Origin of the sequence: Micromonospora sp. NPDC050397, assembly GCF_044901685.1 — a bacterium.
In the GTDB taxonomy this organism is placed as follows: Bacteria; Actinomycetota; Actinomycetes; order Mycobacteriales; family Micromonosporaceae; genus Micromonospora_G.
In genome coordinates this window covers 168,886-223,424 of the sequence record NZ_JBJDPS010000008.1, presented here as the reverse complement: position 1 = coordinate 223,424, position 54,539 = coordinate 168,886, and the positions used below count along the sequence as shown (strand labels likewise).

General features: G+C 70.7%; 57 protein-coding genes (2 of these 57 only partly in view). 26 read left to right on the top strand and 31 right to left on the bottom strand.

Features of this window, described 5'->3' with window-relative positions; genetic code table 11:
- Positions 1-498, top strand: the 3' end of a protein-coding gene (locus ACI2K4_RS25440) for a sugar transferase (protein ID WP_404514743.1). It extends 987 nt beyond the left edge of the window; only the last 498 of its 1,485 coding nucleotides appear in the window; its start codon lies beyond the left edge, outside the window; the stop codon is at positions 496-498.
- A 34-nt stretch (positions 499-532) separates the two neighbouring features.
- On the opposite strand, the gene ACI2K4_RS25435 is transcribed toward ACI2K4_RS25440, so the two are convergent.
- Positions 533-1,894 (bottom strand): ROK family protein, encoded by a 1,362-nt coding sequence (locus tag ACI2K4_RS25435; RefSeq protein WP_404514742.1) that lies wholly within the window; start codon positions 1,892-1,894, stop codon positions 533-535.
- A gap of 74 nt (positions 1,895-1,968) precedes the next feature.
- On the opposite strand from ACI2K4_RS25435, the gene xylA reads away from it, so the two are divergent.
- Together xylA and ACI2K4_RS25425 are read left to right on the top strand one after the other, a co-directional pair.
- Positions 1,969-3,156, top strand: a complete 1,188-nt coding sequence (gene xylA / locus ACI2K4_RS25430) for a xylose isomerase (RefSeq protein ID WP_404514741.1) — start codon at positions 1,969-1,971, stop codon at positions 3,154-3,156.
- 141 nt (positions 3,157-3,297) lie between these two features.
- On the top strand, positions 3,298-4,761 hold the full coding sequence (locus tag ACI2K4_RS25425; protein WP_404514740.1) for a xylulokinase: 1,464 nt from the start codon (positions 3,298-3,300) through the stop codon (positions 4,759-4,761).
- Positions 4,762-4,824: 63 nt separating this feature from the next.
- Here ACI2K4_RS25425 and ACI2K4_RS25420 read toward each other — a convergent pair whose 3' ends face one another.
- The 5 genes from ACI2K4_RS25420 to ACI2K4_RS25400 all read right to left on the bottom strand — a co-directional run bounded on the left by ACI2K4_RS25420 (position 4,825) and on the right by ACI2K4_RS25400 (position 9,768).
- Complete coding sequence (locus tag ACI2K4_RS25420; protein WP_404514739.1) at positions 4,825-6,027, bottom strand: TolB family protein; 1,203 nt, start codon at positions 6,025-6,027, stop codon at positions 4,825-4,827.
- On the bottom strand, positions 6,024-6,548 hold the full coding sequence (locus ACI2K4_RS25415) for a SigE family RNA polymerase sigma factor (protein ID WP_404514738.1): 525 nt from the start codon (positions 6,546-6,548) through the stop codon (positions 6,024-6,026). The genes ACI2K4_RS25420 and ACI2K4_RS25415 overlap by 4 nt, the downstream gene beginning before the upstream one ends.
- A gap of 112 nt (positions 6,549-6,660) precedes the next feature.
- Positions 6,661-8,562: an IPT/TIG domain-containing protein gene (locus ACI2K4_RS25410; RefSeq protein ID WP_404514736.1), complete on the bottom strand. Its 1,902-nt coding sequence runs from the start codon at positions 8,560-8,562 to the stop codon at positions 6,661-6,663.
- Positions 8,563-8,743: 181 nt separating this feature from the next.
- On the bottom strand, positions 8,744-8,932 hold the full coding sequence (locus tag ACI2K4_RS25405; protein WP_404514735.1) for a DUF397 domain-containing protein: 189 nt from the start codon (positions 8,930-8,932) through the stop codon (positions 8,744-8,746).
- Complete coding sequence (locus ACI2K4_RS25400; protein WP_404514734.1) at positions 8,923-9,768, bottom strand: helix-turn-helix domain-containing protein; 846 nt, start codon at positions 9,766-9,768, stop codon at positions 8,923-8,925. Before ACI2K4_RS25400 ends, ACI2K4_RS25405 begins: the two co-directional genes overlap by 10 nt.
- 142 nt (positions 9,769-9,910) lie before the next feature.
- On the opposite strand from ACI2K4_RS25400, the gene ACI2K4_RS25395 reads away from it, so the two are divergent.
- Positions 9,911-11,374 carry an MFS transporter gene (locus ACI2K4_RS25395; RefSeq protein ID WP_404514732.1) on the top strand — a complete coding sequence of 488 codons (1,464 nt, stop codon included), beginning with the start codon at positions 9,911-9,913 and terminating at the stop codon, positions 11,372-11,374.
- A 52-nt stretch (positions 11,375-11,426) separates the two neighbouring features.
- Here ACI2K4_RS25395 and ACI2K4_RS25390 read toward each other — a convergent pair whose 3' ends face one another.
- The 9 genes from ACI2K4_RS25390 to ACI2K4_RS25350 all read right to left on the bottom strand — a co-directional run bounded on the left by ACI2K4_RS25390 (position 11,427) and on the right by ACI2K4_RS25350 (position 20,221).
- Positions 11,427-13,085, bottom strand: coding sequence for a glycoside hydrolase family 13 protein (locus tag ACI2K4_RS25390; protein ID WP_404514730.1), 1,659 nt, complete (start codon positions 13,083-13,085; stop codon positions 11,427-11,429).
- Positions 13,086-13,397: 312 nt separating this feature from the next.
- Positions 13,398-14,420: a LacI family DNA-binding transcriptional regulator gene (locus ACI2K4_RS25385; protein ID WP_404514729.1), complete on the bottom strand. Its 1,023-nt coding sequence runs from the start codon at positions 14,418-14,420 to the stop codon at positions 13,398-13,400.
- Between the two features lie 67 nt (positions 14,421-14,487).
- The gene (locus ACI2K4_RS25380) at positions 14,488-15,456 is read right to left on the bottom strand and encodes a carbohydrate ABC transporter permease (RefSeq protein ID WP_404514727.1); all 969 of its coding nucleotides are present in this window, start codon (positions 15,454-15,456) and stop codon (positions 14,488-14,490) included.
- Between the two features lies 1 nt (position 15,457).
- Positions 15,458-16,525, bottom strand: coding sequence for a carbohydrate ABC transporter permease (locus ACI2K4_RS25375; protein WP_404514725.1), 1,068 nt, complete (start codon positions 16,523-16,525; stop codon positions 15,458-15,460).
- 72 nt (positions 16,526-16,597) lie between these two features.
- Positions 16,598-17,944 carry an ABC transporter substrate-binding protein gene (locus ACI2K4_RS25370; protein ID WP_404514724.1) on the bottom strand — a complete coding sequence of 449 codons (1,347 nt, stop codon included), beginning with the start codon at positions 17,942-17,944 and terminating at the stop codon, positions 16,598-16,600.
- Positions 17,945-18,395: 451 nt separating this feature from the next.
- On the bottom strand, positions 18,396-18,539 hold the full coding sequence (locus ACI2K4_RS25365; protein ID WP_404514723.1) for a GPGG-motif small membrane protein: 144 nt from the start codon (positions 18,537-18,539) through the stop codon (positions 18,396-18,398).
- The gene (locus ACI2K4_RS25360; RefSeq protein ID WP_404514722.1) at positions 18,530-19,306 is read right to left on the bottom strand and encodes a metallophosphoesterase; all 777 of its coding nucleotides are present in this window, start codon (positions 19,304-19,306) and stop codon (positions 18,530-18,532) included. The genes ACI2K4_RS25365 and ACI2K4_RS25360 overlap by 10 nt, the downstream gene beginning before the upstream one ends.
- A 10-nt stretch (positions 19,307-19,316) precedes the next feature.
- Positions 19,317-19,595: a hypothetical protein gene (locus ACI2K4_RS25355; protein WP_404514721.1), complete on the bottom strand. Its 279-nt coding sequence runs from the start codon at positions 19,593-19,595 to the stop codon at positions 19,317-19,319.
- On the bottom strand, positions 19,592-20,221 hold the full coding sequence (locus ACI2K4_RS25350) for a nucleotidyltransferase family protein (RefSeq protein WP_404514720.1): 630 nt from the start codon (positions 20,219-20,221) through the stop codon (positions 19,592-19,594). The genes ACI2K4_RS25355 and ACI2K4_RS25350 overlap by 4 nt, the downstream gene beginning before the upstream one ends.
- 227 nt (positions 20,222-20,448) lie before the next feature.
- Here ACI2K4_RS25350 and ACI2K4_RS25345 point away from each other — a divergent pair, with 227 nt between their 5' ends.
- From ACI2K4_RS25345 to ACI2K4_RS25330, 4 genes are all read left to right on the top strand, one after another.
- The gene (locus ACI2K4_RS25345; protein ID WP_404514719.1) at positions 20,449-21,228 is read left to right on the top strand and encodes a dTMP kinase; all 780 of its coding nucleotides are present in this window, start codon (positions 20,449-20,451) and stop codon (positions 21,226-21,228) included.
- A gap of 128 nt (positions 21,229-21,356) precedes the next feature.
- Complete coding sequence (locus tag ACI2K4_RS25340) at positions 21,357-22,373, top strand: NAD-dependent epimerase/dehydratase family protein (protein WP_404514718.1); 1,017 nt, start codon at positions 21,357-21,359, stop codon at positions 22,371-22,373.
- A gap of 75 nt (positions 22,374-22,448) precedes the next feature.
- A complete protein-coding gene (locus ACI2K4_RS25335) occupies positions 22,449-23,351 on the top strand; it encodes a MurR/RpiR family transcriptional regulator (protein ID WP_404514717.1) in 903 nt (300 codons plus the stop codon).
- Between the two features lie 395 nt (positions 23,352-23,746).
- The gene (locus ACI2K4_RS25330; protein WP_404514788.1) at positions 23,747-24,736 is read left to right on the top strand and encodes an RNA polymerase sigma factor RpoD/SigA; all 990 of its coding nucleotides are present in this window, start codon (positions 23,747-23,749) and stop codon (positions 24,734-24,736) included.
- 125 nt (positions 24,737-24,861) lie between these two features.
- Here the strand turns inward: ACI2K4_RS25330 and ACI2K4_RS25325 are convergent, their stop codons facing one another.
- Together ACI2K4_RS25325 and ACI2K4_RS25320 are read right to left on the bottom strand one after the other, a co-directional pair.
- Positions 24,862-25,587 carry a hypothetical protein gene (locus ACI2K4_RS25325; RefSeq protein WP_404514716.1) on the bottom strand — a complete coding sequence of 242 codons (726 nt, stop codon included), beginning with the start codon at positions 25,585-25,587 and terminating at the stop codon, positions 24,862-24,864.
- A gap of 9 nt (positions 25,588-25,596) precedes the next feature.
- Positions 25,597-26,559, bottom strand: a complete 963-nt coding sequence (locus ACI2K4_RS25320; RefSeq protein ID WP_404514714.1) for an NlpC/P60 family protein — start codon at positions 26,557-26,559, stop codon at positions 25,597-25,599.
- A gap of 830 nt (positions 26,560-27,389) precedes the next feature.
- Here ACI2K4_RS25320 and ACI2K4_RS25315 point away from each other — a divergent pair.
- Complete coding sequence (locus ACI2K4_RS25315; RefSeq protein WP_404514712.1) at positions 27,390-27,866, top strand: DUF6232 family protein; 477 nt, start codon at positions 27,390-27,392, stop codon at positions 27,864-27,866.
- Positions 27,863-28,003, top strand: a complete 141-nt coding sequence (locus tag ACI2K4_RS25310) for a hypothetical protein (protein WP_404514711.1) — start codon at positions 27,863-27,865, stop codon at positions 28,001-28,003. The genes ACI2K4_RS25315 and ACI2K4_RS25310 overlap by 4 nt, the downstream gene beginning before the upstream one ends.
- On the opposite strand, the gene ACI2K4_RS25305 is transcribed toward ACI2K4_RS25310, so the two are convergent.
- Positions 27,962-28,825, bottom strand: coding sequence for a helix-turn-helix transcriptional regulator (locus ACI2K4_RS25305; protein ID WP_404514710.1), 864 nt, complete (start codon positions 28,823-28,825; stop codon positions 27,962-27,964). The two genes, ACI2K4_RS25310 and ACI2K4_RS25305, sit on opposite strands and share 42 nt — an antisense overlap.
- Between ACI2K4_RS25305 and ACI2K4_RS25300 the strand changes: the two genes are divergently transcribed.
- Positions 28,719-29,354 (top strand): DUF397 domain-containing protein, encoded by a 636-nt coding sequence (locus tag ACI2K4_RS25300; RefSeq protein WP_404514708.1) that lies wholly within the window; start codon positions 28,719-28,721, stop codon positions 29,352-29,354. The genes ACI2K4_RS25305 and ACI2K4_RS25300 overlap by 107 nt on opposite strands.
- A 191-nt stretch (positions 29,355-29,545) precedes the next feature.
- Here the strand turns inward: ACI2K4_RS25300 and ACI2K4_RS25295 are convergent, their stop codons facing one another.
- Positions 29,546-29,881, bottom strand: coding sequence for a DUF3817 domain-containing protein (locus tag ACI2K4_RS25295; protein ID WP_404514707.1), 336 nt, complete (start codon positions 29,879-29,881; stop codon positions 29,546-29,548).
- A gap of 16 nt (positions 29,882-29,897) precedes the next feature.
- Positions 29,898-30,311: a hypothetical protein gene (locus tag ACI2K4_RS25290; RefSeq protein WP_404514706.1), complete on the bottom strand. Its 414-nt coding sequence runs from the start codon at positions 30,309-30,311 to the stop codon at positions 29,898-29,900.
- A 136-nt stretch (positions 30,312-30,447) separates the two neighbouring features.
- Here ACI2K4_RS25290 and ACI2K4_RS25285 point away from each other — a divergent pair, with 136 nt between their 5' ends.
- The 3 genes from ACI2K4_RS25285 to ACI2K4_RS25275 all read left to right on the top strand — a co-directional run bounded on the left by ACI2K4_RS25285 (position 30,448) and on the right by ACI2K4_RS25275 (position 31,767).
- The gene (locus ACI2K4_RS25285) at positions 30,448-30,804 is read left to right on the top strand and encodes a DUF6158 family protein (RefSeq protein WP_404514705.1); all 357 of its coding nucleotides are present in this window, start codon (positions 30,448-30,450) and stop codon (positions 30,802-30,804) included.
- Position 30,805: 1 nt separating this feature from the next.
- The gene (locus ACI2K4_RS25280; protein WP_404514704.1) at positions 30,806-31,141 is read left to right on the top strand and encodes a hypothetical protein; all 336 of its coding nucleotides are present in this window, start codon (positions 30,806-30,808) and stop codon (positions 31,139-31,141) included.
- An 83-nt stretch (positions 31,142-31,224) separates the two neighbouring features.
- Positions 31,225-31,767: a DUF1360 domain-containing protein gene (locus ACI2K4_RS25275; protein WP_404514703.1), complete on the top strand. Its 543-nt coding sequence runs from the start codon at positions 31,225-31,227 to the stop codon at positions 31,765-31,767.
- Positions 31,768-31,809: 42 nt separating this feature from the next.
- On the opposite strand, the gene ACI2K4_RS25270 is transcribed toward ACI2K4_RS25275, so the two are convergent.
- Positions 31,810-32,016, bottom strand: coding sequence for a hypothetical protein (locus ACI2K4_RS25270; protein ID WP_404514702.1), 207 nt, complete (start codon positions 32,014-32,016; stop codon positions 31,810-31,812).
- 404 nt (positions 32,017-32,420) lie between these two features.
- A complete protein-coding gene (locus tag ACI2K4_RS25265; protein WP_404514701.1) occupies positions 32,421-34,673 on the bottom strand; it encodes a transglycosylase domain-containing protein in 2,253 nt (750 codons plus the stop codon).
- A 313-nt stretch (positions 34,674-34,986) separates the two neighbouring features.
- On the opposite strand from ACI2K4_RS25265, the gene ACI2K4_RS25260 reads away from it, so the two are divergent.
- Positions 34,987-36,279, top strand: coding sequence for a M16 family metallopeptidase (locus ACI2K4_RS25260; protein WP_404514699.1), 1,293 nt, complete (start codon positions 34,987-34,989; stop codon positions 36,277-36,279).
- Complete coding sequence (locus ACI2K4_RS25255) at positions 36,276-37,622, top strand: M16 family metallopeptidase (protein WP_404514698.1); 1,347 nt, start codon at positions 36,276-36,278, stop codon at positions 37,620-37,622. Before ACI2K4_RS25260 ends, ACI2K4_RS25255 begins: the two co-directional genes overlap by 4 nt.
- Positions 37,623-37,663: 41 nt before the next feature.
- Here ACI2K4_RS25255 and ACI2K4_RS25250 read toward each other — a convergent pair whose 3' ends face one another.
- Positions 37,664-38,602 (bottom strand): phosphatase PAP2 family protein, encoded by a 939-nt coding sequence (locus ACI2K4_RS25250; RefSeq protein ID WP_404514787.1) that lies wholly within the window; start codon positions 38,600-38,602, stop codon positions 37,664-37,666.
- A 224-nt stretch (positions 38,603-38,826) separates the two neighbouring features.
- Here ACI2K4_RS25250 and ACI2K4_RS25245 point away from each other — a divergent pair, with 224 nt between their 5' ends.
- From ACI2K4_RS25245 to ACI2K4_RS25220, 6 genes are all read left to right on the top strand, one after another.
- Positions 38,827-39,267 carry a hypothetical protein gene (locus ACI2K4_RS25245; protein ID WP_404514697.1) on the top strand — a complete coding sequence of 147 codons (441 nt, stop codon included), beginning with the start codon at positions 38,827-38,829 and terminating at the stop codon, positions 39,265-39,267.
- Positions 39,264-40,337 (top strand): MFS transporter permease, encoded by a 1,074-nt coding sequence (locus ACI2K4_RS25240; RefSeq protein WP_404514696.1) that lies wholly within the window; start codon positions 39,264-39,266, stop codon positions 40,335-40,337. The genes ACI2K4_RS25245 and ACI2K4_RS25240 overlap by 4 nt, the downstream gene beginning before the upstream one ends.
- A gap of 38 nt (positions 40,338-40,375) precedes the next feature.
- The gene (locus tag ACI2K4_RS25235; protein ID WP_404514695.1) at positions 40,376-41,407 is read left to right on the top strand and encodes an aspartate-semialdehyde dehydrogenase; all 1,032 of its coding nucleotides are present in this window, start codon (positions 40,376-40,378) and stop codon (positions 41,405-41,407) included.
- A gap of 71 nt (positions 41,408-41,478) precedes the next feature.
- A complete protein-coding gene (locus ACI2K4_RS25230) occupies positions 41,479-41,919 on the top strand; it encodes a PPOX class F420-dependent oxidoreductase (protein ID WP_404514693.1) in 441 nt (146 codons plus the stop codon).
- Between the two features lie 125 nt (positions 41,920-42,044).
- Complete coding sequence (locus tag ACI2K4_RS25225) at positions 42,045-43,115, top strand: Gfo/Idh/MocA family oxidoreductase (RefSeq protein ID WP_404514692.1); 1,071 nt, start codon at positions 42,045-42,047, stop codon at positions 43,113-43,115.
- Between the two features lie 274 nt (positions 43,116-43,389).
- Positions 43,390-43,806, top strand: a complete 417-nt coding sequence (locus tag ACI2K4_RS25220) for a CBS domain-containing protein (protein WP_404514691.1) — start codon at positions 43,390-43,392, stop codon at positions 43,804-43,806.
- 159 nt (positions 43,807-43,965) lie between these two features.
- On the opposite strand, the gene ACI2K4_RS25215 is transcribed toward ACI2K4_RS25220, so the two are convergent.
- Positions 43,966-44,730, bottom strand: coding sequence for a DNA glycosylase AlkZ-like family protein (locus ACI2K4_RS25215; RefSeq protein WP_404514786.1), 765 nt, complete (start codon positions 44,728-44,730; stop codon positions 43,966-43,968).
- Positions 44,658-45,065: a DNA glycosylase AlkZ-like family protein gene (locus tag ACI2K4_RS25210; RefSeq protein ID WP_404514690.1), complete on the bottom strand. Its 408-nt coding sequence runs from the start codon at positions 45,063-45,065 to the stop codon at positions 44,658-44,660. The genes ACI2K4_RS25215 and ACI2K4_RS25210 overlap by 73 nt, the downstream gene beginning before the upstream one ends.
- 224 nt (positions 45,066-45,289) lie before the next feature.
- Between ACI2K4_RS25210 and ACI2K4_RS25205 the strand changes: the two genes are divergently transcribed.
- On the top strand, positions 45,290-45,664 hold the full coding sequence (locus tag ACI2K4_RS25205; protein WP_404514689.1) for an SCP2 sterol-binding domain-containing protein: 375 nt from the start codon (positions 45,290-45,292) through the stop codon (positions 45,662-45,664).
- On the top strand, positions 45,661-47,778 hold the full coding sequence (locus ACI2K4_RS25200; protein ID WP_404514688.1) for a glycogen debranching N-terminal domain-containing protein: 2,118 nt from the start codon (positions 45,661-45,663) through the stop codon (positions 47,776-47,778). Before ACI2K4_RS25205 ends, ACI2K4_RS25200 begins: the two co-directional genes overlap by 4 nt.
- A 54-nt stretch (positions 47,779-47,832) precedes the next feature.
- Here ACI2K4_RS25200 and ACI2K4_RS25195 read toward each other — a convergent pair whose 3' ends face one another.
- Complete coding sequence (locus ACI2K4_RS25195; protein WP_404514687.1) at positions 47,833-48,546, bottom strand: type 1 glutamine amidotransferase domain-containing protein; 714 nt, start codon at positions 48,544-48,546, stop codon at positions 47,833-47,835.
- A 206-nt stretch (positions 48,547-48,752) separates the two neighbouring features.
- On the opposite strand from ACI2K4_RS25195, the gene ACI2K4_RS25190 reads away from it, so the two are divergent.
- Positions 48,753-49,331 (top strand): CGNR zinc finger domain-containing protein, encoded by a 579-nt coding sequence (locus ACI2K4_RS25190; RefSeq protein WP_404514686.1) that lies wholly within the window; start codon positions 48,753-48,755, stop codon positions 49,329-49,331.
- A 174-nt stretch (positions 49,332-49,505) separates the two neighbouring features.
- Here ACI2K4_RS25190 and ACI2K4_RS25185 read toward each other — a convergent pair whose 3' ends face one another.
- The 5 genes from ACI2K4_RS25185 to ACI2K4_RS25165 all read right to left on the bottom strand — a co-directional run bounded on the left by ACI2K4_RS25185 (position 49,506) and on the right by ACI2K4_RS25165 (position 54,042).
- Entirely contained in the window at positions 49,506-49,769 is a 264-nt protein-coding gene (locus ACI2K4_RS25185; protein ID WP_404514685.1) for a hypothetical protein, read from the bottom strand.
- Positions 49,762-50,085, bottom strand: coding sequence for a DivIVA domain-containing protein (locus ACI2K4_RS25180; protein ID WP_404514684.1), 324 nt, complete (start codon positions 50,083-50,085; stop codon positions 49,762-49,764). Before ACI2K4_RS25180 ends, ACI2K4_RS25185 begins: the two co-directional genes overlap by 8 nt.
- Positions 50,086-50,221: 136 nt before the next feature.
- Positions 50,222-52,279, bottom strand: a complete 2,058-nt coding sequence (locus ACI2K4_RS25175; RefSeq protein ID WP_404514682.1) for a glycogen debranching N-terminal domain-containing protein — start codon at positions 52,277-52,279, stop codon at positions 50,222-50,224.
- Positions 52,276-52,665 carry an SCP2 sterol-binding domain-containing protein gene (locus ACI2K4_RS25170; RefSeq protein ID WP_404514680.1) on the bottom strand — a complete coding sequence of 130 codons (390 nt, stop codon included), beginning with the start codon at positions 52,663-52,665 and terminating at the stop codon, positions 52,276-52,278. Before ACI2K4_RS25170 ends, ACI2K4_RS25175 begins: the two co-directional genes overlap by 4 nt.
- Positions 52,666-52,842: 177 nt before the next feature.
- Positions 52,843-54,042, bottom strand: a complete 1,200-nt coding sequence (locus ACI2K4_RS25165) for an MFS transporter (protein ID WP_404514678.1) — start codon at positions 54,040-54,042, stop codon at positions 52,843-52,845.
- 303 nt (positions 54,043-54,345) lie between these two features.
- Between ACI2K4_RS25165 and ACI2K4_RS25160 the strand changes: the two genes are divergently transcribed.
- A protein-coding gene (locus ACI2K4_RS25160) for a hypothetical protein (RefSeq protein WP_404514676.1) crosses the window boundary here: on the top strand, positions 54,346-54,539 show its start. Its footprint extends 283 nt past the window's final position; only the first 194 of its 477 coding nucleotides appear in the window; its start codon is at positions 54,346-54,348; its stop codon lies beyond the right edge, outside the window.

The following is a 54,539-nucleotide window of genomic DNA, read 5'->3' as shown; positions in this document are numbered from 1 at the left end:
GACAGCCGGGGACCGGTGATCTTCCGGCAGATCCGGGTGGGCCAGGGCGGCGAGGAGTTCGGCGTCTACAAGTTCCGCACCATGGTCACCAACGCGGACGCCCTGCTCGCCGAGTTGACCGCGCGGAACGAGACCGACGGCCTGATGTTCAAGATGCGCGACGACCCACGGGTGACCCGGGTGGGCAAGTTCCTGCGCAAGTGGTCGCTGGACGAGTTGCCGCAGCTCGCGAACGTCCTCTTCGGCCACATGAGTCTGGTCGGTCCGCGTCCGCCGCTCCCCTCCGAGGTGGCCCGCTACGACGGCGACGTGGCCCGCCGCCTGCTGGTCAAGCCCGGCATGACCGGCCTCTGGCAGGTCAGCGGTCGCTCCGACCTCACCTGGGAGGACGGCATCCGCCTGGACCTCTACTACGTGGAGAACTGGTCCCTCGCCGCCGACCTCACCATCCTTTGGAAGACCTTCGGCGCGGTGATCAACAGCCGAGGCGCCTACTGACCCGGCACCCCTGGTCTCCCCATCCTGGGTGGGGTCAGGCGGGTGGTGGGGTGAGCCAGTGGGCGGGGTGGGCGAGGACCGCGCGGACCACCGAGCCGGCGGCGCCGAGCACGGCGGCGTCCCGGGTGAGCAACGACGGACGTACGGTCACCGGTGACCAGGCGGCGGTGAGCACCCGCTGCCGGATCTCCGCCTCGATCGGCGGGCCGAGCCAGCTTGCCAGCGGTGCGTAGATCCCGCCGAGTACCACCGTGTCCAGGTCCAGCAGATTGATCACACCCGCCACGGCCACACCGAGCGCGGCTCCCGCCTCGGCGAGCGCCCCGCTCGCGGCCTGGTCACCGGCCTTTGCCAATTCGGCCAGCCGGGCGATCGCCGCGTCGGCGGGCAACCCCTGTCCGGCCAGGCCGGCGCCGGTGAGGATTGCCTCCTGGCCGGCGTACTGCTCCAGGCAGCCTTGGGCGCCGCAGCGGCACCACCGCCCGGACGGGTGGACCGGGAGGTGGCCGAGCTCGCCGCTCCAGCCCCGGGCCCCCCGGAACAGGGCACCGTGCAGCACGATCCCGGCGCCGATACCGATCTCGCCGGAGACGTAGAGGAACGTCGCCGGGCCGGGTGGTCCGGCGTGCAACTCGCCGAGCGCCGCCAGGTTGGCCTCGTTGTCGATGGTCAACCAGCCGCCACCATCGGCCCGCTGTCCGGTCGGAACCCTGACGCCGCTGGTCCCCTGCCCGGTCGGGTCACCGCTGGTCCGTGGTCCGGACGGAGCGCCCGGTTGTCCCGGGGCGGCCGGTCGGTGTCCGGTGAGGGCGGGGTGGGCGTCGAGCGCGGCGGCCAGGTCCACGTCGCGCCAGCCCAGGTTCGGGGCCAGTCGCACCACGCCGGTGGAGGTGACCAGACCCGGCACGGCCAGCGCGGTGCCGGCGAGCAGCAGGCGCTGCCGGGACGCCTCGGCCAGGGCGGTGGCGGCCAGATCGCCGAGATCGGCGAGCACCTCGTCGGGCGGGACCGGGCGCAGGTCGACCCGGCGGATGGCGCGGTGCCGTACCGCTCCGGTCAGGTCAACCACGCAGGCGGCCAGGTAGTCGACGTTGATCTCCAGGCCGAGTCCGGCGGGGCCGTCGGTCGCCAGCACCAGACCGAGCGCGGGACGGCCGGCGCCGGTACGGGGTGCCGGGTCGACCTCGGTCACCAGGTTCCCGCCGATCAGGTCGTCGACCAGGGCGGAGACGGTGGCCCGGGTCAGCCCGGTGGCGTTGGCGAGGTCGGCGCGGGACGGTGGGCGCTCGGAGAGGGTGATGTGCCGCAGCACCAGGGCCAGGTTGTGCTCACGCAGGCTCGCCTGGCGTACGGCCGTGCCCGCCGTACCCACCTGGCCGCTGCCGGGGTGCGTCACGTCTTGACAATGCCATAGGTCGGTCAAATAATTCAACGGATAAACAAATCAAGGATGTTACGTGGAGGTCATCGATGGCTGCCTCACCCACTCGCGCCGACAAGTTCTCCTTTGGCCTCTGGACCGTGGGCTGGGAGGCCCGCGACCCGTTCGGTGACGCCACCCGCGCCCCGCTGGACGCGGTCGAGGCGGTGCACAAGCTCTCCGAGTTGGGTGCCTACGGGATCACGTTCCACGACGACGACCTGATCCCGTTCGGCTCCGACAACGCCGCCCGGGACCACCACATCAGCCGCTTCCGCAAGGCGCTGGACGAGACCGGCCTGGTGGTGCCGATGGTCACCACCAACCTCTTCACCCACCCGATCTTCAAGGACGGCGGGTTCACCAGCAACGACCGGGACGTACGCCGGTTCGCCCTGCGCAAGGTGCTGCGCAACGTCGACCTCGCCGCCGAGCTGGGTGCCAAGACCTTCGTGATGTGGGGTGGCCGGGAGGGCTCGGAGTACGACGTCGCCAAGGACATCCGTGCCGCCCTCGACCGCTACCGCGAGGCGGTCAACCTGCTCTCGCAGTACGTCCTGGACAAGGGCTACGACATCCGGTTCGCGATCGAGCCGAAGCCGAACGAGCCGCGCGGCGACATCCTGCTCCCCACCGTCGGGCACGCCCTGGCGTTCATCAACGAGTTGGAGCACCCGGAGCTGGTCGGCCTCAACCCGGAGACCGGGCACGAGCAGATGGCCGGACTCAACTACGCGCACGGCATCGCCCAGGCGCTCTGGGCCGGCAAGCTGTTCCACCTCGACCTGAACGGCCAGCGCGGCATCAAGTACGACCAGGACCTGGTCTTCGGTCACGGTGACCTGATGAACTCGTTCGCCCTGGTCGACCTGCTCGAGTTCGGCGGCCCGGAGGGTGCCCCGGCCTACCAGGGCCCGCGCCACTTCGACTACAAGCCGTCCCGGACCGAGAACTTCGACGGCGTGTGGGCGTCGGCCGCCGCGAACATGCGCACCTACCTGCTGCTGAAGGAGCGGGCGGCGGCGTTCCGCGCCGACCCGGAGGTGCAGGAGGCGCTCGCCGCCAGCAAGGTCACCGAACTCTCCACCCCGACCGTGGCCGAGGGGGAGACGTACGCCGACCTGATCGCCGACCGCAGCGCCTTCGACGACCTGGACGTCGCCGAGGTGTCGGGGCGTGGCTTCGGCTTCGTCCGGCTGAACCAGCTCGCCGTCGAGCACCTGCTCGGCGCCCGCTGACTAGCCGCGCCCGCGCTGACCGACCAGATAGGCGCTGGTCGGTCAGCGTGTCCGCCCGGCATGAGTTGATCCGCACGCCGGGTCCCGTCCGTACCAACCTTCGCTAGACCACCACCCCTCAGCCAGCCACGGAGGCCGGAGATGGCGCTCGTCGCCGGGGTCGACTCGTCGACCCAGTCGTGCAAGGTGATGATCCGCGACGCGGAAACCGGTGAACTGGTCCGCTCCGGCCGGGCGGCCCATCCGGCCGGCACCGAGGTGGATCCGCAGGCGTGGTGGGAGGCGTTGCAGGATGCCGTGGCGCAGGCCGGCGGCCTGGCGGACGTCGCCGCCGCCTCGGTCGCCGGCCAGCAGCACGGCATGGTCTGCCTGGACGAGGAGGGCGGGGTCGTCCGTCCCGCCCTGCTCTGGAACGACACCCGGTCGGCCGGGGCGGCCACCGAGCTGATCGAGGAGCTGGGCAGCGCCGGCCGCTCGGCCGGTGACGGCGGATCGGTCGGCGACCGGGTCGGCGACCTGGTGGCCGGCCGGCAGGCCTGGGCCGAGGCGGTGGGCAGCGTACCGGTGGCCAGCTTCACCGTCACCAAGCTGCGCTGGCTGGCCCGGAACGAACCGCACTCGGCCGAGCGGACCGCCGCCGTCTGCCTGCCGCACGACTGGCTCACCTGGCGGCTCGGCGGCGCGGGGGACCTGGACCTGCTGCGTACCGACCGGGGCGATGCCAGTGGCACCGGCTACTGGTCGCCGCGCACCGGCGAATACCGGTTCGACCTGCTGGAACAGGCATTCGGTCGGCGCCCGCTGGTGCCGGCGGTGCTCGATCCGGCGGGCCGGGCGGGCGAACTCGCCAACGGCGCCCCGCTCGGGCCGGGAACCGGCGACAACGCCGCGGCGGCGCTCGGCGTGGGCGCGCTGCCCGGCGATGTCATCGTCTCGATCGGCACCTCGGGCACCGTGTTCAGTGTGGCCGAGACGCCGTCACAGGACAGTTCCGGTGCGGTGGCCGGGTTCGCCGACGCGACCGGGCGCTTCCTGCCGCTGGTCGCCACGCTCAACGCGGCCCGGGTGCTGGACGCGGCGGCCCAACTGCTCGGCGTCGACCTCGACGAACTGGCCCGGCTGGCGCTCTCGGCTCCGGCCGGCGCGGACGGGTTGGTGCTGGTGCCGTACCTGGAAGGGGAGCGGACGCCGAACCGTCCACTCGCGACCGGCGCCGTACACGGGTTGACCCTGCGCACCTCGACCCCGGCGCACCTGGCGCGGGCGGCGGTCGAGGGACTGCTCTGCGGCCTCGCCGACGGCCTGGACGCGATGGTCGCCCAGGGTGCCACGGTCAATCGGGTGATCCTGGTCGGCGGTGGCGCCCGTTCCGAGGCGGTCCGCCGGATCGCGCCCGAGGTCTTCGGCTGCCCGGTCCTGGTCCCCGCCCCCGGCGAGTACGTCGCCGACGGGGCAGCGCGCCAGGCCGCCTGGGTCGCCCTCGGCGGCGACGCGCCGCCGGCCTGGGCTGCCAACTCCACCCAGGAGTACGACGCCCGCCCCGCCCCTCACATCCGCGACCAGTACGTCGCCGCCCGCGACCTCTTCACCAACCGCCCCGCGTGAAAGGAAGGGCCCCTTATTAACGCATAGCGTTAATAAGGGGCCCTTCCTTTCACTGCTGGCGGTTCAGAAGGTGATGGGCGCGGCACTCGGGGGCAGGCCGTCGGAGGATCCGACGGAGATTTGGCCGAAGGTCTGGTCCTCGCCGACGGAGAGTGGCACGGAGTGGTCGACCCGGCCGTCGAGGTCGACAACCAGCAGTCGGCTGTTCCCCTCGGTGCCGGGCGTGGCCGTCGAGGTCGTCTGGCCCGGTCCCTGCTCTGGACTCGTCGCCCGTACCAGCAGGTGGGCGTTGTCGGTCCAGCCGACCACACTGCCGTCGAACGGCGGCGTAACCCGGTGCCGAACGGCGCCGGTGGTCGAGTCGAAGACGATGATGACGCTCTGCTGCCTGTCGATGATGGTGCCCAGGGCAAGCTGGTCGCCCCCGGGAGAGAAGACCGGGCGGAAGGGATAGACACTGGTGCTGAAGCCCACCGTACGCGTCAGCTCGCCGGTAAGGTCGTAGAAGCGTACGCCGGTCGCGGTGTCCTCCGGCCGCTCGGTGACCCGCGTCTGCAGCATCGCGATCGTGCCGGAGTCCGAGGTCCAGACCAGAGTTGGCATCGGATTTCTCAGGGGGTCGAAATCGGGCACCGGGACCATCGTGGCGTCCAGCGTCTCCGGGTCGAACAGTACGAAGCCCTGCCTGTCCGGACGCTGCATCGGTACGAAGAGGATCCGTCCTCCGTCCGGTGACCACTGGAAGTTCTGGGTCAGAGCCGGGCCGGTGTCCCCGAGGGCGGCTTCGCTGATCCAACGTACGTCTCCGCTGGCCCGGTCCATCATTCCGATCCGTGTCAGACCGGGCGCGTTGTCACCGGTCGAGCAGACCAGCATGCGACTGCCGTCAGGCGACGGCAAGACCCACTGGTACGGCATCCGCTCGTATCGACCAGTCTCGAAATTGAGCAGGAGCGAGTAGAAAGAAGACTGGCTCGAGCCTGTGGCTGTGACGTCCCGGACCATGCTGTACGCGGTCACCACCTGCGGTCTCATCCTGTCGGCGACCTGGTCGGGATCGGCCGTACCGTTGGGGGCGGCGACGGCGAGCACGCCGATCAGCGCGGCGCAGACGGCGGCGACCGTGCCAGCGCCGGTGAGTCGTCGCGCGAGCCGGTGGCGTCGGGCGGTGACCAACGCGGTCGGGGCCAACCCGGTGGGCGCCGGAGCGCTCTCCGCCACTTCCTCGAACGCGTTCCGAATTGCTTCAGCGACATGTGGATTCATCGGTTCGTCTTCTCCTTCGTGCCGAGGAGGTCCAGGTCGGGGCAGAGCACGCGTAGCCGCGCGAGGGCTCGCATGGCCTGGCTGCGTACGGTGGATTCGGTGCAGCCCAGAATCTGGGCGATCTCGCCGTCCGGCCGGTCCTCGAAGTAACGCAGCACCAAAACCGCCCGGTGCTTCGGGGCGAGCCGTGCCAGTGCCTGCCTGAGCGCGAGGTTGAGGTCGACGATCGCTGTGTCGTCCCTCGACGTACGGGTCTCCGGCACCTGTTCGGTGCTCACCTCGCGGCTCCGCCGCAGGCTGCGCCACCAGCTTGTCTGTTGCCGGTACAGGGCCGTACGCAGGTACGCCTCGGGGTTGCCGGTGCGGATCCGTCCCCAGTGTCGGACGGCCTTGGCCAGTACGGTCTGGAGTAGGTCCTCGGCCTGCTGCCGGTGTCCGGTCAGCGCGAGCGCGGTACGGAACAGCGCGTACGAGCGCGCCTCGACAAAGTCGCCGAACTCCCGTTCGAGATCAGCGTTCATGTAGGTACCTGTGCCTGTGCCTTCATGCCCCTAACAACGCCGCCCGCACCCGCCCTGCTGCCTCCCCGGGCAGACTTACACCCGGTGGTCGGCTGGACGCGGGGGCGCGCCGTCAGGGGGTGAAGGTGGGGATTGCCGAGCGGCGGAGCAGGCGTACGGCGATGATGCCCGCGACGATCAGGGTGAGCGCGACCGCGAACAGGATCCGTGCCGGGGTGCCGGTGACCGGGAGTCCACCGGCGACGTACCGGAAGGCGGCCGATGCCGAGGTGCCCGCGGGTGTGGTCACGGTGATGGCGCTGCTTCCCGCCGCGCACGGCGGGGTGGTGAAGGTCAGGGATAGCCCGTCCGGGGCGACCGTCACCGAGCCGGCCACGATGACCCGGCCACAGCTTGTCACGGTCGTCTGACCGGGGACGAAGCCACTGCCGTCGACCCTCACGGTCGTGCCACCCGAGGTGGGGCCCCGGTCGGGGTCGACCGTGCTGATGCTCGGGGCGGCGAGCAGGTAGCGGAATCCGGCCGGCACGGTCGCGTCAGGTCCGGGCAGTTCCACCACGACGTCGACCGGGCCGACCGGCCCCGGCGGGGTCGTGACGCTCAGGGTCGCCTCGGCGCCACTGGGCGCCTGGGCACCGCCGGTCGAGAGGGCGGTTCCGGTCGAAAGGTCGGTTCCGGGGATGCCGCCGAAGGTCACCCCGGTGGCGCGGTCGAGGCCGGTGCCGCTGATCGTCACCCTGGTCCCGCCCGTGCTCGGTCCCTGGTCCGGGCTGACGCCGGTGGCCGTCGGCGGGACGTAGGTGAATTCAGGGGCGGTGGCGGTGCCGGCCGGGAAGACCAATCTGACCGGAACCGGCCCGGGTTCGTGGGTCGGCGTGACCACGGTGATCCGGGTGCCGGCGGGGTTGAGCGTGAAGTCGGTGCCGGGGAGACCGTCGAAGGTCACCCCGGTCGCGCCCTCGAAACGGTAGCCGTTGATCACGACCAGTGTGCCACCGGCGGTTGGCCCGGAGGTCGGGACGATGTTGCGGGCCTGGGCGCGGCTCCCGTCGTACTGGTACGTGTACGTCACCGGAGCCGAGGTCCCGCCGCGCGTCTCCACCCGTACCTCGACCGGTCCCGGGTCTCCGGGCGGGGTGAGCGCGGTCAGCGACGACCGGTCGGGCGCGACGGTCACGTCCTGCGCCAACCGGCCACCGAAGCTGACCCTGGTGTCCCCGGGCGCGAAGTTCTCACCGGTGATGGTCACCCGCTGCTCGCCCGCGACGGTTCCGGCGTCCGGGACGATCGCGGTGACCACCGGCGGGGGTACCTCCTCCGAGCAGGAGGCGCCACCGAAGTTTAGGAAGCCAACATCCTGCGCGAACGGCCTCCCGTCGAACTGGAGACCGGTCATACGCAGGTCGCCGTCGATCGGGAAAGCGGCAGTGTGCGCGCTGCCGGTGGTGTGGCTCCTCCGCACGGTGAGGTGCACCTGCGCGTTGAACACCGGGAAGGCGTCGACGGGGCTGCTGCGGGTAACCGCCGGGCCGTTTGGCACCAACTCGACCGGCTCGCCGAAGAGCCTCAGGTTGGTCAGTGTCGTTTCGGTTGTCGGCGTGCCGAAGGTCGGACAACGTACCGTGCTGGTCATGCGTTCGGCGGTGATCGCGGTGACGTCGAAGAGGGTGAGCGAGAAGCCCTCTACCTCGACCGACGCGGTGAGCAGGCCAGGTTCCCGGGTGACGGTGGCCCGTCGGACCAACCCTCCACCGCCGACGTTCTCCGAGCCGAGGCCAAAGATCTCGTCGACCACGACGGTCGAACCGGGCGTGTCGGGTGCGCTGTACTCGACGTAGTTCCTGCCCTGGAGCAAGGTGACGTCGAGGGTGGACGCGTAAAGCTCGGTGTCCGCCACGGTGACGCTCGCGCCACCCGGCGAGGCGTGGGCGGGGGCCGCCGGGGTCAGGGTGGTCGCGGCGGTCACCGCCACCGCCAGTCCGGCCGCTACCGTCGTACGCCAAATTGGACGCATCGTTACCCCGCCTCGGATCCGGCCAGCGCCCCTCCCGAAGGACGAAAAGGACCACTAGCACCCGATTCGAGTAACGACTACATTCAACCCCGGATACTTCGCCACCACCCCCAGTCTGTTGATTATGAGGTTGTCGCAGGTTCGATCTTCAGTGGGTGCGACAACCTCATGATCAACAGCGTCAGGGGTGTTTGAGGTGGGTGACGAAGGTGTGCCAGGCGGTGGGAGCGAAGGCGAGGGTGCCACCGGTACGGTCCTTGGTGTCCCGGACCAGCACTCGGCCGGGCAGATTGTCCGCCACCTCGATACAGGCGCCGTTGTTCGAGCCGCTGCGGGTGCTGGTGCGCCAGCGCGCACCGGTCAGATCCATGTCTCGGCCACCTCCGTGAGCTTGTCGATCGACTGTTGGGGCGTCGGCGCCTCACCCAGTATCGCCTCCCACGCGTCGCGCAGCTCTGCCATTTCGGGCTCCCGGGCCGCCACCTGCCCCTTCAACTGGTTGTCCAGATAGGCGACCTCCTCCCCGTTGGTCAGCCGGGCGATGATGAATGGCCCGTTGAGTCCGGCGTAGGCACCCGCGCTCGCCGGCACCACGTGCAACCGGACCCGAGGATGGTCGACCGCCACCCCGGCCAGGTGCAGCAACTGTCCGCGCATCACCTTCGGCCCGCCGACCGACCGGCGCAGCGCCGCCTCGTCCAACACCGCCACCAGCAGGGACAGGTGCTCACCGTCCAGAACCCGCTGCCGCTCCAACCGATCCGCGATCCGGCGCTCCGCCTCCTCCTGGCTGATCCGTCGGTTACTCGCGAACACCGCTCGCACGTACTCCTCGGTCTGCAACAGGCCGGGGACCCAGGACTGTTCGTACCAGCGGAGCATGGTCGCGTCGCTCTCCATGGAAGCTCGCTCGCGTACCCAGGGTGGGATCTCGTCCAGCCCGGACAGTTCCAGCCACATCCGCTCGAAGAGCCCGCCGGTCCCACGTGCCCGGTCGACCGCGCGGAGGTATTCGAGCGTCGGCGGACGGCTTCCCGTCTCCACCGAGCCGACGTGCGAGCCGGAGAAGTTGCACCGCTGGCCGAACTCCTCCTGCGTCTCCTGCGCCGCGATCCGCGCTCGGCGCAGTTCGCGTACGACAAACGCCGCGACCGTCACGTTCATGTGTCGTCCAGTCCCCTCGATCGAGTCGTGCTGGCCAGCCATCAAGCCTAGGCAGGTCCGACAGCGCAAGGTGACCCCGCGACTCCTCATCGCTGCTCAATTTCGCCCCGTGGATGCTCGACCGGCCCGGGTGCCACGGTCCGTCGGCCTCGTGCCGCATGCTGTGCGGGTGCCGGAGACGACCATGAGCAGCGGAAGTGGGCGACTGGCCCGGGGCGGTGGACCGGCGCACCGGTTCTACAGCATCGTTGTCTTCGTGGTGCTCGCCTCGCTGGACAACGTGGCGATCGGGCTGGTGCCGCCGCTCTACCGGCCGATCAGCGACACGCTGCACGTCAACACCTCGGCGATCGGGCTGGTCACCGCCGTCAGCTTCCTGGTCAGCGCGGTCGCGGCGGTCGGCTGGGCGTACTTCGGCGACCGGACCAACCGCAAACCGCTCCTGATGATCGGCACCCTGCTCTGGGCGGTCGGTACGGCCGGCAGCGCCGCCGCCGGCAACTACCCGTCGTGGCTCGGCGGCCTCGGCGGCTATCCCGCGTTCTTCGCCGCGCAGGCGGTGGCGGCGATCGGCCTCGGCGCGGTCGGTTCGGTCGGCTTCTCGGTGGTGACCGATTTGATCTCGCCCCGCCGTCGGGGACTGGTGATGAGCTTCTGGGGCCTCTCCCAGGGCGTCGGCACGCTCGCCGGGACGCTGCTCGGCGGCATCCTCGGCTCGACCGACTGGCGACGGCCGTTCCTGGTGCTCAGCGCCGCCGGGCTGGTCGCCACGGTCGCCTACCTCTTCACGTACGACATCCGGCGGGGGCAGAGCGAGCCCGAACTCGCGGGGGCGCTCGCCACCGGCCACGAGTACGACTACCGGATCAGCCGCGCCGACCTGCCACTGATCCTGGACCGCCGGACGAACCGTTGGCTGATCCTCCAGGGCCTGACCGCGCAGGCGGCCTTCGGCTCGCTGGTCTGGCTGCCGGTGCTCTTCCAGGAACGGGCCGAGGACCAGGGCATCTCCACCGCCACCGCGATCATCGTGGGCAGCGTCTTCGCCACCCTGTTCCAACTCGGCGGGGTGCTCTCGATCGTCGGTGGACTCGTCGGCGACGCGCTGCAACGACGTACGCCTCGGGGTCGGGCGTTGGTCGCGGCCGTCGGCATCCTCGCGGCCGTGCCGTTCTACCTGGTCCTGTTCTTCGTGCCGATCCGGATCGACGTGCCGGACGGCGCCGGTGCCGGCGCGGTGATCACGGCCGTTCTCGGCAGTGTGCTGACCGAGCCGACGGTCGGGTTCAGCCTGCTCACCGCGCTGGTCGCGCTCGCGCTGACCTCGGCGAACTCGCCGAACTGGTTCGCGCTGATCGCCGACGTCAACCCGCCCGAACACCGGGGCACGGTCTACAGTCTCGGCAACCTGGTCAACGGGGTCGGCCGCGCGGCCGGCAACGGACTGGTCGGGATCGCCTTCCAGGGGCTGCGGTCGGCCTTCCCGCCACCGCTGAACTTCGCCGTCGGGCTGGCCGCGTTCCAGCTCTTCTTCATCCCGACCGGGATCATGTACTGGCTCGCCTCGCGTACGTCCCCGCGCGACATCGAGAACGTGCACGTCCTCCTGCACGACCGCGCCGACCGCTCCCGCGCCGCCGACGTGTAAGGAAGGGCCCCTTATTAACGCATAGCGTTAATAAGGGGCCCTTCCTTACACCTCAGGTGCGGTACCAGAGGGTGGTGTCGGGGAGGATCCGGTTGTTGTCGTCGAGCGGGGCGCTGGAGACGAGTACGGTGGCGCCGGCCGGCAGCGGTACGGGAGCCGGGCCGAAGTTGGTCAGCACGGTCAGCTCCCCGTTGTCGAAGATGATCACGTCGTCCGGGCTGGTCAGCCAGTAGACGCTGCCCCGGCCGAGGCCGTGCTCCCGGCGCAGCCGCAGGGCGGTGCGGTACAGCTCGTACGTCGAACCGGTCACCCCGCGCTGGAGGTCCAGCGCGTACTCGGCGTAGACGGCGGGTTGGGGCAGCCAGCTCCGGTCGCCCGGACCGAAGCCGTACGACGGCGAGTCTGTCTCCCACGGGATCGGCACCCGGCAACCGTCCCGTCCCCGACGGGTGTGACCACTGCGTTCCCAGGTCGGGTCCTGCCGGGCCTCGTCCGGCATCGTGGTGTGCTCGGGCAGGCCGAGTTCCTCACCCTGGTACAGGTAGGCGGAACCGGGCAGGGCGAGCATCAGCAGGGTGGCCGCCCGAGCCCGGCGCAACCCGAGCACCCCGTCCGGCTGCGGATCGTCGGCGCCGATCCCGTTCGGCCGGGTCTGACCGACCGGCAGGCCGAGCCGGGACGCGTGCCGGATCACGTCGTGGTTGGAGAGCACCCACGTCGTCGGGGCGCCCACCGTCGCGCTCGCCTCCAGGGAGCGGGTGATGACCGCGTACTGGGCGGGTGCGGTCCAGGCCGCCTCCAGGTACTCGAAGTTGAACGCCTGGTGCATCTCGTCCGGTCGGACGTACGCGGCCAGCCGCTCGGCCGGCTGCACCCACGCCTCGGCGACCATGATGCGCTCACCCGGGTAGCTGTCGAGCACCTGCCGCCAGTCGCGGTAGATGTCGTGCACCCCGTCCTGGTCCCACATCGGCGGGCGCGGACGGTCGGTGCCCTCACCGGAGAGCGGTTCCGGCGGGTAGCTCCAGTCCGCGAGATCGGCCTGCTTCACCAGGCCGTGTGCGACGTCGACCCGGAAGCCGTCGACGCCCCGGTCGAGCCAGAACCGGAGAATGTCCAGGAACTCCGCGCGCACCTCGGGCCGGTCCCAGTTCAGGTCGGGCTGGCCGGGGTCGAACAGGTGCAGGTACCACTGGCCGGGTCGACCGTCGGCGTCCTTCGTACGGGTCCAGGCGGGTCCGCCGAACACGCTCTGCCAGTCGTTCGGCGGCTCCTCGCCGCCCGCGCCCCGACCGTCCCGGAAGATGTAGCGCTGCCGCTGGACGCTGCCCGGCTCGGCGGCCAGGGCCTCGGCGAACCAGGGATGGGCGGCGGAGGTGTGGTTGGGCACCAGGTCGACGATGACCCGCAGCCCGCGCGCGTGTGCCTCGGTGATCAGTTTGTCGGCGTCGGACAGCCGCCCGAAGAGCGGGTCCACACCCCGGTAGTCGGCCACGTCGTACCCGGCGTCGGCCTGTGGGGAGGGGTAGAACGGGGAGAGCCAGATCGCGTCCGCCCCGAGTTCGACCAGGTGGTCCAGACGGCCGGTGATGCCGGGCAGGTCACCGATCCCGTCACCGTCGAGGTCGGCGAAGGAGCGAGGATAGATCTGGTAGATGACCGCCTCCCGCCACCACGGCGTGGGTTCGGACTGGTCGGTCGAGGAGGGCACGGACTGCGGCGTCCCGGTGGTCGAGGCGTGCGTCTGCTGGCTGTTCAGGGCGTACTCCCGTGGGTGTCGGACATGGTGGGACTCGGACGGCCGGCCGGTGGTCGACGTGGTCCGGAGGTCGGGCGTTCTGACTCAGTCTGCCGGTGTTCCGGCCGACCCGCCCGGCTCGGCCGGACCGACGCGCGGACCGGCCGGCGATGTGCGAACCGGCGATGTGCGAAGGCGCGGATCATCAGGCGGTGGGGGCGCGCGGACCGGCCGGCGGTGGAGGGCGCGCGGACCGGCCGGCGGTGGTGTCAGGACGACGGTGGGTCATCCGGTCCGGGGTGGGCCGGTCGACTCGCGGACCACCAGCCGGGTGGGCAGCACGATCGACGTCGTGGCGGTCGGCCGGGCACGATTTTCGAGAGGGTCGAGGAGCAGGCCGGCGGCGAGCCGCCCGTGGCTGGCGGCGGGCTGGGCAACGGTGGTCAGCCCGACGGCCGAGGCGAGGTCGTGGTCGTCCAGACCGATGACGCTGACGTCCTGCGGCACCCGGAGTCCGGCCGACCGGAGGGCGGACATCGCGCCCATCGCCATCTCGTCGCAGGCGGCGAAGATCGCGGTCGGCGGTTCGCCCCGGCTGAGCAGTTCACCGGTGGCCCAACTGCCGCCGTCCACGGTGAACTCGGCCTCCACGTCCAGGCGCGGGTCGGGGGTCCGGCCGGCGGCGAGCAACGCCTGCCGGTAGCCGTGCCGCCGGTCGAGGTGGGTGGTGAAGGAGAGTTCGGCGGAGGCGTCGCCGGCCAGGTGGGCGATCCGGTGGTGGCCCAGCGACAGCAGGTGCTCGGTGGCGGCTCGGGCCGCGCCGACGTCGTCGATCCGTACGCTCGGCCACCCCGGTACGGCGGCGCCGGAGCTCACCGTCACCCCCGGCAGCCGGAGCTGGGCGACCGTGGCCACCTCGGCCGGGGCGAGCGGGGTGGCCACCAGCATCAGCGCGTCGGCGCGTTTGTGCAGGTTGGTGGTGCGGAGCAACTGCCGCCGGTTGCTCTCCCGGTCGCCCAGGTTGTAGAGGAGCAGGTCGTACCCGGCCTCGCGCAGCGTCTCCTCGGCGGCGTCGACCACGGTGCCGAAGAACCAGCGGGTGATCTGTGGCACCACCACCGCGACCGCGCCGGTCCGCCCGCCGGCCAGTCGGGAGGCGCTGGGCGAGGCGGTGTAGCCGAGTTGCTCGGCGGCGGCGAGCACGCGGGCGCGGGTCGCCTCCGACACCGTCGGCAACCCGCGCAGCGCGCGGGAGACCGTGGCGGTGGAGACCCGCGCCAGCCGTGCGACGTCGTCGATCTTGGTCACGGTGTTACCTGCTCCGCTCGGTCAGGCCGCCGGTCCGCGGCCCCGCAACCTCCGCCGGGCGCCGGGCTCAGCCCTTGACGCTGCCGGCGAGCAGGCCGCGGACGAAGTAGCGCTGGAGGGAGAGGAAGACGATCAACGGTACGACGATCGAGACAAACGCGCCCGAGGTGAGTCGTTGCCACTCGCTGCCCCGGGTGCCGGCCATCTCCGCCAGGCGTACCGTCATCGGTGCTGTCTCGTCCCCGCCACCGGCGAAGATCAGTGCCACCAGCAGGTCGTTCCAGACCCAGAGGAACTGGAAGATGCCGAAGGCGGCGATCGCCGGGGTGATCAGCGGCAGCACGATCGTCCGGAAGATCTTCGGGTGGGTGGCGCCGTCCACCCGGGCCGCCTCCATCAGGTCCCGTGGCAACTGCGAGACGAAGTTGTGCAGCAGGAAGATGGCCAGCGGCAGGGCGAAGCAGGTGTGCGCGAACCAGACCTGCACGAACCGCTGCTCGTCGTCGAGGTCCCAGGGCGGCATCAGCGTCACCCCGCCGACGTTCACCCCCTGGGAGAAGAAGCTGAGCAGCGGCACCAGCGCCATCTGCAACGGCACGATCTGGAGCGCGAAGATGCCGATGTAGATCCAGTCCCGGCCCTTGAAGTTGACCCAGGCCAGCGCGTACGCGGCCAGTGCCGCGAACGCCAGCGGGAAGAGCACCGACGGAATGGTGATCACGACGGAGTTCACGAAGTAGCTGGCGAGCTGGCCCGAGGAGGACGAGCGGCCGAAGAGCACCTGCTGGTAGTTGTCCAGCGTGAACTGCGGGTCGGTGAAGAAGGTCCACCAGCCGGTGGTCTTGATCTGGTCCTCGGGGCGGAACGAGGAGATGAACAGGCCGAAGGTGGGCAGGGTCCAGACCACCGCGATGACGATCGAGACCACGGTCGCGGTCCGGCTGTTCAGCCGCTTGCGGATCCGGCCGCCACGGGTGGTGGGCTGGTCGGTCGCGGTGGCGGGGGTGCCGGCGCGTACCGGAACGGCGGTGGCCATGTCATACCTCCCGCTGCTTGCGCAGGTTGCGGATCTGGTAGATCACGATCGGGATCACCAGGACGAAGAGGAAGACCGCGAGCGCCGAGCCCTGTCCGGTCTCGCCGTAGCGGAACGCCTGGTTGTACATCTCGCTGGCGATCACGTTGGTGTCGAAGTTGCCGTTTGTCGCGGTCCGTACGATGTCGAAGACCTTGAGTGTCCCGATCGAGATGGTCACCACGACCACGATCAACGCCGGTCGGATGCTCGGGAGCGTGACCTGCCAGAACATCTGCCACGGGGTGACCCCGTCGAGCCGGGCGGCCTCCACGATGTCGCCGGGGATCGCCTTGATCGCGGCGGAGAGCACCACCATGGCAAAACCGGCCTGGATCCAGATCAGGATCACGATCAGCAGCAGGGTGTTCAGCGGCGGCTCCTGCAACCACTGGCGGGGTTCGCCGCCGAGCCAGACCACGACCTGGTTGAGCAGACCGATCTGCTCCTGCCCCTCGCCCCGGTAGGCGTAGACGAAGCGCCAGATGATGCTGGCGCCGACGAACGAGATGGCCATCGGCAGGAAGATCAGCGACTTGGCGATCGCCTCGAACCGGGCCTTGTCCACCATCACCGCGTAGAGCAGTCCGGTCGTGGTGGCCAGCAGCGGCACCAGGATCACCCAGATCCCGGTGTTGACCAGCACCCGGACGATCTCGTCCTGGCTGAACAACCAACCGTAGTTGCGCAGCCCGACCCAGTTCTCGCTGCCACCGTCCATGAAGGAGAGCACCAGCGTCCGGATGGCCGGGACCACCAGGCCGACCAGGAGCAGGAGCACCGTGGGCAGCAGGAAGAAGAGGCCGAACAGCCCCTCGGTCCGGTTGACCCGTCGGGACCGGGCGCGCGGCGCGGCCGGCGACCCTCCGCCGGCCGCGACCGCGACCAGCCGGGCCTCACGTCGGCGGGCGAACCAGTTCGGTACGACGTCGAGCAGGAGCAGCAGTCCGCCGACCACGACGACGAACGCCACCAGCCCGTACAACAGCATGACGAGCTTCGGTGACTCGTCCGCGAAGTCGAAGTTCATCCGCCCTCCCCGGGGCCGCTAGACGAACCGGTGGTCCGGTCCGGGGTACGCCGGACCGGACCACCGGGGAACTCATTTCGGCCAGGTGCTCTCGATCTGGGAGAGCGTGGCGGCGGTGTCCTTACCGTTGATCCACTCGATCATGCCCTTCCAGAACGTGCCCGCGCCGACGGCGGCCGGCATCAGGTCCGAACCGTCGAACCGGAAGACGGTGTTCGGGTCCTGGAGGATCTGTACGGAGAGCTTGTCGATCGGGTTCGGCACGTTGTTGACGTCCAGGCCCTTGTTCGCCGAGACGTTGTTACCCAGCTTGGCCCGGGTGTTGGCGTACTCGGCGGAAGCCAGGTAGGTCTGCACCTTCTGCACCTCGGGCCGGTCGGCGAAGGCGACGACAAACTCGCCGCCACCCAGCACCGGCTTGCCCTTGGTCGGGTCCATCGCGGGGAAGTAGAAGGCGTAGACGTCGCCGTCCTCGGCCACCCTGGTCCCCTGGGGCCAGTTGTTCGCGTAGAACGACGCCTGCCGGTGCAGCGCGCACTTGCCCTGGAGGATCGGCAGGCCGCCCTCCTGGAACGAGGTGGCCGCGATGCTCTTGACGTCGCCGTAGCCGCCGTTGACGTACTTGGGGTTCTTCAGGATCTTGCCGGCCTCGTCCAGGGCGTTCGCCACCCGGGGGTCGTTGAACGCGATGCCGTGCGTGGTCCACTGGTCGTAGACCTCGGGCGTGACCGTACGCAGCATCAGGTCTTCGATCCAGTCGGTCGCCGGCCAGCCGGTGGCGTCACCGGACTCGATCCCGGCGCACCAGGGCTTCTCGCCGGTCGCGGCGATCTTCTCGCTCAGGGCGAGCAGGTCGGCCCAGGTGGTCGGGACGGTCCAGCCCTTCTCCTTGAAGGTCTTCGGCGAATACCACACGAAGGACTTCACGTTGGAGCCGAGCGGGGCGCCGTAGAAGGTGCCCTTGACGGTCGAGTACTTCAACCAGTCCGGCGGGAAGTTCTTCTCGGCCAGGGTCTTGGTCTCGGCCGACGCGGCCTTGAGCTTGCCGGCGTCGGCGAACCGGGTCAGCAGGCCGGGCTGGGGGATGAAGCTGATGTCCGGCGCGTCGCCGCCGTCCACCCGGACTTGGAGCTGCGCCTCGAACTCGCCGCTGCCCTCGTAGTCGATCTCGATGCCGGTGCACTTCTCGAACTGCGACCAGGACTCCTGCAGGACGTCCGCCTCGGCGTCGCGGATGGACGCGTAGATGCTGACCTTCTCGCCGTCGCTGCCCTGGTATGCCTCGTAGGCGGCGCACTCCGGGGAGTCCGCGTTGCTGTTCGTGTCGCCGCCACTCGAAGAGCAGGCGGTGGCGCTGAAGGTCAGTGCGAGCGCGCTGACGATCACGAGGGCCTGGCGTGGTCTGGTGAAGACCGCCATGCCGTCCTCCTTCCTTCGCCGGCGCGTCGGGTCAGCCCCGTCGCCGGCCCCGATGGGCGTGCCCATATGTAAGCGCTTGCAGGTACGGCCGTCCAGACTTGCGGCGGCACGAGCCCGTAACGATTCGGAAACCTGCTCGTTTACCGGCCGCCGCTCCGACGTGCGGCGCGACAAACGCCCCCGTTCCACATGGTGGATCTTGCGGGATCGACGAATCGACGGATGCAAACTCGTGGTCATCGGCGGACATTGATCCGGCATGTGGGGATTTCGGCCGGGCACACGACACCGGGGCCGTCGTTCCGGGTCCTTCGTCGGGGAGGACAAAGACTCGGAACGACGACCCCGGCGGGTCGGGGGAAGAGGTGTTTCGACAGGAGGGAGGGGAGGGAGGGATCTTCGGGGGGGAGGGGTCAGGAGGGGATCGGACGGGGGAACGGGGGATCGAGCGTCAATTGAAGATGCTGACCCCACCCGGGCCGACCAGCAGCCCGATGACGATGAGGACGATGCCCCAGAGGAGTTGCCGCCGGAACAGTGCGAGCACGCCGGAGACCACCAGTACGACTGCGAGAATCCAAAGAATCAGGTCCATGACCGGTCAATACCCGACCCGATTTCCGCGGAAACCTTCGCCCGATCGGCCTGCTCTGAGAGGTGGAACACGCTGTACGCCTGCTTGATCACCGGGTGCGCCACGTTCCGTACGCGTACGCCGCCCGGGGTGGTGCCGCGCTCGGTGCCGTGGTGTGCGTGGCCGTGGATCGCCAGCGCGGTCGGCGCCGAGTCGATCGCCTCGCCGAGCAGGTACGAGCCGAGGAACGGGTAGATCTCCAGCGGCTCACCGGCGAGCGTGTCCGGCACCGGGGCGTAGTGGGTCAGTGCCACCCGTACGTCGGCGTCCAGCTCCCGCAGCGCGGTGCCGAGCCGGTCCGCCACCGCACTGGTGGTACGGATGAACGCCTTCATCTCCGGCTCGCCGAACTCGCTGGCACAGCGGCCGGCGAAACCACCGCCGAACCCCTTCGCCCCGGCGATGCCGAGCCGGTGCTCGCCGCAGCGCAGCACCACCCCGGTCCCCTCCAGCACGGTGATGCCCGCGTCCTGGAGCACCCGCACCACGGACGGCACCTCGTCACAGTGGTGGTCGTGGTTGCCGAGCACCGCCACCACCGGTACGTCCAGGCCGCCGAACTCGGTGGCCACGCAGCGCGCCTCGGACTCCGAGCCGTGCCGGGTCAGGTCGCCCGCGAGCAACAGCACGTCGGCGTACTCGGCGATCTGGTCGAGGGCCGGACGGAAGCGCCCCACCACGTCCTGGTCGAGATGTACGTCGCCGACGGCGGCGATCCGGATCACCATGTCGCCTCCCTCACGGCAGTTCCTCCACCTCGGTGGGGGCCTGCGCCCGGATGAGTCCGATGTCGACCTTCAACGGCAGGTCCGGGTACGCCTCGGCCACCCGGCGCAGGATCTCCTCCCGCCGCTGCGGGCTCTCCACCTCGCCGTACAGGACCAGCGACTGGTCCCGGCGGTCCACCGTGATGCCCTGCTCGGCGATGTCGGGGTTCTCGGTCAACAACCGCTGTACGGCCGCCTCCAGGTAGTCGTCGGGTCGCTCCACGGCGACCCGTCGGGGTGGTTCGGTCATGCCAGCACCTCCTTCTCGGCCCGGTCGGCCTCGGTCCGGGCCGCCTCGGTCGGGGCGGGTGCCCCGGCGGTCGCGTCCGGCACCACGTCCAGCCGGTTCAGCAGGATCAGGAACGCCTCCGCGTACGGCGAGTGGCCGGTCTCCTCGCGTACCCGGTCCCAGTCGATCTGCTCGCGCAGTGACCTGGCCAACGGCAGCCCACGGGCGAAGTCGCAGTAGTGCTGGGAGAAGCTGAGCAGCTTGTGCACCATCAGCCGGGTCGCGGTGAGCACCGGCATGTGGATGGCGTCGACCGGCCGGATCACCGTGTCGGCGAGGGTGTCGTCGGTGACCGGGGTTTCGATCGGCCGGTGGATGAGGTCGACCAGGCGGCCGTCGTCGTAGACCTTGACCAGCCAGTCCTCCGGCGGGCGCTCGGCCACGAAGCCCTCGCCCACCAGGGCCGCCAGGGCTCGTTCGGTGTCCTCCTCGCGGAGCAGGAAGTCGACGTCGTGGTCGCTCGAATGGCCTCCGTGGGCGTAGACCGCGAAGCTTCCGCCCAGGGCGAAGGGGATCTCGGACTGCTTGAGGACGGCGGCGACCCGCTTGAGGGTGTGCAGCAGACCCTCGTCCCCGCGGTGATCCATGACATCTCCCGTGGTGGTCGGTGGCGGGCATGTGGTCGGTTGGGTGCTGATTCGCCGGTACCCGGCACCCTGCTCGTTCACACCTCGGTTGGGTTTCGACTCCACGAATCCCCCTGGCTTCCGATTCCGTCATTATCGGGTAAAAGCGGCATCCTTTTTCCGAAAATAAGGGTCATACCATTACAAGAAGCATCGAGGGGTGCGAGCGCCCGGTACCGTTGCTGAGCGTGGCCCCATCTGCGCAGGATCGGCACGTTGAAACGGTCGGCAGGGGGCGACTCCGCGTCGTCGCACTTGTCGGCATCGATGGCTCAGGCAAGACCACCCAGGGACACCGACTCGCCGCCGCGCTCAACCGGGCCGGTGTGGCATCCACCTACTACCGCAATGCCGGCGGCCGGCGCTGGTTCGGCCGGGCGGCCCGGCGGCTCGGTCGGCCGGACGCCCAGCGGCTGCTCGGCCGCACCGGACTGCTGCTCGCCGAATCCGTGCTCCGCTGGCTGGCGATCGCCCGCGCGCTGGTCCGGTCCGTCATCCGCCGCCGGCTCGCGGTGATGGACCGCTACGCGGTCGACCAGTACGCCAGCATCCAGGTGCACAGCGGCGGGCGCCGTCTGGAACGACTGGCCCGGTTCTTCTACCGTCCCTTTCCCGAACCCGAGGTCACCTTCCTGCTCTCGGTCGACCCGGCCGAGGCGTACCGCAGGATCGGCATCCGGGGGACCGACCACGAGAGCATGGAGTACCTGAACGCGGCGGACGCCGCGTACCGGTCGCTGCCGGAACACGGAACCTTCGTGGTGATCGACGCCAACCGCACCCCCGAGGAGGTCACCGCGCAGATCGCGGTCTACCTACGCCCGTGGCTAACCCCGGAGCCACCCGCCGCGCCGACCACCCGCCGACCCGAGCCGGCGCCGACCGGCCCGCCCGAGCCGGCACCGCCCTCGACACCGGCACCCCCGCCACCGATGGTGCTGAGCCGGAGCGCGCGTTCCCGGTGGTGACCCGGGGCGGTTCAGCACCGACCGGTGGCCGGGTCGGACCCGGCGGTTGGCGGTGGGCTTCGACCTGACCCTTCTGCCCTCGGCAGACGGGGGTGTCCGGGCGGCCCGAGCCGCAGCATGATCGGCCTATGCGTCTACTCGTACTCGGCGGCACCGTCTTCCTCGGCCGCGCGGTGTCCCGGCTGGCCCAGGAGGCCGGCCACGACGTCACCTGTGCCGCCCGGGGCGCCTCCGGGCGGCCGGTGACCGGGGTCAGGTTCGTCAAGGCGGACCGGGACCGTCCCGACGGTCTGTCCGCACTGGACGGTGAGCGGTTCGACGCGGTGGTCGACGTGACCCGGCGGCCGAGCCATGCCCGGCACGCCCTCGCCGCGCTCGCCGACCGGGTCGGCCACTGGTCGTACGTCTCCACCTGCTCGGTCTACGCCGACGACAGCGTCCCCGGTCAGCGGGCCGCCTCGGCCGAGGTCAAGGAACCGGCCCCGGCCGAGGTGGACAACCCGGTGGGCGAGCACGCCGACTTCTACGGCCCCTGCAAGGTCTCCTGCGAGCGCGCCGTACGCGACACGATCGGCGTCGAGCGCTCGTTCATCTGTCGGGCCGGGCTGATCGTCGGACCGGAGGACCCGAGCGACCGGTTCCCGTACTGGGTGGCCCGGCTGGCCCGGGGCGGTGAGGTGCTCGCCCCCGGGACGCCGGAGGACCCGGTCCAGTTCGTCGACGTCGACGACCTCGCGCGATGGCTGCTGTACGCGGCCGAGACCGGGCTCGCCGGCACCTTCGACGGGATGAGCGCCCCGATGCCCCGTGGCCGTTTCCTGGCCGAGGTGGCCGCCGGGGTGGGGCGGGCCGATCCCGACCTGACCTGGGTCGAGCAGGACTTCCTCGTCGAGCGGGACGTACGGCCGTGGACCGGCGAACGGTCCCTGCCACTCTGGCTGCCGTCACCCGAGTACGCCGGCTTCCTCAGCCGGGACGTGACGGACTCGCTCGCCGCCGGGCTGCGTACCCGGCCGCCCGCGGAGACCGCCGCCCGTACGCTCGACTGGCTTCGGGCGTATCCGGACCAGGTCAAGGCCGGTGGGCTGGAGCCCGCGCAGGAGGCCGAGGTGCTGCGGGAGTGGGCCGCCGCCCGCCGGCCCTGAGAACGCGCCCGCCCCGAACAACTCGGTGTCGGGGAATTGGTTGACGCCCACCGATGTGGTCAGTAATTTTCGCTGGTGGCGAAGAGTGCGATGGTTTCCGCAGGTCATGCACCCGGTGCGCTGATCGCCCGGATCAGTGGTCTGCTGCCGTCCCTGTCGCCGTCCGAGCAGCGGGTGGCACGCTTCGTGCTGACCGATCCGGCCGGAGCCGCCCGCCGTACGATCACCGACCTCGCCACCGCCGCCGAGACCTCGGAGGCGACCGTCGTCCGGTTCTGTCGCTCGGCCGGCCTGTCGGGTTATCCCCAGCTACGGATCCGGCTGGCCGCCGAGGCGGCCAGCCGGATCGAACCGCCGGACGGGCGGGTGCTGGCCGGTGACATCCCACCCGGCGCCGAGATGTCCCAGATCATCGCGACCGTCGGCTTCCACGACGCCGGTGCGGTCGCCGAGACCGCCGCCCAGCTCGACCCGGTGGTCTGCGATCGGGTGGTCACGGCCCTGCACGGCGCCGGCCGGATCGAGATCCACGGTGCCGGTGCCAGCGGGTTGGTCGCGGCGGACTTCCAACGCAAGCTGCACCGGATCGGCCGCCTCGCCTTCTGCTTCGCGGACGGGCGGAGCGCGCTGGCGTCGGCCGCTCTGCTCCGGCGCGGCGACGTCGCGGTCGGGATCTCCCACACCGGCGTCGGCGCCGACGCGATCGGGGTGCTGGCCGTGGCCAGGGGCCGGGGAGCCACCACCGTCGCGCTGACCAACTTTCCCAGGGCGGCCATCGCGGCGGTGGCCGATCTAGTGCTGACCACGGCGGCCCGCGAGACCACCTACCGAACCGGGGCGATGGCCAGCCGGCTGGCCCAGCTCACCGTGGTCGACTGTCTCTTCATCGGCGTGGCCAGCCGCAATCGGGCCAGGGCGGGACGGGCGCTGGCGGCTGTCGCCGAGGCCCTTCCGCCGTCCGCCGCCGGCCCTCGTTGATCAAGGGGACTTTGCCGGCCGGTCGGATTGTTCACCCGGGACAGGGGTATTCCCGGACCGTGGTGAACCGATCAGGGTGCCGGCGCGTGTAGTCGTAGTGACGAGGATCGCAGGTCAACGGTGATGCGGATCGCTGCGCGTCGTTATGTCGCGGTGTTGCCATTTACCGGGCCAAACGGCTGCGCCACCGATCCGCCTATCCGTGCGGAAACGGGCTTTGTGCGGCTGGAAGGGCCTCCTGACAGCAAACTTCGATCGTGCTCACAGGAACTACTCAGGCATTCGTGACACTTTCGACCCACGAGATGGAATCCCCAACGCGTCTCAACTGTTGTGTAGGTGTCAGCGCCACAGGGCACAGCAGTGGTTACGGGGGAGGGCTGATGAACGTGGGGATGGCAGGTAACCGGGCAACCGGGGCAGACGAGGGGACCGTGAGCGACGTGGAGAAGAGCATCGTGATGCGTACCGACGAGGTCGCCGAGGAGCGCGACCTGGTTGGCGTCTACCTGCACGAGATCTCGCGCACACCGCTGCTCGACGCGGCCAAGGAGGTGGACCTCTCGAAGTCGATCGAGGCGGGCCTCTACGCGGAGCACCTCCTCGACGAGGAACGGGTTCCGGTCGGCGTCAGTCGCGAGGAGCTCGAGCGCCTGGTGGTCGAGGGGGAGCGGGCAAAGGATCTGTTCATCCGGGCGAACCTGCGGCTGGTGGTTTCGATCGCCCGTCGCTACGTACGCTCCGGGATGCCCATGCTCGACCTGATCCAGGAGGGCAACACCGGCCTGGTCCGGGCCGTGGAGAAGTTCGACTACGAGCGGGGATACAAGTTCTCGACGTACGCCACCTGGTGGATCCGTCAGGCGATCAGCCGGGCGATCGCCCAGCAGGAGCGGACCGTACGGCTTCCCGTGCACCTGGTCGAGGACGTCAACCGGATGCGTAACGTGGCCCGGCAGCTCACCCGTGAGCTGGGCTCCGACCCCGAGCCGGAGCAGATCGCGGCGGCCCTGGGCGTCACGGTGGAGCGGGTGCACGAGCTGGTGCGCTGGTCGCAGGACACGGTGTCGCTGGACACCCCGGTCGGCGACGACGGCGACACCAACCTCGGTGACCTGGTCGCCGACAGCGACGCCCCGTCGCCGGAGGAGATCGTGCTGACCGCACTGGAGCGGCAGCGGATCGAAGGACTACTCAACCACCTCGACGACCGTTCGGCCGGCATCATGCGGGCCCGTTACGGGCTGGAGGACGGACGCGAGCACTCGCTCACCGAGGTCGCCTCGCGCTTCTCGCTCTCCCGGGAGCGGATCCGTCAGCTCGAGATCCAGGCGCTCGGCCGGCTCCGCGAGCTGGCCCGCGCCGAGGGCCTGCAAGCCGCCTGACCCGAACGACAGAAACTCCGGCCGGTGCTCCCCACAGGGGACACCGGCCGGACCTGTCCCCACCCCCACCCCACCCTCCCCACCGGGCCCCGGCCCCGGGCGGGGGTGAGAGGGGTGGGCGGGGGTCAGTCGCGCAGGGTGGCGATGGTGTCGGCCAGGGAGCGGCCGGGATGGGCGGCGCAGGACTCGGTGACGGCGGTGAGGCCGAGCGGGGTGTCCAGCTCGGGCAGCCCTCGGGCCAGGGCGATCGCCCGGAGTGCGGCGGCGCGGTCCTCCTTCGGCGCCTGGCGGAACTCCGCGCAGGTGGACTGGCTGGTCAGGCCGCCGCTGTCGTCGAGGTTCCCGAGGATGTTCCGGGCGACCAGGCAGACCACCGCCACCACGACGACCAGGATGCCGAGGCCGACGAGGAGCGTACGCCGGGAGAGTCGCGGTGCCGGGGCGGATCCGACCGGTGCGGTGGTCCCGGAGTCGGCCGAACCTCCGGTGACCCGCCCGCCCAGCGGCAGCGGCACGGCTGAACCGGCGGTGCCGTCCGGGAGCTGGCTGGTCGTCGCGCCGGCCGGTACGGCGGCCACGGCGGCCGTGAGCGCGGCGGCGTACGCGGGATCGTCGCGTACGGCGGTGGCGAGCAGGCGACGTACCAGGGAGTCGTTCCGGGGTTGCCGGACAAAGTCGGCGAACGCCTCCGCCTCACCGATGGCACGCAGTCGGGCGGCGACGAGGTCGTAGAGCGGACGGGCGGCGGGATCCACACCCGGTTCCTGGGTGGTGCCAACCGCTGGCAGGTACGGCGTCAGGCGTTCGAGCGCCGTACCCGCCAGCGGGTCGGTGGTCTCGGGTGAGGTCACCCGGGCAGGTTAGCCGACCCGGCCGAAGCCCTGCGGGGTCATCATGTCCACGCTGGCGAGCGTCACGCTCTCGCCGACCTGCGGCGCGTGGATCACCTTGCCGCTGCCGACGTAGAGCGCGACGTGGGACAGGTTGTTGTAGAAGACCAGGTCGCCGGCTTGGAGCTGGCTCCGGCTGATCGGTGTCGTCCGATCCCGCTGCATCTCGGCGTTGTGCGGCAACGACTGGCCGGCCGCCCGCCAGGCCGCTGAGGTGAGCCCGGAGCAGTCGTACCCGTTCGGGCCGTCGGCCGCGAAGACGTACGGCTTGCCGATCGCGTTGTAGGCGAACGTCACCGCCTTGCCGGCGTCGCCGTCGATGGCCGGGATCTTGCCGGTGTACTTGCTGCCGGCGTTGCTGGCCGTGCCGTACACCTTGCGGCGTGTCTCGTTGAGCTTGCTGATCTCGCCCTCGATCTTTTTCTTGCCCGCCTCAAGCTCCTTGGCCTGCGCGGTCTGCTTCGCCAGCGTCGCGTCGACCCGTGCCTTCTGGTCGATGTACTGCTGCTGCGAGGCGGTCAGATCGGCGAGCCGCTGCTCCCGGTCGCGGGCCAGGTAGTCGAGCGTGCCGAGCCGGTCGAGCAGGCTTTCCGCGCCGTCGTCGCCGAGCAGCGCGTCCGCCGTACGTAGGTTGCCCTGCTTGTACGCCTTGGTGGCCAGAGCGGTCACCTCGGCGCGGCTCTGCGTGGCCTGTTGTTCCAACGGGCCGAGTTTGACCGCGAGTTGAGCAGCCGTGGCTTTGGTGACCTTGATCTGCTCGTTGAGCTTGTTGTACGACTCGATGACCTTCTCGAGCTCGCTGGAGGATTTGTTGATCTGTTGCGTCAGCTCGGCGGCGGATGGTTCCGCCTGGGCGACCGTGGCGGGCGCGATCAGCCCGACCGCCAGACCCGTCAGGACGAGCGAGCGCAACAGGATCCGCGCGGATGGCAAGAGTGCGGAGCCCCTTCCGTTCTGCCGCCGGTCGATGCCGCGACCCCCGTCGTCGCGGCCCCGTTCCGGTGCCCCGGAGCAGGGTCGAGCCGGTGTAGCCGCTCGGTCGCGCGATGTGCGCGCCCTGGTCGGTGAAGTCCAGCCTGGCGGTCGCCCCCGCCGCGAGGCGGTTGGCGTCCGCTGTGGAGCGGCTCCGGGCTGCGACTGCGGAGTGTCACCGCTAGGTCGCGCTCGGCCGGTGCGATTCGGCGGCGCCGGGCCGGCGTCACCCAGGGGGATGACTGACCACCGAACCAGCGGAAACCAACCTAGTCCCCGGTGGGGTGTCGGCAACAGTGGGGGCCGCGAATTCGTTGGTCGAACCGATCGATGGATTGAATGTCTCGATCACCCATTGTGGTGAGACGTAGTCGCTTAGTGATACAGCGGGTGGGTCCGACGCTCCGACTCACCGAGTGCCCCAATGGCCGGTGTTGGCAAATGGGGTAGAGGTTGCCGGCGGGTTAAAGCACCACAAAGAAGGACATAAATCTGTCCAGGGAGCTAGCTGCCGCCTGGAAATCTGCCAGGTGGCTGAAACAAGCCTTCCTCTGCTGGCATGTCCTTCGCACAATGATTGCAGAGCCGGAATCGATTTCTGGCAACAGCGTCGTTGCAAAACGATGATCGGCACCTGGCTGCCACCAAGTGCCGATCTTTGCAAACCACTCTTCACCACTGCCACATCGCAGCCCGTTCACGAGCCGTCGGAGGCTGTCATGCATCCTACTCGCGACTCCGCGCGCCGAACAGGTACACAATCCGTCACCGGAAGGTCGGCCCGTCGCCCGGTGCCGGTCGAGTTCTACCACCGGCCCGGAGTCCGGGTCACCAGTGAGTCGTTCACCGTGGCGGGACGCCACTTTCCGGTGGTCGAGCTGACCCAGCTAAAGACCGCCCGGGGTCCGCACGACCCGCTCACCGTGCGGGTCGTGGTGGTCACCGGCGCGGTGCTGGCCGTGATCGGCATCGCGTTCGGCTACACCGGCGAGTTCTACCGGCTCAACGCCGCCACCTACCTCGCCCTGGGCGCCGCAGCGTTCCTGCCGGTGGTGCTCGCCTTTGTCGGTCACAAGCTCCGACCGCCGACGTACGAGCTCTGGGGGCGCTACCGGGGCGAGATGACGCTGTTGTTCACCAGCGACCAGGAACGCCAGTTCGGTCAGCTAACCCGGGCGCTGCGCCGCGCGCAGGAGGTCGCCCGGTACGGCGGTGTCGCCGAACCCGTGGTCACCTCCCCGCCGCCCTGGGAGCCACCCGCCCGTTGACCCTCGCCCTCGCCCTCGCCCTCGCCCTCGCCCTCGCCCTCGCCCTCGCCCTCGCCCTCGCCAATGGCGGCGACGGCGGTGACGGGGTGGTGGCTTCAGTCGAGGGTGCCGGCGATGGTGGCGATCCGGGCGAGTGAGTCGGCCGGGCTCATCGCCGCCTCTCGCAGGCCCTCGAAGGTCACCAGGTGCGAGCTGACCGACTCCGGGTGGTCCAGCACGTCCTCCAGGCCGGTGCTCTCCAGGTAGACCGCGTCGGTCTCCTCGGACCCGTCGAAGCAGACGATCACGAACTGACCGAGTGGCGTGTAGATGGTCGAGGTGAACGGCAGCACCTGCACGGTGATGTGCGGGACCTCGCCGAGCCGGACCAGGTGCAGCAACTGGTCCCGGATCACCTCCCGGCCGCCGGTCTGCCGGTGCAGCGTGGCCTCGTCGAGCACGACGTCGATGACCGGCGGGTCGGGGCGGTCGAGCACCTCGCGCTGGCGCCGTAGCCGAAGGGCCACCGACGCCTGGGCTTCGCTGGCGTCGTTGAAGTTCGGGATCACGGACCGGACCACGGCCTGGGCGAACGCCTCGGTCTGGAGCAGGCCGGGCATGCCGACCGACTGGTAGAAGCAGAGCCGCGACGCCTCCGCCTCCAGCCCGATGTAGGCGTAGTACGCCGGCGGCACGGTGTCCCGGTACTGCGACCACCAGGTGCGCTGCCGGGCCACCCGGGCGAGGTCGACCAGCTTCGCCACCTGGGTCGGATCGGTCACCTGGTAGTGGTGCAGCAACGCCTTGACGTCGTTGGTGGAGATGGAGACGTAGCCGGACTCGATCCGGATCAGCTTGGAGAGCGACCAGTCCATGGCGACGGCCACCTGCTCCTGGGTCAGGCCGGAGGCCTCCCGGGCACGGCGGATCGCCGAGCGGAGCCTGCGTCTGCCCACCGTCGGGCCAAATGCCGTGCTCATCAGCAGACTCTCTCCGTCAACGGCACACCGGCGGCTGGGCGAGGGGTCGCCGTACCGATGTGGTCAGGGTGCCACCGATGTCGTCAGGGGGTGCCACCTGGCTATCGGCTACCTGCCAGGTAGGAAAGCTATCGTGCAGGCTACACCCGGGCCGGGAGCCGACACCAGAGTTCGCAGCGGGCCGGAGTCGTACCGTGGCCCTCGGTATAACCCGGCAGTGAAACACCATAATCCGTGCATTTCCGGGCTATCCGCCCCGCTCGTCGACCGGTATCGTCTGCTCGTCGCGGCGCCTGCCGTGCAAGGTAGCGGGTGTCGAGGAGGACGCATGTCGCAGCCGGGTCCCGTCACGGGTACGTGGCGGAAGAGCACTCGTTGCGAATCGCAGAAGTGTGTCGAGGTTGCCGAGGTGGCGGCCGGTATGGCGGTGCGGAACTCGACCGACCCGCAACGACACGTCGTCTTCTCAGCCACCGCCTGGCAGGCGTTTGTCGGCACGCTGCGGGCACGGGAGTTCGACCGAAACTGAGTCGTGGTTCCACCCGTACCGGTCGCTCTGGTCCGGCGGCGACCGGTACGGCGGACGACCGGCTCGCCGTGGCGATTCACGTCGCCGCTCACGGTTCACTCAGGACGGTCCAGCACCGGGGCGTGGGTGCGCGTGCGACACGACCCCACCGCCGTGCGGGAGGGGCACCCACGCGCCGGACCGGCCGGGGGTCAGCCGGCCACGGTCTGCGGTGTGGGCTGCTCCTCCCGCGCCTGGGCGCTGATCCGCCGGTGTACCACCCGCTCGGCGTAGAACGACACGAACGGCACGGTGCCGGCGAGCATCACCAGCAACATCTGCCCCAGTGGCCACTTCGCCCGCCGGGTCACGTCGAACGCGGCCACCAGGTAGACCATGTACAGGAAGCCGTGTGCCGGTCCGACCGTCTCCACCACCACCGGCTGGTCCCAGCCGTACTTCAACGGCATGCCCACCACCACGAGCATGATCAGCACGACGCCCACCACATAGGCGATCACACGGTATCGGGTCAGGGCTGCGCCCACTTCGTTCCGTTCCTTCCTACCGGCCGGGGCCGGGGTAGTCGCCGGGCTTGGCGCCCGGGTTCGCGTTCAACCACGACAGGTAGTGGTTGTACTCGCTCAGTTCGGGGTCGCTCTCCTCCGCCGCCGGCACCAGGACGCGGGCGGTACGGGCCGAGCGCACCGGGCGGCGTACGCCGGGGGCTCCGGCCGGGGGAGGTGGCGGCGTGGGGTCGGCGGGCTCGCCGGGACGCAGGGTGTGCCGGGCCTCGCGAATCCAGAGGAAGATCACGAAACCGGCGAAGACCGGCCACTCGATCGCGTACGCCCAACTGAGCGTGTTGCCGGCCGCCGCCCGGCTGATCTGCCACCAGCCGAGCGCCAGGAAGCCGGCCACGAGCACGAGGGTGAGCACGTGGCGGCCGATCCACGCCGGTGTCCACAGCCGTCTCATGGCTCTAGAGCGTACCGGCGATCGGGCCGACTCTCCGACGTGGCGTCGTAGTAGCGCCCGTCGAGGTGTGGTTTGGGGCGTACCCGGGGTGGGCAACCGTCCAGTCGCCAACCCAGTCGAGTTAGCGGGGGCGAGGATGACCGATTCAGCGCGAGGTGCCCGGTTCGGGACGGGTGGGTCCGCCGACGACAGTCCCGAGCAGCGGGTGGGTGAGTGGGACGGCGACCATCTGCGCGACCGGGATCCGGTCGCGGCGGGTTACGTCGTGGTCGAGGAGGCCGAGGATCTCGGCATCGACCCGGCCGAACTCGGCGACGAGGACCTGATCCGAGAACTGCACAGCCTGCACCGAACCCGGCTGGACACCCTCCGGCACGCCGCCGACACGGCGCTCGCCAACCATCTGCGCCGTACCGCCGAGCTGGAGACCGAATATCTCAGCCGGCACCCGGGTCGAGAGGTCGACCCGTCCCGGCTGCGGGACGGGGACTGACATGACCGCGCACGCCGAGCGGGGGATGGACGCACCACCGGAGGTGGTCTTCAACACCGCCACCGACCCGGACCGGGTCGGCGCCTGGCTCCCGGCGCCGCTGCGCACCGACGGCGGCACGCCGGCCCGGGTCACCGGCGCGCTCGGGGCGCACTGGGAGACCAGGGGCTCGCCGAACTGGTCGGCCCGGCTCCAGGTCCGCTCCACCGACGCCGGTGGGGCCAACGTACGGCTGGAGCTTGAGGCCGACCAGCCGGACCGGGGACTCGACCGGCTCGCCGACGAGTCGCTGGTGAACCTGGCCCGCGAGGTCGCGGAGAACCTGACCCCGGGTTGAGCCTGACCTCGGCTTGAGCCTGACCTCGGGTTGAGCCGCGCCGAACTTGTCACCGGATCGATATTGTCGCGAGGGGACCGCGAATGGATGTACGGGGCAGGGTGGCACGGCTGCGCCGGGCGTACGCGCCGCACGAGCACCGGCCGCTCGGCGGTTACCTGGTCGCGCTCGGCGCCTACGGCGGGGTCATCGCCGGGCTGACCGCCGTGGTGCGGGTCACCCGTACCCCGGTGCCGCAGGCGCCGTCGACCTCGGACGTCGTGCTGCTCGGCATCGCCACCCACAAGCTCAGCCGGCTGCTCAGCAAGGACGCCATCACCAGCCCGTTGCGTGCCCCGTTCACCAGCTACGACCGGCCGATCGGCCACGGCGAGGTGATGGAACAGGTACGTGACCAGGGCAGCGGGACCAGGCACGCGCTCGGCGAACTGCTGAGCTGCCCGTTCTGCCTGGCCGTCTGGGTGGCCACAGGGCTCACCGGTGGGCTGGTGCTCGCCCCTCGGCTGACCCGGCTGGTGGCCACCGCACTGACCTCGGTGGCCGCCTCCGACTTCCTGCAACTGGCGTACGCGACCGCGCAGCGCAAGGCCGACGGCGGTGCCGTACCGGAACGGGACGACGACTGACCGTCGGGGCACTGACCGTCGGGGGCCGAGGGGTGCCCGTGCTCAGGCCGAGGTGCCGCCGAGCAGTTCGGCCGCCTCGTCGACCGCGTACTCGCCCTCGGGCATGGCGGTGATCCTGGTCAGTAGCTCGGCCGGCAACTCGGCCGCCACCGCGCGCCGGTGGATCTCCCCCTGGGTGACCCGCTCCTGCCCGTCGTAGAGGTCGTCGAGCAGGTCGTCGAGGTCGGGACGAAGCTGGTCGTCGGTCACGCAAGCCCAGCTACCCGGTACGGGCTCGGGCAAACGCGCCGGCCGGGGGACGCGTGCGGACGTACCCCCGTCGGTGCGACACATGGTGACATGGACCACAGTGTCAGCCGGAATCCCGACCGGGGTTGGGTCGTTGTGATGACTGTCGGTGTGACCAGTGTCCCCGGGCCTCACCTAATAGCCCTCGCGGAATACCGTTCGGCTGGAGCCGCGTCGTGCCACTCGCCGAGAGGCGACCTGCACACCGACACCCGCGCCGCCCATGGCAACAGCCGTGGGCGGCGTAATTTTTTTGCACCGTTTCGTCCGTGCCGCCGACGGTCTTGTCCGTGCCGACGGTGTCGTCCGTGCCGCCCACGACGTCGGTCGTGGGCGGCATTCTCGGGCGACCTCCCCAGGCCCGGTCAGCGGTCCGGCGGCGACTCTCCCCGGACCGGAAACCCCATCAGCTCCGCCGACGCCCTCGGGAAGTCCCGTTCGGGCTGCTCGCGCATTGCCGCCGCGAGCGTCTGGCCGACCGCGGGGTTGACCACCTCGCGGGGCATCTCGACGGTTCCCTCCGGCCAGTCCGGATCGGCCAGGATGCCGGCGACGGTGAGCGAGGTCGTGGTTACCACCAGGGAGGCGGTCCGGCGGCCGTCGGTGGTTCCGCTCTTGCCCGCGACCGGATGCCCGACCAGGCGCCGCGTGTCACCCGCCGTCGACTCCCGGCACCGGTCTGCGGTGGACCGGTCGCCGACCGGGCACCGGGCCGCGTCGATGGCCGCGTACGCGACCTCCGGCCGGACCGCCTGGTCACAGCGTGGGCGTACGGCGTCGAGCCGGCCGCCGGACCGGTCCCTGATCTCCTGCACCGGTGTCGGTACGCAGTGCCGTCCACCGGCGGCCAGGGTGGCGTACGCGTTGGCCAGGTCCAAGGGTGTGGTCGCCGAGACGCCGAGGGTGAACGCCCCCCAGCGGTCGGCCGACTTCCGGTCGTCGGCGAGCGCCGCGTCGGCCGGGGCCCGGAAGCCGATCCCGAGTCGCCGGGCCACGTCCACCGCGTTCGCCGCCCCCACCCGTTCGACCAGCGGTACGAAGTAGGTGTTCACCGAGGCCCCGAGCGCGGTCCACATGTCGTGCCGACCGGCCATCTCCTCCTCGTAGTTGCGCGGGCAGTAGCGGTCGCTGCCGGGGCAGGCCGCCGGACTGCCCGGCTCGACCGTGTACGACGACTCGTAGCGCTGCCGGGCGTCGATCGAGTGGGACAGCGGGATGCCCTGTTCCAGGGCGGCCACCACAGTGAAGATCTTGAAGGTGGAGCCGGCCTGGTAACCGTGGACGTCCCCGCCACCGGTGAGCAGCGGATTGGTGGTAAGGGGATAGGTGCCCCGGGCACCGTTGGCGGCCCGGGCCGGGTCGGTCGCCGGTCCGTTGGTCGGCTTGGCCGGATCGTCCAGGGCGAAGGTGCGGTTGGTGGCGAGCGCGCGTACCCGCCCGGTCCCGGGCTCGACCGCCGCCAGCATCAGCGCCTGGGGCGCCCCGGTCGGCAGTTCCCGTTCGATGTTGTGGTGCGCTGCCTCCTGCGTCTCGGCGTCCAGACTGCTGACGATCCGGTATCCGCCACCGCGCAGCCGCCGCTCCCGGTCGTACTCGGTGGCGCCGAACGTCTCCTGCCCGAGCCACCAGCGGTAGAGGTAGTCGCAGAAGAAGCCCCAGTGCCGCTTGCCGGTGACGGCACAACCGTTCGCCGGCACCCGCCCCTGCACCGACAGCGGTACGGCCCGCGCCGCGTCCGCCTCCGCCGCGTCGATCGCCCCGGTCTCCACCATCTGGCCGATCACCCAGTCGCGCCGGTCGAGCGCCCGCGTCGCCCCGGGGCCGGTCCGGTCCAGCGGGTCGTAGAAGCTCGGCGACTTCACCAGTCCCGCCAGCACCGCCGCTTCCGGCACGGTCAACTCCCGGGGGCGTTTGCCGAAGTAGAACCGGCTGGCCGCCGAGACGCCGTAGGTGCCGTGGCCAAACGGGGCCAGGTTCAGGTAGCGCTGGAGGATCTCGTCCTTGCCCAGGTGCGCCTCCAGCACCGAGGCCATCCGCATCTCCCGCAGCTTCCGCTCCTTGGTGTGCTCGCTCGCCGCGATCACCGTCTCGGGATCGGCCGCCGAGTACGTGGCGGACATCCGTACCAGTTGCATGGTCAGCGTCGAGGCGCCCTGCTGCGCGCCGACGGTGTTGGCGACCAGGGCCCGCAGGAAACCGCGCAGGTCGATGCCCTTGTGCCGGTGGAAGCTGTGGTCCTCGGCGGCGACGATGGCGTCGCGCATGGCCGGGGCGACGTCGGCCAGCGGCACGTCCTGGCGGTTCTCGTCGAAGAAGACGGCGAGCGGGGTGCGCCCGTCGCGGGCGAAGACCCGGCTCGCCTGCGGTGCCTCGGCCACCCGGAGTTCCACCGGAAGGCTCTCGAACGCCTCCATCCCGGCCTTGGCCGCCAGCCCGGTGACCGCCAGCGCGGGAAAGGCCGCAGCGGCGACCAGCACCCCGGCCGCGACACCGGCGACCAGCATGGTGCCGATCCTGATCATGCGTACCTGCCGGGCGGACCGGGGTAGCCGGTGGGTGGCGGGGCGCCGACCGGTGTCGGGATCCCGGTGCGGGCGAACGTGTCGGTGCGCGGGCATTCGAGACCACCTTCGGGTTCGACCGGCAGCGGACGTGACCGACCGGCGCGCGTACGTCCGGTGCCGGTGGCGCTCCACCCGGCGACCGGTGTCGGCGCGCCCGATCCGTACCCCAGTAGATCTGCCACGCCCTACGGCGGTGGCCGTCGTCGCCAGGTTCCCCCGAAGGGGACCCCCGTTTCCCCCGTTCGGCGGTAAGGAAGGGCCCCTTGTTAACGCATAGCGTTAACAAGGGGCCCTTCCTTACACAGGTGCGGCGCCGCGTGGCGCCACCTGTGCCGTGGTGGTGGTCGGATCGGATAGCGTCGTGCCCATGCCCGAGACCGGTTACCCCTGGCCGATCGAGACCACGCGCCTGGACAACGGCCTGCGCGTGGTCGTCAGTGAGGACCGCAGTGCCCCCGTGGTCGCGGTCAACCTCTGGTACGACGTCGGGTCGCGGCACGAGCCCGACGGCCAGACCGGCTTCGCCCACCTGTTCGAGCACCTGATGTTCGAGGGCTCGGTCAACGTGGCCAAGACCGAGCACATGAAGCTGATCCAGGGCTCCGGCGGCTCGCTCAACGCGACCACCAACCCGGACCGGACCAACTACTTCAACACCGTGCCGGCCGAACACCTGGAACTGGTGCTCTGGCTGGAAGCCGACCGGATGGGCGGCCTGGTGCCGGCGCTCACCCAGGAGACGCTGGACAACCAGCGCGAGGTGGTGAAGAACGAGCGGCGGCAGCGGTACGAGAACGTCCCGTACGGGGACGCCTGGCTGCGCCTGCTGCCGTTGCTCTACCCGCCGGGGCATCCGTACCACCACTCGACGATCGGCTCGATGGCCGACCTGAACGCCGCCGACCTGGCCACCTTCCAGAACTTCCACGTCACCTACTACGCGCCGAACAACGCGGTGCTGACCGTGGTCGGCGACACCTCGCCCGGCGAGGTCTTCGCGCTGGCCGAGAAGTACTTCGGCCGGCTCGCCCCGCGCCCCGACATCCCGCCCGCGCCGGACGGACTGGTGGTGCCGTCGACCGGCGTACCGGCCAGCGAGACCGTGCACGCCGAGGTGCCGGCGCCGAGGGTCTACCTGGCCCACCGGACCTACCCGTTCGGCACCCCGGAGTACGACGCGGTGACCGTGCTCGGCACCCTGCTCGGCAGCGGCCGGGGCAGCCGGCTCTACCAGCGGCTCGCCGACGGCGCCCGGTTGGCCCAGCCGGACAACATCGGCTCGTACGGGGTGGACCTGGCGCACGCCCCCGCGCCACTGATCATCACCGCCACCGCCCGACCGGGGGTGAGCGCCGACGAGTTGACCGCCGGGCTGACCGAGGTGGTGGACGAGCTGGCCGACGGCGGCGTGACCGGTCAGGAGCTGGACCGCGCCCGCGCCCTGCTCACCACCGACTGGTGGCGTTCGCTGTCGACGGTCGACGGCCGCGCCGACACCCTCGGCCGGTACGCCACCCAGTTCGGCGACCCGGCCAGGGCGGCGGACCGGCTACCGAACTGGTTGGCGGTCGGCGCGGACCAGTTGGCCGAGGTGGCCGCCGAGGTGCTGCGCCCGTCGGACCGGGTGACCCTGACCTACCTGCCCGAGGAGAGCGCATGACGCTGATCGTTGACCGTCCGGCGACGGGCGAACCCCGGCCGTACCGGTTCCCCCGGGTGGTCCGGCGTGCGGTGGCCGGCGGTGAGGTGGTCGCCGCCCACCTGCCCGGCCACAACCTGGCGGCGGCCACGCTGCTGATCGACGCGGGCGCCGGGCGGGAGCCGCTCGGTCGCGAGGGGCTCGGCGGCGTGCTGGCGAAGGCGCTGGAGGAGGGGACCGCGCGTCGGGACTCGACCGCGTACGCGCTGGCGCTGGAGGGGCTCGGCACCGAGCTGAGCGTCGGTAGCGACTGGGACGCCTTCCAGGCCGGGGTCCAGGTGCCGGTGCGCCGGCTGCTGGCCGCCGTGGAACTGATGGCCGAGGCCGTCCGGACGCCCAGGTTCGACCCGGCCGACATCAACCGGGTACGCGACGACGAGGTGACCGCGCTCCGGATGTACTGGGCCAACCCCGGCCCCCGGGCCGACGCCGCCTTCCGGGCCGACCTGTTCGGTGCCGACCGGAGGCAGGGCCGGCCGTTGGACGGCGACCCCGAGTCGGTGGCGGCGATCGGTGTGGACGACGTGAGCGCGTTCCACGGCGAGTGGCTGACCCGTACCGGCACCCTGCTGGTCGCGGGTGACCTGGACCGGATCGACCTCGACGCGCTCGGCGCGGCGGCGTTCGCCGGAGCCGTCGGCGGGGCGCCGCCGGCCGACCCGCCGCTCGACCTCCCGCCCGGTGGCCAGCGGCGGATCATCGTGGTGGACCGGCCCGGCTCGGTGCAGTCGACCCTCCGGATCGGGCACACCGCGCCACACCGCGCGCACCCCGACTACGTGCCGATGACCCTGGTCGGCACGGTGCTCGGTGGTGCCTTCACCTCCCGGCTGAACCACCTGCTCCGCGAGGTGCGCGGGTACACCTACGGCATCCGGGCCGACTTCGGCCTCTCCCGGCGCTTCGGCCGGTTTGTCGTCGCCAGCAACGTGCAGACCGCGGTGACCGCGCCGGCACTGGTCGACGCGATCGGCGAAATCACCCGTACCCAGGGGGAGGGCGTGACCGAGGCGGAGCTGGCGGTGGCCCGGTCCTGGCGCGCCGGCCAGCTCTCGGTGGAGTTGCAGTCGCCCCGGGCGATCGTCGGTGCGCTCGGCACCCTGGTGCTGTACGGGCTGCCCGACGACTACCACGCCACGCTGCGCACCCGGCTGCTCGCCGCGACCGAGGCGGAGGTCTCCACGGCCGCCGCGACGTACCTGCGCCCGGAGAGCCTGACCCTGGTGGTGGAGGGTGACGCGGCGACGATCCGGGACGAGATCGTGGCGACCGGGCTCGGCGAGGTGGTGGACGCCGCGCGCTGAGCCGTCGCCGTACCGCCGCCGTAACACCGCCGCCGGGCCGGTCAGCGAATCCGCTGGCCGGCCCCGGTCCCGTCTTCGCCGGTCCCGTCTTCGCGGGCTCTGTCGGCGGTGCCGGCCCGGCGTGCCGCCCACCAGCGTTCGCCCGCCCCCACCAGCAGGAACACCGCCGCCACGTAGGCCCAGCCGACGAGCACGTCGATCACGTAGTGCTCACCGGTGTAGACCAGCGTGAACGTCATCGCCAGCGGGTACGCCAGCAGCACCGGCCACCACCGGCGTCTGACCGTCGGCAGGAAGAAGAGCACCACGAAGAGCGCGAACGCGGTGTGCAGGGACGGCATCGCGGCCACCGGGTTCGAGGCGAGCTGGAGCACGTTGAGCGTGTTGCCGGCCCCGTGCAGCCCGAACTCCTGCCAGCCCCGGTTGGAGGTCCGGGCCACCTCGACCGGGAGGAAGCCGTGCACCGAGGCCCACCACGGCGGGGCGGCGGGATACACGAAGTAGGTGACCAGACCGGCCAGGCTGAGCGCGAACCAGCGGCGCATGAACGCGGCCCAGCGCGGCCGGGAGACCAGCCAGAGCACCACCGCCGCGGTGAGCGCGGCGACGAAATGGGAGAAGTACACAAAACTGGCGAGGACGTCGTACCAGCGGACGTCGGGGTGGAGCAGGTTCCGCTGCAACCAGATCGTCGGGACCTGCCCGCCGGTCGCCCAGCCGAACATCCACTCGTCGGCCTGGATCAGTTCGGTGACGTGCGGCGCGAAGTAGTCGTCGGCGAACCCGCGCGAGATGTTGTAGATGGCGAGCAGGACGACCACCGGCAGCCAGTCCCGGGCGAAGGTCAGGTGCTGCCGCCACGGCAGGTGACTGCGCCAGGCGACGGTCGCCGTCCAGAGCCAGAAGAACGCGTAGACCGGATCGGTCGGCAACCCGACCAGCAGCCAGCCGAGCACGAAGGCGACGACCCACAACGCCATCGCGCCGATCCGTCTCCGACGCAGGTCGGCCGCCGTACGCTCGGGCGGCTCCCCGGTCGTCGACCCCGCCGGTCGCTCCTCGGTCACGGAGATCCAGGCTAGCTGTCCGCGCAGGTCAGAGCGGTCGGCAGGGCGGTTATGGGGGAATTCGGGTACGGGGGCGCGGACGAGACATGCGGTCGCGGAACGTGATCTTTTTCGCGCTCGGCCGTATCGTGCGGCGAATGGAATCGCTGACCGCTCGCGGTCGTCTGGTCCGGGTGGTGGTGACCCTGGTCGGTTCGGGCCTGCTGCTGGCCGGGACCCTGGTCGGCTCGGACGACCACTTCCCGTTCGGCCCGTTCCGGATGTACGCGACCACCGACCGGCTCGACGCGCCGGTGGCCGAGGCGCTGGTGCTGGCCGGCGACGCGGCGGGAGGCAGACTCGTGCTGACCGAACGGGAGACCGGCATCCGGCGGGCGGAGATCGAGGGCCAGCTCAGCCGGTTCACAGCGGATCCGGCGCGGCTGCGCCTGGTGGTCGACGCCTACCACCGGCGCAACCCGGACCGCCCGCCGCTGACCACGGTCTCCATCGTGATCCGTCGACACGGGATGACCGACGGACGGCCGAACGGGGTCGACACGGACGAGACCGTCGTCGACTGGCAGGTGTCCCGGTGAGGCGGGTGGGTGACTGGCTCACCGTACCGGTGCCGCTGGGCCGGGCGGCGGCGTTCCGTACGGTGATCTATCTCTTGGTGGCCGCGGACATCGTCTTCTTCACCGGGTGGATCCGGAGCCGGACCGCCGTCTCCGGTGACCTGTACGCGCCGTTGCTGGTCGGCCGGGTGCTGCCCCTGCCGACGCCGAACGCGACCCTGGTCACGGCGCTGTTCTGGCTGCTGCTGGCGGCGACCCTGGCCGCCGCGACCGGGCGGGCTCCCCGGCTGCTCGGCTGGACCGTGCTCGCCCTCTACTTCGAGTGGCTGGTCATCGCGTTCAGCTACGGCAAGGTCGACCACGACCGGTTCGGCATCCTGGTGGCTCTGGCCGTGCTGCCGACGATCGGCCGGGCCCGGCACGGCGACCCGACCGCCAGCGCCAAGGCCGGATGGGCCCTGCGGGTCACTCAGCTCGCGGTCATCGCGACCTACTTCCTGGCCGCCTGGGCGAAGCTGCGGTACGGCGGGCTCGACTGGCTGACCGGCGCCACCCTGGCCCGGGCGGTGATCCGGCGCGGTACGTTCGTCAGCGAGTGGCTGCTCGACGTGCCGAACCTGCTCGTCCTCGCCCAGTTCGGGATCATGGCGTTCGAGCTGGCCAGCCCGCTGGTGTTCGTCCTACGCGGTCGGGCCCGGTACGCCATGATCGCCTTCTTCTATTTCTTCCACGCGGTCACCTGGTCGGCGATCACCATCTCGTTCATGCCACACCAGGTGGCGATGAGCGGTTTCCTGCCGCTGGAGCGGGTCCGGCCCGTGGTCTGGGTACGGCGTCGGCTCGCCGGCTTGTCGACCCGTACCGGCCTGCCGGCCGCCGCCCCACCCGAGGTGCCGGTCCCACCGCTGGCCTCGGTCCCACCGGAGGTGTCGGTCTCACCGGGGGCACCGGTCCCGCCCGTGGCGGCGGTTCCACCGTTGGCGGCGGTTCCACCGGCGTTGGCGGCGGTTCCACCGGAGGTCCCGGTCTCGCCGGCCGCGCCTGGGACGCCGGTGGGACCGGTCGCTCCCGGGGGCGCCGGTGGGAACTGACTCGTGGTCCGGTCGATCGTCTGGGTAGCCTCGCAGGCATGAGGATTGGCATTGTGGGCGCCACCGGCCAGGTCGGTGGGGTCATGCGGCAGGTGTTGGCCGAGCGGGAGTTCCCGGCGGAGCAGGTGCGGTTGTTCGCCTCGTCCCGGTCGGCCGGTCGGCCGCTGCGCTGGCGGGACACCGACGTGACGGTCGAGGACGCGGAGACCGCCGACTACCGGGGTCTGGACATCGTGCTCTTCTCCGCCGGTAAGGGGACGTCGCGCGTACTCGCTCCGAAGGTGGCGGAGGCCGGCGCCGTGGTGATCGACAACTCGTCGGCCTGGCGGATGGACCCCGACGTACCGCTGGTGGTGGCCGAGGTCAATCCGGAGGCCGCCGCCAACCGCCCGAAGGGCATCATCGCCAACCCGAACTGCACCACCATGGCCGCCATGCCGGTGCTGCGCCCGTTGCACGAGGAGGCCGGGCTGGTCAGCATGGTCGTCGCCACCTACCAGGCGGTCTCCGGTGCCGGCCTGGCCGGCGTCGCCGAGCTCGACGAGCAGGTGCGCAAGGTCGCCGAGCACGCCACCGGACTGACCTTCGACGGCGCTGCGGTGGACTACCCGGCCCCGCGTCAGTTCAGCCAGCCGATCGCGTTCAACGTGCTCCCGCTCGCCGGCTCGATCGTCGACGACGGCTCCGCCGAGACCGACGAGGAGCAGAAGCTGCGCAACGAGAGCCGTAAGATCCTCGGCATTCCGGAGCTGCGGGTCTCCGGGACCTGCGTCCGGGTACCGGTCTTCACCGGGCACTCGCTGCAGATCAACGCCCGCTTCGCCAACCCGATCAGCCCGCGTCGCGCGACCGAGTTGCTGGCCGCAGCGCCGGGTGTGGCGCTGGAGGAGGTGCCGACCCCGCTGCGGGCGGCTGGCCGGGACCCGAGCTACGTGGGTCGGATCCGGGCGGACGAGACGGTCGAGCACGGGCTCGCCCTCTTCTGCTCGAACGACAACCTGCGCAAGGGCGCGGCGCTCAACGCGGTGCAGATCGCCGAACTGCTCGCCCGTACCGGCTCGGCGGCCTGAACCGCCCGGACCGACCCACCGCGACCATTCTGACCTCGACCATTCTGACCTCGACCATTCTGGAGGAGCGCATGGCGGGCGACCGGTTGGACGGGCCGCTGTTCGAACTGTTGGCCGGCCGGACGGTCGGAGTACTGGCGACGATCAAACGGGACGGCCGACCACAGTTGTCCAACGTGGTTTACCACCTGGACCGGGAGCGGAACCTGCTCCGGGTCTCCGTGGCCGAGGACCGGGCCAAGACCGCCAACCTCCGCCGGGACCCGAGGGCGAGCCTCAGCGTCAGTTCGGCCGACGGTTGGGCGTACGTCGTGGTCGAGGCCGACGCCGAGCTCTCCCCGACGGCGGCCGAGCCGGACGACGCCACCGTCGAGGAACTGGTCACCGTCTACCGGGCGTTGCGCGGCGAGCACCCGGACTGGGACGACTACCGTCGGGCGATGGTGGCCGAGCGGCGACTCGTCCTGCGGCTCACCATCCGCCGCCTCTACGGCCTGCCCCCCTCCGCCTGACGCCCGACCCGCCCGGCTGACCACCCAACAACCTCCGAAGAGTTAGGAAGGGCCCCTTCCTATACAAAAAGCGATAACAAGGGGCCCTTCCTTCGCCTCGGGGTGGGGCGCGTTTAATACCGCTCATGAGTACGGAAAAGAGCGCTGACCTGCGCGTCGGCATCCTTGGATATGGCATCGGTGGACACCGTTTCCACGCACCGCTGGTGGCGGCGACGCCGGGCATGTCGGTTGCCGTGATCGTCACCGGCGACCCGGACCGGGCCGGGCAGGCGCGGGCGGGTTACCCGCAGGCGCGGGTGGTGCCGACCGCCGACGACCTGTTCGCCGCAGCCGACTCGCTGGACCTCGTGGTGGTCAGTACGCCGAACCGGACCCACGTGCCACTCGCCCTGCGCGCCATCGAGTTGGGCCTGCCGGTGGTGGTCGACAAGCCGTTCGCCCCGACGGCGGCGGAGGCGCAGCGGGTGGTGGACGCGGCGACGGCCGCCGGTGTCGGCCTGACCGTCTTCCAGAACCGTCGGCTCGACTCGGACTTCCTGACCGTACGGAAGGTGCTGGCGTCCGGGCGCCTGGGCAACGTCTACCGCTTCGAGTCCCGGTACGACCGCTGGGTGCCGAAGCCGAAGGAGAACTGGCGCGAGTTCGGCGATCCGGCGGAGGCCGGTGGGCTGCTCTACGACCTCGGCGCGCACATCGTCGACCAGGCGCTGCAACTGTTCGGCCCGGTGGCCGAGGTCTACGCGGAGATGGACCGGCGGCGGCCCGGGGTGGTGGTGGACGACGACACCTTCGTCGCGTTGTCCCACGTCAACGGGGTGCGGACGCACCTCTGGGCGTCGGCGCTGGCCGGCACCCGCAACCCGCGCTTCCGGGTGCTCGGCGACCAGGCCACGTTCACCAAGTACGGCCTGGACGTGCAGGAGCCGCAGGTGCTCGACGGAAAGCGGCCCGGTGACCCAGGCTGGGGCGTGGAGCCGGCCGAGCACGCGGGGGTGTTGGGGGTCAACGACACCGTCGAGACCGTCCCGACCGAGGTCGGCCAGTATGAGCGGTTCTACGCCGAGGTACGGGAGGCGCTGCTCGGTCGGGGTGACTTCCCGGTCGACCCGTCCGGGTCGGTGCAGGGGCTGCGGGTGATCGAGGCGGCACTGGTCTCGGCCACCGAGCGGCGCGTGGTCACGCTCGAGCACTGAGCGGCGCGTCGCGGTCGCCTCGAGCATTGATCTGCGGTCGCGCTCGGCCGCTGAGCGGCGTGTCGCGGTCGCGCTCGGCCGCTGAGCGGCGTGTCGCGGTCGCGCTCGGCCGCTGAGCGGCGTGTCGCGGTCGCGCTCGGCGCTGAGCGGCGTGTCGCGGTCGCGCTCGGCCATCGGGCAGGTTCGCCCCGCCGGTCGGGAACCGGCGGGGCGGCCTTCGTTACCTCTCGACGGGTGCGGGTAGACGGCAACCGCCGACAGAGAGAGGAGCGCCATGACGACCGTCGGAGAGTTCATGACTACCCGGTTGGTGACCATGGACGGCACCGACACGCTCACGGCCGCGGCCCAGGAGATGCGGGACAGCGCCATTGGCGACGTGATCGTGACCAACGGGGACGCGGTGATCGGCATCGTCACGGACCGGGACATCACGGTACGTGGGGTGGCGGACGGGCTGGACGTGACAACCGCGACGCTCAGTCAGATCCTCACCCAGGATGTCGTCACGGTCACCCAGTACGACGACGCGGTGGCCGCGGCCGACCTGATGCGGACGTATGGCGTACGGCGACTGCCGGTGATCGAAGAGGGACGGTTGATCGGGCTGGTCTCGATCGGCGACCTGGCGGTCGAGCGCGAACCGCAGTCGGTGCTGGCCGACATCAGCGCCGACGACCCGAACAACTGAACCGCCCCGCTCGTCGCCGGACCGGTGGCGGGCGAAGCACGAGACGACAGGCCGTGACCGCGCCGATTTCTCCACCGGGAGTCGGCGCGGTCACGTCGGCGTGGTCGGCCGGACCTTCTGCCCGGCTCGGCTCACTCCTCTCAGCTCACTCCTCTCAGCTCACTCCTCGACGGTCACCCGTACGTCCGGGACGCCCCGCGCGGCGGCCAGGTGCTCGGCCTCGGCCTCGATCGCCGCGCGGACCCGGCCGGGAAGAGCGCCGAACGGGAGGACCGCGACCTCCAGTCGTCTCCGCCCGGCGAGCCGGGCCCGCCAGGTGCCGAGGATCTCGCCGTCGACCAGCAGCGCACCGGGGTTGCCGATGATCCGCCACACCTGCGCGTGCCGACTCCTCTCCGGCACCAGCAGGTTCCGGTCCCGTGCCTGGAGGTAGGGGTCACCGGGCGGTAGCAGCCGGACCAGCCGGGGTGGCGCCACGGCGAGCAGGTCGGGCAGGTTCTCCGGCGGCAGGTACACGACGCGGCCGTCCAGGCGGACCTCGGCCAGGTCCTCCGGCCAGACCCGGCGCAGTTCGCGCGAGGAGGTGCCGAGCCAGGCGGCGGTTTCGACCAATGTCGCCGGCCCCAGCAGCCGAAGGTAGGTCCGGACCAGGGCGGAGGTGCCGGACGCCTGCTCGGGCACGGCGGGCCGGTCGGCGATCGGCGCCAGCATGGTGACCGAGCCGGTGGGTTCGAGTCGTACGCCACCGGCCAGGCCGGCCTGCTGGAACAGCGAACCGGAGATGTGGGTCGCCGCGCAGGCGGAGCAGGCGTACGTCACCTCGGCCGGGACGAGCGCGCTGACCGCACCGCTCACCTCGCCCTTCGGCATCGGGGCACGCAGCACGGTCCGGAAGGCGTCGGCGGCGGCCCGGAAGGCGGCCAGCCCGAGCGCGGCGGCTCCCTTGACCTGGCTCTGCTCGCGATCCGGCGACCGGCGTCGGCGTCACCCAGCGGCCAGAGCGCGGCGGTGAGCGCGGGCAGGTCGCCCCGGCGGTGCAGGTGTGGGGCGCCCCGGGCCGCCCAGACCAGGGCGAGCGAGTCGTCGTCCAGCGCCGCGGTGGTGCGGTTGGCCAGTGCCAGTCGGGCCGAACCGTACGGGGTGTCCTGCACGCCGAGGTCGAGCACCGCGAGTTCGCCCGGCGGCAGGTCGGTACGGGCGAGTTGGGTCGCGTACACCCGGTAGGCCAGCACCCGGTCCCGGTCCACCTCGACGGTCATGTCCCCCTCCACACCTCCATGTCCCCTCCGCACCTCGGGTTGTCGGAGCGTAACCGCCCGGTACGACCCGGCGCCGGCCCGAGGGTCGCGTGGCGGGAGTGGCACGGGGGACGACTGCGACGGGGCCGGCGCAACCTCACCCCTCCCGGACGATGCCCGACCACCGCGACGTGCGCGACGCTCCGGAGAAGTGACCACCCGCGCAGTTGGGAAGAGGGGGACCGATGGCAGATCCGACCACCGAGTTCTTCGACGGGCTCGGCCACCGCGGGCCCGACCCGATGTTGACCAAGGTCAGGGGCACCGTCCGGTTCGACCTCGGGCACCGTGACGGGACCGACCACTGGGTGCTGGTGATGAGCGAGGGGAACATCAGCGCCAGCCGGGGAGAGCGCCCGGCCGACTGCGTGATCAGCACCGAGCTGCGGTTCTTCGACAGGGTGACCACCGGCGACGCGAATCCGATCGCGGCGTTGCTGCGCAACGAGATCACGGTCGAGGGCAACCTCATCCTGTTCCACTACTTCCAGCGGCTCCTGCCCGGTCCGCCCGGCGCCCACGACCCGCGCGAGATGGTCCGCGAGAGGCGGGGCAAATGACGGATCTGGTCAGCATCCTCGACGGCAACACCTTCCTGGTCAGCGATTCCCGGGGCGACATCGACCCGTCGCCGACGTTCCCCACCGGGCTGTTCTCGTTCGACACCCGGTTCCTTTCCCGCTGGGAGCTGAGCATCGACGGCCAACGGCTCAACGCGCTGTCGATCGACGACCTCCAGTACTACGAGACCCGGTTCTTCCTCGTCCCCGGTGAGCCGACGCACTACGTCGACGCGAAGGTCTCGGTGATCCGCCAGCGCACCATCGGCGGCAGCTTCGACGAACAGCTCACAGTCCTGAACCACCAGGGCGAGCCGGTCGAGCTGAACGTGCGGATCGAGGCCGGCTGCGACTTCGCCGACCTGTTCGAGATCAAGGACGTACAGGAGAAGGTCGGCGCGGCCCAGGCGTTTGTCGAGGACGGGAGGCTGCGTCTCAGCTACCGGCGGGACACCTTCCGCCGGGAGACCGTAATCTCCTCCACCGTGCCGGCCGAGGTCGACGAGCACGGCCTGACCTACCGGATCCGGATCGAGGCGCACGCGGAGTGGACCACCCGGCTGCACGTCGAGACCATGGTGGAGGGCGCCGGCGGGCGGGACCTGCGGCTCGGCCTGATCAACGCGCCCAGTCGGATCAAGAAGGAGATGCAGAAGGACCTGGCCGAGTGGGTGGCTCGGGCGCCGAAGCTGGCCTGCGACTGCGAGCCGCTCGGCGACACCTACGACCGGAGTCTGGCCGACCTCGCGGCCCTGCGTTACACCCCGCTCTCGTTCGAGGCGAGGGTGCCCACCGCCGGCCTGCCCTGGTTCATGACCCTGTTCGGCCGGGACAGCATCTTCACCTGCCTCCAGTCACTGCCGTTCACCCCGGAGCTGGCCGCGCCGACGTTGCAGATCCTCGCCATGAAGCAGGGCAGCAAGCTGGACGACTTCCGGGACGAGGAGCCGGGCAAGATCCTGCACGAGCTGCGGTACGGGGAGTCCGCCGCCTTCGAGGACCAGCCACACTCGCCGTACTTCGGCGCGGCCGACTCGACCCCGCTCTTTGTCATCCTGCTCGACGAGTACGAGCGGTGGACCGGTGACGTGGAGCTGGTCCGGCGGTTGGAGCAGGAGGCGCGGGCCGCGCTGCGCTGGATCGACACGTACGGCGACATCATGGGCAACGGTTACATCTGGTACGAGCGGCGCAACAGGCGCAACGGCCTGGAGAACCAGTGCTGGAAGGACTCGTTCGACGCGATCTCGTACCGGGACGGCCGGTTGCCGGAGTTTCCCCGGGCGACCTGCGAGCTACAGGGCTACGCCTACGACGCGAAGATGCGCGGGGCGCGGCTGGCCCGGCGGGTCTGGCACGACCCCACTTTCGCCGACCGGCTGGAGCAGGAGGCGGCGGACCTGAAACGCCGGTTCAACCAGGACTTCTGGGTCGAGGACGGTGAGTACTACGCGCTTGCCCTGGACGCCGACGGCGGAAAGGTCGACGCGCTCTCGTCCAACATCGGGCACCTGCTCTGGAGCGGGATCGTCGACGAGGAGCGGGCCGGCCGGATCGCCGCGCACCTGCTCGGCCCCCGGCTCTTCTCCGGCTGGGGGGTGCGCACACTGGCCGAGGGGGAGGGGCGGTACAACCCGGTCGGTTACCACGTCGGCACGGTCTGGCCGTTCGACAACTCGTTCATCGCCTGGGGGCTGCGCCGGTACGGCTTCGACGAGGAGTCCGGCCGGATCGCCGAGGCGATCATCGACGCGTCGCAGTACTTCCGGGGCCGGCTGCCGGAGGCGTTCGCCGGGTACGACCGGGCGTTGACCAAGTACCCGGTCCAGTACCCGACGGCGTGCAGCCCGCAGGCGTGGTCGACCGGCACTCCGATGCTGCTGCTCCGTACGATGCTCGGCCTCGAACCGCACGACGAGCACCTGGTGGTCGACCCGGCCCTGCCACAGGGCATGGGCCGGGTCGAACTCCTGGACATACCGGGTCGGTGGGGCAGGATCGACGCGTTCGGCCGGGGTCGGGTCGACATCCACCACGAGCAGCAGGTGGTGGACCTGGAGAGCGAACGCTCCACCCAACCGGTCTTGCAGGCCCTGCCCGACACCTCACGCTGACCCACCGAAGGAAGGGCCCCTTGTTATCGCTTTTTGTGTAGGAAGGGGCCCTTCCTAACGCCGGGCGGCGAGCTCCTTCAAGATCGCCTCGGCCGTCGCCCGCCCGGACTCCGGGTTCTGCCCGGTCACCAGGTTGCCGTCGACCACCACGTACGAGCCCCAGGCGGGACCGGACTCGAACTCGGCACCGGCCCCACGCAGCCGTTCCTCCAGCAGCCAGGGTGCGTTGTCGGCCAGACCAACCTGCCGCTCCTCGTCGTCGGTGAAGGAGGTCATCCGGCGCCCCTTGAACAGCCAGGCGCCGTCCGGGTCACCGGCCGCGAGGAAGCTGGCCTGGCCGTGGCAGAGCGAGGCCACCACCTTGGTCGGGTCGGGCAGCAGGGCCGCCAGCACCCGGGCGATGTCCGGGTTGACCGCCAGGTCCTGCATCGGGCCGTGGCCGCCGGGGGTCAGCACGCCGTCGTAGTCCGCCGGGTCGACGTCCTCCAGACGTACGGGTGACTCCAGCAGGCCCGCGGACTGCTCCAGGTACGCGCGGAAGTCGGCGACCTTCGCCTCGTCCCCGCCGTTCACCGAGAGCTCCAGGCTGACCTGGTCGACCACGGGGGTCCGACCACCCGGGGTGGCGATGGTCACGTCCACCCCCGCCTCGGTGAGCAGGCGGTGCGGCACCACGAACTCCTCGGCCCAGAACCCGGTCGGGCGCTGGCTCCCGTCCCGCTGGCTCCAGGTGCGGGCCGCGCTCAGCACCATCAGGATCGATGACATGGGTTACCTCCAGGGATGTGCGGCCAACGGCGGACCGCCGGCCGGTAGGACGCGGCGCGTTCCCGCGTCGCTGTTACGACCGTATCAGGTTCGGTCATAACCAGCGAACGGACGATGGTGAAACCGTTGGGAGCGTATGCTGTTAACTCATCACGGGCGGCGCGATGGCGAGATAGGGTAGCGTTGCGGCGAGGGGGTGGATGACCATGGAACGGACAGCGGGGTGGATTTGTCCGCCCGGCCTCTGTGAGAGCTCGGCCCTGATCCTGCGCTTCGTCAACACCCGCCCCTCCCCCAACGGGCGGGTCGAGGGGCTCGCCGACCAGGCCGGACTGGCGAACTGGCTGGCCGACGCCGGTCTCGGCGAAGGGGCGTCGGAGGTCGGCTACGCCGACGTGGTGGCGGCTCGGGAGCTACGGTCCGCCTTCGAGACCATCCTCCGGGCGCACGCCGGCTGCGTCGACGATCCGGCGTCCGTCCCGGCGGCCGAGGCATATCTCCAGCGGATCGCCGAGCGTCATCCGCTCACGCCGAGGCTCACCGCCGACGGCTGCACCTTCGTCCCGTCGCAGTCCGGCGTGCCGGGCGCGTTCGGCGCGCTCTTCGCCGCGTCGGCCGATCTCGCCGCCCGGGGCGGCTGGTCCCGGCTGAAGGTGTGCAAGAACCCCTCGTGCCACGCCGGCTTCTTCGACAAGACCCGGAACTCGTCCGGCCTCTACTGCGGCGCCACCTGCGGCTCCCAGATGTCGATGCGGGCCTACCGCAGCCGACTCAAGACCGCCTAGCGTCCGATGCCGCCTGGCCTTCGATGCCGTCCGGCATCCGACGCCGCTCACCGCTCAAGACCGCTCAGCGCTCAAGACCGCTCAGCGCTCAAGACCGCTCAGCGCTCAAGACCGCTCAGCGCTCAAGATCGCCTGGCGTCCGAGGGCGGCGCGTGGCGTCGGGGCGGCGAACCGTCACGACAGCTCGGGCTCCCGCCTGGTGACCGGCCGGTCCGTCCAACCGACAAACCGGTCGGTCAACTCCTGCTCGGTCAGTGCCGGCAGCTCGCCGCGAGCCTGCTCCAGCCAGAGCCGGAGCTGGTTGCCCAACTCGGCGGGGTTGCCCTGGTAGAGGTACTTCAACCGGCGCTTCCGGACGGTGCAGGGCCACTCCTGTCCGCAGGAGACACACGACCAGTTCGGTCGCAGGGCCACATGGTTGGTGACGGCGTCACTCACCCCGCCGCTCCCGGGGATGCGGCCGCCGGTAGAGCTCCTGCGCCTCCTGCCGGCCCCGGACGGAACATTCACCGTGCTGGCTCTGCCATTCTCGTAGTGCCATCTTCATCCGGTTGGCCTCCTCACGCGCGCTGACCAACTCCCGGTACAACACCGCCAGGTCGACCTCGACCAGATGGAGGAACTCGCGTACCTCGCCGGGCGCGTAACCACGTCGACCGATCGGGGTCGGGCCGAATCTCTTGCGGTGCACATCCTGAGGGGTCAGCAGAGTCCGTCCCGGTGAGCGACCCGCCGGGTCGCGCTCGTACTCCATGGACCTCATCCCGATCCCATTGACGTGTCTGACGTGGGCCAAACGGAAACTGGCAGGTAGGCGTGACGGTAACGGCTATCGCGTCACCACCCCTGGGACAGTCGTATTTCCGGCAGTTGCGTGTCCCCGAGGTGGACTAGTCGGTCGTCCGGTGAGCCGCGGTACGCAGCCGACCCCGGCCGAACGCGTCGATCCGTCCCCACCTGCCCGGTATGCCGAGCAGTTCGATCCGACCGAGGCTCGCCGGTACGGCGGGACGCACGGTCAGGCCGTCGTCCTGTGGCTCCAGCCCGAGCATCGTACGGAGCAGGAGCAGCGGCGCGCCCGCCGACCACGCCTGCGGGCTGCACGCGGTCGGATACCGCACGGGGTACGTGGTGAGGTCCCGGTCGTATCCGGCGAACGCCTCCGGCAACCGGCCCTGGAAGTACTTCGCCGCGTCGATGATGCTCTCCGCGATCCGGGCGGACTCCTCGATGAACCCGTACCTCGCCAGGCCGGCGGCGATGATCGAGTTGTCGAACGGCCAGACCGTTCCGACGTGGTAACCCAGTGGGTTGTAGCGGCCGTTCCCGTTGGCCAGCGTGCGTACCCCCCAGCCGGAGAACATCGACGGGCCGAGCAGGTGGCGGGCTACGTCACCGGCCCGTTCCTGGTCGACGATGCCGCTCCACAACAGGTGGCCCATGTTGGACGCGAGCGCGTCGATCTGACGCCCGTCCCGGTTCAGCCCGAGCGCGTAGTAGCCGCCGTCGCTCACCCAGAAGTCGCGGTTGAACCGTGCCTTGAGGTCGGCCGCCTCCCGCTCCAGCCGGTCGGCGAGGGCCGGGTCGTCCCAGAACGTACGCGCCAGCCGGGCACCACGGATCTTCGCGTCGTAGGCGTACCCCTGAAGTTCGCAGGTGGCCCGGGGGAAGTCGGGCAGCGTGCCGTCCCGGTAGCAGACCGCGTCCCAGGAGTCCTTCCAGCACTGGTTCTCCAGGCCGGTACGGCGGTTGCGTCGCTCGTACCAGACGTAACCGTTGCCGAGCAGGTCGCCGTACTCGTCGATCCAGCGCAGCGCCGCCCGCCCCTCGTCGGCGAGTTCGCGGACCAGCTTCGCGTCACCGCTCCAACGCTCGTACTCGTCGAGCAGGATGACAAAGAGCGGAGTGGCGTCGGCCGAGCCGTAGTACGGCGAGTGCGGTTGCTCCTCGAACGCGGCCGACTCGCCGTAGCGGATCTCGTGCAGGATCTTGCCCGGCTCCTCCTCCCGCAGATTGTCGAGTCTGGTGCCCTGTAGACCGGCCAGGGTGCGCAGGGTCGGCGGCGCGAGCTCCGGGATGAACGGCAGCGACTGCAGGCAGGTGATCAGGCTGTCCCGGCCGAACAGGGTCATGAACCAGGGCAGGCCGGCGGCGGGCAGCTTCTCCTTGCGTAGCAGGCCGGTGTAGCGCAACGCCGCAAGGTCGATCACGCTGCGTTGGTACGAGTCGCTCAACGGCTCGCAGTCGCAGGCCAGGTGCGGTGCCCGCGCCACCCACTCGTCCAGCAGCCGCTGCACCTCGGGGCGGCCCCGACCCCGTTCGAAGGTGTGCAGCTCCGCCACCGCCGTCTCGTCCCCGCCGGGGAAGAGCGTGACCACCCGCAGCAGGGTGCTCCACCTGCCGTGCGGCTCGACCGTTATCCGGAAGGTGATGCCGTGGTCGTCGATCTCGGCGCCGTCGTCGGCCGCGATGAGGGTCTCGCGGAAGAAGGCGCCGCGCCGGTACTGCAGCCGGAGCTTGCCCTCCTCGACGAGAGTCGCCACCTCACCGCGCTTCGGCAGCAGGTTCTTGATCTCGAACAGGTCGGCGAAGTCACTGCCGATCTCCAACCGCACCGTGTACGAGGCCGGTTCCTCCTCGTGGTTCAGTACGGTCAACCGCTCCTCGAACCCGCCGCCCACCGTACGTTTGCGGATCACCGACGCCTTGGCGTCGATGTAGTGGGTCGGTTCACCGGGCGCGAGGAAGAAGCTGGTCTGGAAGTACCGCAGGTCGTCCACCGCGAGCGAGTGCAGGCGCTCGCCGTTGACGGTGAGTTCCCAGCGTGCGATGAACCGGGTGTCGAGCGCGAAGAGGCCGGTCGGGAAGGTGGGCGACGGGTCGATGTCGCCGTTGCGGTCGCTGACCACGAAGGTGGCCCCGTCCAGCACGCTGATCGGTTCGGTCACCGGTCCACCCGTTCGCGGGCCATCCGCTCACGGACCACCTGGCGGGGGTCGACGGCGTCCGGGGCGGCCGGGAAGAACCGGCGGAACATGATCAGCAGGGCGAAGTTCCCCTCCACCACGCACTCGGTACGGATCATCGCGGAGATCAGGTTCGCCTCGCCGGTGGTGAACCGGTCGAACAGGTCCTCGGCCACGTGGACGACGCAGTCGGCGTCCCGTCGGTCCTGTGAGACCAGGATGTTGCCGTGGTGCATGGCGACGTACCAGTGCGAGACCTTGGTGCCGTGGCGCAGGTCGAAGCGCATCGTGCCCCGGACCTTGCTCGGTAGCAGGTCGTTCGCCTGTTCGCCGAGGCCGTGGAAGAAGTTCGTGGTCGCCTCGCTCACCGCACCCCCCGTCCGGCCCGCCCCTTCGTCGTACGCCGCGCGCGTGTCGTGCCCGTACTCGAAGGATCGTCCGCCCGGGTCGCCGGCACATCACCCGAAGCAGGTGAAGCGGCCGGGTCGGCGGGCGTCCCGAGCCCCGGGATCGCCCGTACCTACCCCGACCCGGAGCCGGCCGGGTCAGGCGGTGACCGGCCGGTTCCGGGTGCTGCCCAGCAACACCAGGCCGCTGGCCGTCGCGGCGGCGAGCGGGGCGAGCACGAAGCCGACCGGCACCTGCCCGGCCGCGTCCAGCAGGGCACCGTTGGCCGCCGCGCCCACGGCGCTGCCGACCGAGAAGGCGGTGGCCGCCCAGGCGAACGCCTCGGCCACCGTGCCGGGCGGCGCCACCTCGTCGATCGCGACAAAGGCGATGGTGAGCAGGGGCGGCAGGGCGAGCCCGCTGACCGCCATCAGCACCAGCATCGCGGGTGGGGCCGGGGTGAGCAGCAGGGGCAGGTAACCGGCGGCGAAGACCGCGATCGCCCGGGGCAGGGTGGCGTGCCGGCGCAGGCCGCCGAAGCGTACGTAGAGCAGGCCGCCGACCAGCGCCCCGGTGGCCTGGGCGGCGAGCAGCCAACCGGCCCACGAACGGGCTCCGGCCGCCTCGGCGTAACCGGTGGCGGCGACCGTCACGCTGCCCACCCCGGCGCCGACGAGCAGCAGCGCGCCGAGGACCAGCCGCAGTCGACCGGCGCGCAGCGGCCCGGCCCAGTGACGTACCGCCGATTCGCCGCGCCAGCGACGGACCGCGCCGGTGGTGGCGAACCAGGCCGTGCCGGCGGCCTGGAAGAGCGCGGCGGCGAGCAGCCCGCCGGTCGGGCCGACCAGGCCAACCGAGGCGAGGGTGACCACCGGACCGAGGACGAAGATCGCCTCTTGGACCGCGATGTCCAGGGTGTACGCGGTCTGCACCTGGTGCGCGGGGAGCAGGTCACGCCAGAGCACCCGCAGGCACGACTCGAACGGCGGTGCGCCCGCTCCGGCGAGCACCGAGGCGGCGACCGTGACGGGCAGGTTGACGTGCACGGCGACCAGCGCGAATCCGAGGCTGGAGGCGACCATCGACAGCCAGAGCACCGGCGGCTGGCGCCAACGGTCGGCGCGTCGGGCGAGCATCGGCTGACCCACGGCCATGCCGGCCGTGTAGGCGCCGACCAGCAGCCCGGCCACGGTCAGGGTCATGGTCTCGCGGGCGAAGATCAGCAGCGCGAGTGGTGCCGCGCCGAGCGGGATCCGGCCGAGCAGGCTAGCGGCCAGCACCCGGGCGGTCTGTGGTGCGCGCAGTACGGCCAGCGCCGAGCTGTTCTCGGCGGCGGGTACGGACGGGTTCTCGGACATGGGGAAGCGCTCCCGAACTGAGGGAAGGGACCGGACGGCGATCGGTTCGGGGCGCCGGTCAGGGAGCGAAGTCCGCGCGTTCGTGGTCGTTGCCGTAGAGCGGCAGATCGGGCGTGATCCAGCGCCGGTACGCGGCGGCGGTTGCCTCGAGCGGGATCACGTCCGTAACTGTATCGGCTGCACGGCCCCCGAATCCGGCCTGCCCGCGCCGCCGCGCCCGACTCGTCTACTTGACAGTCGCCGCCAAGTGCTTGACAGTGATTGTCAAGCACTTGCTCCTGGGTCGCGCGAAGGGGAGGCACCGTGGCACCACCGGATCGGACCGAACTCGCGGAGCAGCTCGTCCGGCTGCTCGACATCCGGCTGCTCGACCCGCTGGAGATCCTGCTCGACGGTGACGACACCGTGGACGCGCTGCGTACCGTGGTCCGGGTCAGGGCCGCGACCTGGGCGGACCGGGTCGTCCTCGGCGACGACCGGCAGGCGGTCGGCGTGAT

What these genes read in the sequence shown, in the direction of transcription:
- ACI2K4_RS25420 (WP_404514739.1), bottom strand. Translation starts at nt 6,027, where the DNA reads ATGAATCCACATGTCGCTGAAGCAATTCGGAACGCGTTCGAGGAAGTG.
- ACI2K4_RS25205 (WP_404514689.1), top strand. Translation starts at nt 45,290, where the DNA reads ATGGCAGATCCGACCACCGAGTTCTTCGACGGGCTCGGCCACCGCGGG.
- ACI2K4_RS25415 (WP_404514738.1), bottom strand. Translation starts at nt 6,548, where the DNA reads ATGAACGCTGATCTCGAACGGGAGTTCGGCGACTTTGTCGAGGCGCGC.
- ACI2K4_RS25395 (WP_404514732.1), top strand. Translation starts at nt 9,911, where the DNA reads ATGAGCAGCGGAAGTGGGCGACTGGCCCGGGGCGGTGGACCGGCGCAC.
- ACI2K4_RS25365 (WP_404514723.1), bottom strand. Translation starts at nt 18,539, where the DNA reads ATGGACCTGATTCTTTGGATTCTCGCAGTCGTACTGGTGGTCTCCGGC.
- ACI2K4_RS25165 (WP_404514678.1), bottom strand. Translation starts at nt 54,042, where the DNA reads ATGTCCGAGAACCCGTCCGTACCCGCCGCCGAGAACAGCTCGGCGCTG.
- ACI2K4_RS25235 (WP_404514695.1), top strand. Translation starts at nt 40,376, where the DNA reads ATGAGGATTGGCATTGTGGGCGCCACCGGCCAGGTCGGTGGGGTCATG.
- ACI2K4_RS25370 (WP_404514724.1), bottom strand. Translation starts at nt 17,944, where the DNA reads ATGGCGGTCTTCACCAGACCACGCCAGGCCCTCGTGATCGTCAGCGCG.
- ACI2K4_RS25250 (WP_404514787.1), bottom strand. Translation starts at nt 38,602, where the DNA reads ATGGCGTTGTGGGTCGTCGCCTTCGTGCTCGGCTGGCTGCTGGTCGGG.
- ACI2K4_RS25210 (WP_404514690.1), bottom strand. Translation starts at nt 45,065, where the DNA reads ATGACCGTCGAGGTGGACCGGGACCGGGTGCTGGCCTACCGGGTGTAC.
- ACI2K4_RS25300 (WP_404514708.1), top strand. Translation starts at nt 28,719, where the DNA reads ATGGCGACGGCCACCTGCTCCTGGGTCAGGCCGGAGGCCTCCCGGGCA.
- ACI2K4_RS25230 (WP_404514693.1), top strand. Translation starts at nt 41,479, where the DNA reads ATGGCGGGCGACCGGTTGGACGGGCCGCTGTTCGAACTGTTGGCCGGC.
- ACI2K4_RS25350 (WP_404514720.1), bottom strand. Translation starts at nt 20,221, where the DNA reads ATGGATCACCGCGGGGACGAGGGTCTGCTGCACACCCTCAAGCGGGTC.
- ACI2K4_RS25255 (WP_404514698.1), top strand. Translation starts at nt 36,276, where the DNA reads ATGACGCTGATCGTTGACCGTCCGGCGACGGGCGAACCCCGGCCGTAC.
- ACI2K4_RS25425 (WP_404514740.1), top strand. Translation starts at nt 3,298, where the DNA reads ATGGCGCTCGTCGCCGGGGTCGACTCGTCGACCCAGTCGTGCAAGGTG.
- ACI2K4_RS25195 (WP_404514687.1), bottom strand. Translation starts at nt 48,546, where the DNA reads ATGTCATCGATCCTGATGGTGCTGAGCGCGGCCCGCACCTGGAGCCAG.
- ACI2K4_RS25305 (WP_404514710.1), bottom strand. Translation starts at nt 28,825, where the DNA reads ATGAGCACGGCATTTGGCCCGACGGTGGGCAGACGCAGGCTCCGCTCG.
- xylA (WP_404514741.1), top strand. Translation starts at nt 1,969, where the DNA reads ATGGCTGCCTCACCCACTCGCGCCGACAAGTTCTCCTTTGGCCTCTGG.
- ACI2K4_RS25245 (WP_404514697.1), top strand. Translation starts at nt 38,827, where the DNA reads ATGGAATCGCTGACCGCTCGCGGTCGTCTGGTCCGGGTGGTGGTGACC.
- ACI2K4_RS25400 (WP_404514734.1), bottom strand. Translation starts at nt 9,768, where the DNA reads ATGGCTGGCCAGCACGACTCGATCGAGGGGACTGGACGACACATGAAC.
- ACI2K4_RS25330 (WP_404514788.1), top strand. Translation starts at nt 23,747, where the DNA reads ATGGCAGGTAACCGGGCAACCGGGGCAGACGAGGGGACCGTGAGCGAC.
- ACI2K4_RS25190 (WP_404514686.1), top strand. Translation starts at nt 48,753, where the DNA reads ATGGAACGGACAGCGGGGTGGATTTGTCCGCCCGGCCTCTGTGAGAGC.
- ACI2K4_RS25225 (WP_404514692.1), top strand. Translation starts at nt 42,045, where the DNA reads ATGAGTACGGAAAAGAGCGCTGACCTGCGCGTCGGCATCCTTGGATAT.
- ACI2K4_RS25360 (WP_404514722.1), bottom strand. Translation starts at nt 19,306, where the DNA reads ATGGTGATCCGGATCGCCGCCGTCGGCGACGTACATCTCGACCAGGAC.
- ACI2K4_RS25200 (WP_404514688.1), top strand. Translation starts at nt 45,661, where the DNA reads ATGACGGATCTGGTCAGCATCCTCGACGGCAACACCTTCCTGGTCAGC.
- ACI2K4_RS25285 (WP_404514705.1), top strand. Translation starts at nt 30,448, where the DNA reads ATGACCGATTCAGCGCGAGGTGCCCGGTTCGGGACGGGTGGGTCCGCC.
- ACI2K4_RS25220 (WP_404514691.1), top strand. Translation starts at nt 43,390, where the DNA reads ATGACGACCGTCGGAGAGTTCATGACTACCCGGTTGGTGACCATGGAC.
- ACI2K4_RS25340 (WP_404514718.1), top strand. Translation starts at nt 21,357, where the DNA reads ATGCGTCTACTCGTACTCGGCGGCACCGTCTTCCTCGGCCGCGCGGTG.
- ACI2K4_RS25375 (WP_404514725.1), bottom strand. Translation starts at nt 16,525, where the DNA reads ATGAACTTCGACTTCGCGGACGAGTCACCGAAGCTCGTCATGCTGTTG.
- ACI2K4_RS25280 (WP_404514704.1), top strand. Translation starts at nt 30,806, where the DNA reads ATGACCGCGCACGCCGAGCGGGGGATGGACGCACCACCGGAGGTGGTC.
- ACI2K4_RS25275 (WP_404514703.1), top strand. Translation starts at nt 31,225, where the DNA reads ATGGATGTACGGGGCAGGGTGGCACGGCTGCGCCGGGCGTACGCGCCG.
- ACI2K4_RS25410 (WP_404514736.1), bottom strand. Translation starts at nt 8,562, where the DNA reads ATGCGTCCAATTTGGCGTACGACGGTAGCGGCCGGACTGGCGGTGGCG.
- ACI2K4_RS25405 (WP_404514735.1), bottom strand. Translation starts at nt 8,932, where the DNA reads ATGGATCTGACCGGTGCGCGCTGGCGCACCAGCACCCGCAGCGGCTCG.
- ACI2K4_RS25380 (WP_404514727.1), bottom strand. Translation starts at nt 15,456, where the DNA reads ATGGCCACCGCCGTTCCGGTACGCGCCGGCACCCCCGCCACCGCGACC.
- ACI2K4_RS25260 (WP_404514699.1), top strand. Translation starts at nt 34,987, where the DNA reads ATGCCCGAGACCGGTTACCCCTGGCCGATCGAGACCACGCGCCTGGAC.
- ACI2K4_RS25355 (WP_404514721.1), bottom strand. Translation starts at nt 19,595, where the DNA reads ATGACCGAACCACCCCGACGGGTCGCCGTGGAGCGACCCGACGACTAC.
- ACI2K4_RS25265 (WP_404514701.1), bottom strand. Translation starts at nt 34,673, where the DNA reads ATGCCCGCGCACCGACACGTTCGCCCGCACCGGGATCCCGACACCGGT.
- ACI2K4_RS25180 (WP_404514684.1), bottom strand. Translation starts at nt 50,085, where the DNA reads ATGGAGTACGAGCGCGACCCGGCGGGTCGCTCACCGGGACGGACTCTG.
- ACI2K4_RS25290 (WP_404514706.1), bottom strand. Translation starts at nt 30,311, where the DNA reads ATGAGACGGCTGTGGACACCGGCGTGGATCGGCCGCCACGTGCTCACC.